The sequence below is a fragment of the Amycolatopsis sp. cmx-4-83 genome (assembly GCF_046548815.1).
In the GTDB taxonomy this organism is placed as follows: Bacteria; Actinomycetota; Actinomycetes; order Mycobacteriales; family Pseudonocardiaceae; genus Amycolatopsis; species Amycolatopsis pretoriensis_A.
In genome coordinates, this window is record NZ_JAEBEF010000013.1 from 57,062 (window position 1) to 111,873 (window position 54,812).

Sequence of the window (54,812 nt, forward strand, 5' to 3'; positions counted from 1 at the left end):
CGAGGGGACCTTGGGCGGGGCGAGATCCCACGCGTTGTCGATTTGATGGACCTCGAAGGTCTGCAACCTGCGGGCCAGGCGCGGTGGCATGAGGTCCTTCAGCGTGCGCAGGGCGCGGGCCGCGGCGTCGTCGAGCCCGACCACGGAGCTGGGCGCGGTCTGCAGGGCCAGCACGATCGAGATGGCTTGCTCGTCGTCGAAGACGAGGGGAGGCAGCCGCGTCCCGGGGGCGAGGCGGTACAGGCCGCCGGGGCCGCGTGCGGCTTCGACGGGGTAGCCGAGTTCCCGCAGCCGGGTGAAGTCCCGGCGGATCGTGCGGGAGGTGACGCCCAGCCGCGCGGCCAGCACGTCACCCGACCATTCACGCTGCGCTTGCAACAGGCTCAGGATGGCCAGGGTGCGGCTGGCGATGTCGGGCATGAATTCGAGGCTAGGAGGAGTAGCGGACATCCGGTGTCACGTTGTCTTGCGACTGTGTACCCGGACCGGGCACCCGGTGCCGGTCCGCCGGTCCGAACACCCGGCAGGCAAGTCAGCCGCACCACAACGTCGAATCGAGAAAACATGTCCGCCTCACCTCCGGCAGCTCCGGCAGCGACAAGGAATGCCTGGCTCGGCCTCGTGGCCATTTCGCTGGGCGTGTCGCTCGTCGTCGTCGATTTCACGATCGTCAACGTCATCATCCCGCCCATCGTGACCGACCTGAAAATGTCGTCACTGGGAGCTCAGTGGGTCCAAGAGATCTACGCGATCACCCTGGCCGCCTTGCTGCTGCTGGCGGGACGGCTCTCGGATGTCGTCGGCGCCCGCCGGCTGTTCCTGATCGGCACCGTAGTGTTCGGTCTGGCCAGCGTGGTGGCCGCGCTGGCGCCGACCGGTGCGATGCTGATCGGGGCGCGGCTGCTCCAGGGCATCGGAGGAGCGATCGTCCTGCCGACGTCGCTGGCGCTGCTCAATTCGACCTTCCACGGGCGCGACCGCGGCAAGGCGTTCGCGATCTGGGGTTCGACCATCGGCGCCGCCGCCGCGGTCGGCCCGTTCCTGGGCGGATGGCTCGGTGAAGCGTCGTGGCGCTGGGCATTCGCGATCAACATCGTCGTGGTCCTCATGATCATCGTCGGAGTCCTGCGGTACCTCGCGCCGTCACCGGCGCAGCCGGCGAGTCTCGAGGTGCCGAGCGTCGTCCTGTCGGTGCTGGGGCTGGGGCTGCTCGCGTTCGGCCTGGTGGAGGGCCGCAATTACGGCTGGTGGGAGTCGACCCGGTCGAGCGGGCCGCTCGGCATCTCCCTGGGCTCGCTGTCGGTCGTTCCCGTCGCGTTGGCGATCGCCGTGATCTCACTGACCCTGTTCGTGCTCCGCCAGCGGCAGCTCGCCCGCTCCGCGACGGCCGAACCCCTGATGGACACGGCCTTGTTCGCCATCGGGTCGTTCTGGTCGGGCAACCTGGCCACGGTCATCATCGGCCTTGCCGAGTTCGGCATCCTGGCGGTGCTGCCCTTGTGGCTGCAGTTCACGCTCGGCTACTCGACCCTGCAGACCGGCCTGATGCTCGTCGTCGTGGCGCTCGGCAGTTTCACCGCCAGCGGCGCCAGCGTCGGCATGGCGAAGCAGATGCCGCCGGTGCGGCTCGTGCAGATCGGCCTGGTGCTGGAAATCGTCGGTCTCGCACTCCTCGGCCTGCTCGTCCGCGACGACTCCGGATGGTTCGTCATAGCCATCGGGCTGTTCCTGTACGGGACGGGTGTGGGCTTCGCGACCGCCCAGGTCACCAACGTGGTCCTGGCCGACGTGCCGCCCCGGAAGGCCGGGCAGGGTTCGGGCATCCAGAGCGCGGCGCGCCAGCTGGGGTCGGCGCTCGGTATCGCGATCCTGACCACCGCCTTCTTCGGCATCCTCGGGTCCGACACCGCGGACCGGTTGCGGGCGGCGGGATTCGCCGACACCGACCGCGTCGCCGGAGCGGTCGCGGACAGCGCCGGCGCCGCCATTTCCGGGCTGGCGGCGAACCCCGCGACCGAAGCAGCGGCCGTTGCGGCTCGCCAGGCCATGACCTACGCGGTGCAGGTCAACAGCTATCTGTGCGCCGCGCTCCTGCTCCTCGGGCTCTTCGCGACCTTCCTGATTCCCGGAAAGCCGGGCGCACCCGAGCGAGCCGAGACCGCCGAGCCGGCCACACCCGGGAGCACCGCGATCGAGTCCAACGGTTAAGGCGCTGTCACACGCGGCGGGCCGACGGCCCGGTCCGCCGCGCGTCTCACCTTCCCGCCGGAGTCCCGCCGACATACCTGTCGCCCGGGCGCCACGCCGACGACGATCTCTACCAAACCGGGACCGTATCGGTTCATCCGTCCGGAGGATTATCGATGACCAGCACCCACGACACGCTGACACCGCCGCCGACTGTGCCCGCGGCCGCCCGCCTGCTCGACCTCGTCATGGGCAACTGGCGGGCCGGGGTCGTCAGCGCCTTCGCCGAACTGGGCGTGGCCGACGCCCTGCGGGACGAGAAGCTGACGCCGGCGAGCATCGCCCGGCACCTCGGGCTCGCGAATTCGACGTGCACCAGGTTCTGCACGGCCGCGGCCGCCGTCGGCCTCTTGGACGCCGGCGCGGACGGCACCGTGTCGTTGAGCGAGCTCGGCCGGACACTCCTGTCGGAGTCACCCGGCTCGATGCGCAATTTCGCCCGCTGGTGCGGCTCGACCGCCGATCGGACGACCTGGTCCCAGCTGCACACCGCGGTCCGGACGGGACGGTCACCGTTCCCGGCCATCCACGGGACCGACGTGTGGGAGTTCCTGCAGACCCGTCCCGCGGACGCCGCCGTCTTCGACGCCGCCATGACCGAGCTGTCGCGCAACGTCATCGGCCCGGTGGTCGGTGTGCTCGACTTGACCTCGTTCAGCTCGGTCACCGACGTCGGCGGTGGTCGCGGCGCCCTGCTCGCGGCGATCCTGAAGAGCGCGCCGCACCTGCGAGGGGTGCTCTTCGATCAGGCGGACGTGGTCTCGCTCGCCCCGGACGTCCTGCGCTCCGCGGGCGTCGCCGACCGCGTCACGATCATCGCCGGCTCGTTCTTCGACAGCGTTCCGTCCGGCAGCGACCTGTTCGTCATCTCCAACGTGCTCCACGACTGGGATGACGATCGCACCCGGGCCATCCTCGGGTCGATCTCGTCCGCGATGTCACCCGGCCACCAGATCGCGATCGTCGAGGCGGTGGCGGGGGTCGACGACCGGTTCGACGAAGCCATCGCGCTGATGGACATGGACATGCTCGCCCTCTGCGAAGGGAAGCAGCGCACCGTCGGGGAGTTCCGCGACCTGCTCGCCGAATTCGGCCTGACTCTGACCGCAATCGACCGGGCCGGGCTCCAGTCGGTCGTCCGGGCCACGAAGACCGACTGAGGGGAACACCATGCCGACGATTTCGCCGGACAACGGCGCGCTGACCGTGTTCAACATGTTCAACACCAACGACTTCGGGAAGCAGGCCACGCTGCTCGACGCGATGCGCGGCATCATCGAGCACGCCAACTACCCGGGCTGGCGGTCCTCCACGCTGCACGCCGGGATCGGCCGGCCGTGCGCGGCCAACTACATCCAATGGCGCTCGCCCGAGGACTTGCGTGAGCGGTACGAGGGCGAGAACTTCAAGCACAACACCGTGCCCTACTTCACCGAACTGACCACCACGGTCCAGCTGCTGAAGACCGAGGTGGTCACCGTTCAGTCGGCCGAGGGCCAAGACGTGGTCATCGGTCCCGACGAGGACGCCTTCACCGTGATCGGCCTGCTCGGCTGCGAGCCCGCCGAGCAGGCCGAGCTGGTCGGCCTGCTCGGCCGGCCGGACGAATGGACGCGTCAGCAAGCCGGCTATCGCTCGCACAGCATCCTGCGCAGCCTCGACGGGCAGCTGGTCGTCAACTACGCCCAGTGGAACGATCGCGCGTCCTACGAGCGGTTCCACTCGATGCCGGAGACCGAGCGGCCCCTGCACGACCAGGCCATGCGTCGCCGCGCCAAAGCACTGCTGACCTCACACGAGTCCAACACCTACGACGTCGTCTTCTCCCGCTCGCTCGCCGAGGCTTCCCGATGAGCGCTCCGATGACCAAGCCGGCTCCGCCGGGGAAAGCGGTGCGAGAGATCGTGCCCGGCGACAGCCGCTGGGCCGAGCTGACCCACTCCGACAACCACCGGTTCGCGATCGTGCCCGACCGGTTCGTGCTGCCGCGCAAAGGGCACCAGGTCGTCGCGGCGCTCCAGGACGCGGTCGACGACCGCCTCGAAGTGTCGTGCCGGTCGGGAGGTCATTGCGGCGAGGACTTCATCGGCGCGCCGCGGCGCAATCTCGTACTCGACCTGTGCGGGCTCAACCGGATCGCCGCTACCGACGACGGGCAGCGGATCCGCGTCGAGCCGGGCGCCACCGTGGGCGAGGTCCAGAAGGCGCTCTTTCGCGACTGGGGAACGGCGTTGCCCCTGGGGGCCTGTTCGGCGGTCGGCATGGGCGGCCTCGTCGCGGGCGGAGGGTACGGGCCGCTGTCCCGTCAGCTCGGACTGGTCGCCGACCACCTCGCGGCGGTCGAGATCGCCGTCGTCGACGAGGGCCGGAAGGTGCGTGCCGTCACCGCGCGGGCCGACGACGACGGTGAACTGGGGGAGCTGTTCTGGGCTCACACCGGAGGCGGCGGCGGCAATTTCGGGATCGTGACGGCCTACGAGTTCCGCAGCCCCGCTCACCTGCGCAGCGGGGGGCGCATCCTCCCGAAGGCGGCCGGCGGGCTCAACGTCCAGAAGATCATCTACCCCTGGGCGATGCTGGACGAGGCCACCTTCGCCACGCTCGTGGGCCGGTTCTTCGCCTGGCACGAAGAACACGACCGCGCCGGCACGCCGGAAGCCTCGCTGTTCGCGACGTTCTTCCTCCACCACAAGTCCGCGCAGTTCCTCCAGCTCATGGTCCAGTCCGATGCTGACATCGACGTCGGCGGGGCGATCCTCGCCGAGTTCGTGGCGGGCCTCACGGAGGGCACGGCGGTCTTCGGGATCCCCCGGGGCGGGTTGATGACCTGGCTGACCGGCACCCGCTACATGAGCCAGGCCGACTGCGGTGATGTCATGGGCGCGCGGTCCGCGTCCAAGTCGGCCTACCACCGGTCCGCCCCGACCGGCGACCAGCTCGCGGTCCTCTACCGGCACCTCACCAGCGACCACCCGGGGCAGGCGTCCTACGTGATGGTCAACAGCTACGGCGGTGAGATCAACCGCCGCGGCAGCGCCGCCACTGCGTCGCCCCAGCGCGACTCGACCGCGAAGTCGTCCTGGTTCACCGCTTGGCTGGATCCCGCGCAGGACGACCTGCAGATCGGCTGGTTGCGTGCTGCTTACGAAGAGTTCTTCGCCGCGACCGGCGGTGTCCCGGTGAGCGGCGCCGCGACCGACGGCTGCTACATCAACTACCCCGACGTCGACCTGAAGGACGCGCGCCACAACCGTTCGACGGCGACCTGGCACGACCTCTACTACGGCGCCAACTACGAGCGCCTGCGACGGGCCAAACGAGCCTGGGATCCGCATGACGTCTTCCACCATTCCCTGTCCATCGAACTGTGAGAGGTCGCCGACCCCATGACGTCCACCGGACACATTCCCTTCGAAAAGCTCTACGACGACGGTGAGAAGGTAGGCCCGCTCCTCCCGTGGAACATCCGCGGTCCGCAGCCCGCGGTGCGCGAGCTCTGCGACGCCGGCGGGTTCCGGGGTCACGTGCTGGACCTCGGTTGCGGCCTGGGCGACAACGCTCTCTACCTCGCGTCGACCGGCCTGCGTGTCACCGGTGTCGACATCTCCCAGGTAGCCGTCGACTGCGCCCGCGAGAAGGCGGAGCGGACCGGCATCGACGTCGCGTTCGAGGCGTGCGACGCCTTCGACCTGGCCGCGGCCGGCGTCCGCTACGACTCGATCCTCGACAGCGCGTTCTTCCACACCATTCCGGAAGCTGACGTCGGAACGTACGTCGACCTGCTGAAGTCGATCAGCAGCAAGGGCACGACCCTGCACCTGTACGCCTTCGCCGAAGAGCTCACGCCGGACTTCCCCGGCCCCCGACGGGTTTCGGCCTCGGAGCTGAGGCGCGTCTTCGGCGCGGACTGGACCATCCACACGATCTCCTCGGCCCGGTACTCGAGTTCGCTGCCCGTCGAGGCGGTCGCGCAGATGGTCGACCCGCGCACCTTCGAAGTCGAAGCGCCGACGCAGAACCTCTCCCGGATCAGCGTCGACGCCGACGGATGCGTCGTCACGACCATCTGGCACCTGCACGCCGAACGCGCCGACGCCGAGTCCTGAGGGCCGGCCGTCACCACACCAGAGGAGGGTCCGTGAACTTCACTGCCGTCATGGTGGTCAACTACTTCAAGCCCTGGTACGAGCTTTCGCCGGACGACCGCATCGATTTCGAGCACGAACACGTCTTCCCCGCGATCGGCGAGTTCGTGAAGGCGGGCGGCTCCATCACCCCGGTCCGCGCGATCCGTTGCGCCCGGGACGCCGAAAGCTTCTTCGTGATGTCCTTCGGCGAGCTGGAGATCTACCTCGACCTCGTGCGCGCCCTGCGATCGACGCTGCTGATCACCAGCGGGCTAGCCGAGATCGCCTTCGAGACCGTCGGCGTGAACGAGGCCTACTTCGCCGAGCGCGACGCCGCGCGGAGGGCCGCACGGTGAAGGCTTTGTTCTACGCTGCCGGGACGAGTCCGGCCAGCGCTTTCGCCATCGCACCGCTCGCTTCGGCACTACGCGCCGCCGGTCACGAGGTGCTCGTCGCCTCCTTCGAGGAGATGTCGCCGGCCGTGCTCGGCGTCGGCCTTCCGCCGGTCGTGGTCGCGCGTGGCCACACGACCGAAAGCATCAAGGCCGCGACCGACGGCCGCCCCGCCATCGAATACCCCCACGAGCCGGACCTGGAGATGCCCTACCTCGGGCACTGGTTCGGCCGGCAGGGCTCCCACGTCGTGGACGACCTGGTCCACGTGGCCCGGCTCTGGGGCGCCGACGTCCTGGTCGCCGGCACCCTGGGACACGGGGCCGAGGTGGCCGCCCGCTACCTCGGTGTGCCGTTCGTGCGTCAGTCGTGGGACGTGTTCGACATCCACGGCTACGAGCAGTACGTCACCGAAGAAATGGCCGATCACCTCGCCGAGCTGGGCTGCACCGACCTGCCCGAACCGGACCTGCAGATCGACATCTGCCCGCCGAGCCTCGCTCGGACCAGCGCGGTGACCATGCGGTGGACGCCCCACAACAGGCCGTGCCGCGTCGAGGACTGGATGCTCCACTCTCCCGACAACGGGCGGATCTGCTTGACCATGGGCAGCTTCCGCTACGCCGATCCCCGCGTGATGAACCGGGTGCTCGACCTGCTCGCCGCGCTGGTCGGCACGGGCCCGGAGATCGTCGTCGCCATCGGCGAGGAGAAAGCCGACGCCATCCGTGAACGTTTCCCGGCGGTGCGTGCGGGGTGGATTCCGCTGGAGTTCATCCTCCCGGCCTGTGATGTGCTGATCCACCCGGCCGGCGGCCTGACCGCGATCAACGCGATCAACACCGCCACCCCGCAGTTGCTGCTCAACCCGTTCGCGGCGTTCGTGCCCACGCTGCGCCGGCTCACCGACCAGGGCTCGGCGCGCAGTCTGTACCGCGAGGAGGGGAGTCCGGCCGCGGTGGCGCGGGTGACGGCGGAAATGCTTTCCGATCCGCGGTACGCGCTCCGGGCCCGGGAACTGGCCGACGACGCCCTCACCGCGCGAACCGCAGCGGGTGTCGTGGCGCAGGTCGAGCAAGTCGTCGCCGCGTCGTCGAAAGCGGTGCCGGCATGCTGACCATCCCGGCCACCGGCATCGACCCCTACAGCGACGCTTCGATCGCGGACCCCTACCCCGTCTACCGTGAGCTCAGGGACCTGGGACCGCTCAGCTACCTGGACGCCCACGAAGTCTTCTGCGCGGCCCGGTACTCCGAGGTGACGGACGCGCTGCACCAGCACGATGTCTTCGTTTCCGGTGAAGGAGTCGGCCTCACCGACACCTTGAACAAAGCGCAGAAGGGCAGCAGCTTCACCAGCGACCCGCCCTACCACGCGCACGTGCGGGGGCTGGTCGCGCGCCACCTCAAGCCGCGCACCCTGGTCGCCATCCACGAGTTCGTCGAGTCCTGGGCCGACCGGATCGTGCGCGAACTCGCCGAGAAGGGCTCCTTCGAAGCGGTCAGGGACTTCGCGCAGGCGTTCCCGATCGCGGTCGTGCCGGACCTGCTCGGATGGCCCGAGGACGAGGGCAAGGAGCGGCTGCTGCACTGGGCCAGCGCCGGGTTCAACGCGTTCGGGCCGTTCAACGACCGCACCCGGGCCGGTTTGCCGCACCTGCAGGAGATGGCGGGATTCCTGCACCGCATGTCGCAACCGGGCAACCTCCGGCCGGGCAGCTGGGGCGCCGAACTCGTCGCCGACGCCAGGGCGGGCAGGATCGACGAGCACCTGCTGCCAGGGTTGCTCGGAGACTTCCTCGCACCGTCGATGGACACCTCGGTCAGCGCGCTGTCGAGCATGCTGTGGTTGCTGGGTACACACCCTGGCCAGTGGCGCGCTTTGAAGGAACGGCCCGAACTGATCCCGTCGGCCTTCAATGAGATCATCCGCGTCGAGTCGCCCTTGCGCGGCTTCACCCGGTACGTGGCCGCGGACACCGAGCTCGGCGGAGTCCCGCTCGCGCGCGGCTCGCGTGTCCTGTTGCTGTTCGGGTCCGCGAACCGTGACGAGCGGTTCTGGGACTCGCCGGAGGACTTCGACGTCGCCCGGCCCGGCGCGGCGCAGCACGTCGGCTTCGGCCACGGCATCCACGCTTGCGTAGGTCAGGCGCTGTCGCGGCTCGAAGGCCAGAGCCTCCTGGCCGCCTTGGTGCGACGCGTCGGCCGGATCGAGGTGGGGGAGCCGCGCTGGCGCCTGCACAACACCATCCGCGGCATCGAGCGGATGGACGTCACCTTCCGTGCCTGAGCCACCCGAGGACGCGCCGATCGTCGTGGCCGGTGACGCGCGGCGCTGCGAGCTGCACCGCCAGTGCGACGGGCTTTCGGCTCGCGTGTTCGCAGCGGCCGACCAGCTCCTTCGCCTGCGGCCGGGCACCGGCCCCGACACGCGTGCCTCCGTCTCGCGCTCGGTCCGCTCGTGCCCCATGAACGCGTTGACCATCGTCGGCGCCGAACTGTCCGACCCCCTGGAGAAATAGATGTCCGCTCAGCGTCGCCAGCACGATCAGATCGTCGTGAAGGGTGCACGGACCCACAACCTCAAGAACGTCTCGATCACGCTGGCCAAGAAGTCGCTGACGGTCTTCACCGGAGTCTCCGGCTCCGGCAAGAGCTCGCTGGTCTTGAGCACGATCGCCGGCGAGTCGCAGCGCCTGTTCAACGAGACCCAGCCCGCGTTCTTGCAGGGTCTGCTGCCCACCACGACCAGGCCCGACGTCGACGACCTGACCGGCTTGGCCCCGGTGGTCGTCGTCGATCAGCGCCGGCTCGGTGCCGACCCCCGCTCCACCGTCGGCACCGCGACCGACACGTACGGCAAGCTCCGCTCGTTGTTCGCGCGGTACGGGACGCCCACCCTCCACTCGCCGTCCCACTTCTCGTTCAACGATCCCGCCGGAATGTGCCCGAAGTGCCGCGGTACCGGCTTCTACGCCGACGTCGACCCCCGGCGGCTGCTCGACGGCAGCAAGTCGCTCAACGAAGGCGCGATCCGGTTCCCGACGTTCGCGGTCGGTTCGAACTTCTGGACGATCGTCATCGACTCCGGCTTCTTCGACCCGGACAAGAACATCCGGGACTACACCAAGACCGAGCTGCACAACCTCCTCGAGCTCGAGGAGGCCACGATCGTCAACCGCACGATGAAGACCAAGTACGAAGGCCTGCTCCCCAAGCTGCGCCGGCTCTACCTGGCGAAGGAGCGCGACTCCCTGCAGGCGCACATCCGGGAAGCCGTCGACCGGATCGCGGTGCGGGCGGACTGCCCGGAGTGCGGGGGATCGCGACTGGCCGAGGCGGGCCGCTCGGTCACCCTCAACGGTCACACGATCGCCGAGCTGTGCGCACTCGAGGTCAAGGACCTCGCGGTGGAGCTGGGCACCTGGCCGGCGGCCGCGGGCCCGCTGCCGCGGCTGCTGGCCGGGGTGCAGACCATGGCCGAGCTGGGGCTCGGGTACCTGACGCTCTCGCGCCGCACCGCGAGCCTGTCCGGCGGTGAGTCCCAGCGGCTCAAGATGGTCCGCCACCTCGGCTCGTCGCTCACCGACCTCACCTACGTCTTCGACGAGCCCACCATCGGGCTGCACCCGCACGACGTCGACCGAGTGCTCGACCGCCTCGTCGAACTCCGCGAGCAGGGCAACACGGTCTTCGTCGTGGAGCACGACTACCAGGTGCTCGGCGTCGCCGACCACGTCGTGGACCTCGGGCCCGACGCCGGTTCAGGCGGTGGGCGGATCGTTTACGCCGGTGCGCCGTCCGGGCTGCGGGACAGCGACGGACCCACGTCGGAGGCCCTGCGGCGGCGGATCGAGACACGGGACCCGCGCACGGCGGTCGACTGGATCAAGGTCGACGACGCCGAAGACAACAACCTCCGGAACATTTCGGTGCAGATCCCGGCGGGCGTCCTGACCGCTGTCACCGGTGTCGCGGGGGCCGGAAAGAGCTCGCTGGCGCGATCGGCCTTGCCCCGCGTCGTGCCGGACGCCGTCATCGTCGACCAGGACCTTCCGCGCGGCAGCCGACGCAGCCTGCCCGCCAGCTGGGTGGGCGTCCTGGACCCGATCCGCAAGCAGTTCGCCGACGCCAGCGGCGAACCCGTCAGCTCCTTCTCCCCGAACTCCAAGGGAGGGTGCGAGAACTGCAAGGGAGTGGGCGTCATCCCGGTCGAACTGGGTCGCGGCGACGTCATCGAGACCACGTGTGAAGAGTGCGGCGGAAGCCGGTTTCGCGCCGAAGTGCTCGAACATCGCCTCCGCGGCAAGAGCATCGCCGATGTGCTGGCGATGTCGATCGACGAGGCGGCGTCGTTCTTCCGGTCCGACCAGGCGATCGCCACGACGCTCGGCCTGCTCGCCGAGGTCGGGCTCGGCTACCTCAGCCTCGGTCAGCCGCTTTCCACGCTCTCCGGCGGCGAGCGGCAGCGGCTCAAGCTGGCCATCGAGCTGGCCGAACCCGCCGCCGTGTACGTCGTGGACGAACCGACGGCCGGCCTTCACCGCCGGGACGTCTCGCGGTTGCTGGTTCTCCTCGACAAGCTCGTCGACGCGGGCAGCACGGTCGTGGTCATCGAGCACGATCTCGACGTCGTCGCGGCCGCGGACTGGGTCGTCGATCTCGGGCCCGGTGCCGGGGCTGACGGCGGCCGGGTGGTCTTCACCGGCACACCCGCCGACCTGGCCGGGTGCGCGGACTCGTTGACCGGGAGCCATCTGGCCGCGGCGCTCCGAGGCGAGTGAGCCGCCCTTACTCCACTGTGGACACTTCGCCCCCGCAGCCTTCCTGCTGCGGGGGCGAAGTCTTTGTCACGGCGCGGATGTTCGGGCCTAGCGGAACGGGATGGGTACCCGCGTGTCGCTTCCCCCAGCGATGGCATCGATATCCCCTGTCTGTGCACCCCAGCGCACTACAGCGGGTGCCGGAAGTCGCGGACAGTGGATGGCATGACAGGACACACCGTGCTCCCCGCCGAAGTGCCGGTCCTCGTCGTCGGCGCCGGCCCGACCGGGTTGATGCTGGCCGGGGAACTCGCCCTGGCAGGTGTCCAGCCGCTCCTGATCGACGCTCTCGACCGGCCGACCGGGCAGTCGCGGGCGCTGGGCTTCACCGTCCGCACCTTGGAGATCTTCGCCCAGCGCGGCATAGTGGACCGGTTTCGCGGGATGGCCCGGCAACCGGCCGTGCACTTCGCGGGCCTCCTCATCGACGGCAGGCACGTGTCCAGCCCGTTGCGGCCGGCCAACACCTACCCCCAGTCCCGCACGGAGGCGGCCCTGGCCGGGTGGGCGGGCGACCTCGGTGTGGTCGCCGCCAGACCGTGGAGCTTCCGCTCCTTCCACCCGACCGGCGAAGGGTACGCGTGCCTAGTCGAGGGACCGGGCGGTGCGCAAGAGGTGACATCGCGCTTCATCGTCGGATGCGACGGCGCCCGCAGCCGGGTCAGGTGCTGTGCCGGGATCGGCTCGGAGACGACCGGGCCGTCGGTGCAGATGGTCCTCGCCGACTTGCGCGACAGCGGCCTGCCCGACCGTCCCTTCGGGGTCAAACACCGCGGCGGGATGGTCATGTCGGCTCCCCTCGGCGACGGGACCGACCGCGTGATCGTGTGCGACTTCAGCAGGCCCGTCGTCTCCGGTGACGAGCCGGTGACCGACCTGGAGGTCCGGGCGGCGTACCGGAACGTCGTGGGGGAGCCGCTCGGCGGAACGTGCCTGTGGGCAAGCTCCTTCACCGACGCATCCGCGCTGGCCACCGAATACCGCCGTGGCGGCGTGCTCCTGGCCGGGGACAGCGCGCACACCCACCTGCCGGCCGGGGGGCAGGGGATGAACGTGTCCATCCAGGACGTGGTCAACCTCGGCTGGAAGCTCGCCGCCGTCGTCCAGGGCCGCGCACCCGTCGAGCTGCTCGACACGTACGAGTCCGAACGACGCCCCGTGGCACAGCGCCTGTTGCGCAACACGGCGGCGCAGGGACAGCTGTTCCTCCGCGGACCCGAAGTCGACCCGCTGCGCGAGGTGATCGCGGAGCTGATCTCCGTTCCGGGTGTCGCGTCGGTACTCGCCGACAGCGTCAGCGGTGTCGACGTCCGGTACAGCCTTCCCGGTGGAGAGGCACAGCCGCTCGTCGGGACCCGGTTGCCTCCCGGTGTCCTGGAGCTGGAAGGCGCTCCCCGAGACGGACTCGAGGAGCTTCGCCACGGTACCGCCATCCTGTTCTCATTGCACCACAACAGTTCCCTGGCGGAAGAGGCAGCTCGCTGGGAACCGCATCTGCGCCAGGTGCGAGCGCGTGTCCGTGCGGCCGAACACGGTCTCGCGGCTGCCGAGGCAGTACTCGTCAGGCCCGACGGGCACATCGCGTGGATGGGATCGCAGCCCCACGAGCTGCGGCAGCACCTCGCCACCTGGGTTGGGACACCAGCCGCGACACTCGGAGGTTCGTGACCATGTTCAGCACCCTCATCGTCGCCAGGATGGAGACCGGCCACGCCGGATCCGTGGCCGAGATCTTCACCGACTTCGACGAGAGCGACCTGCCGCACCGCATGGGCACCCGGCGCCGCGAGCTCTTCCGGTTCCACGGCCTGTACTTCCACGTGCAGGACTTCGAGGAGGTCGCGGGCGGGGAAAACATCGAGGCCGCGAAGGCCGACCCCCGCTTCGTCCAGGTCAGCAAGGACCTCCGGCCGTTCATCGATCCTTACGACCCCGGCTGGCAATCCCCGAAGGACGCCATCGCGGAGCGCTTCTACCACTGGGAGGCAAAGGAATGAGACGCCGTGTGTTCCTCACCGGCATCGGGGTGGTCGCGCCGGGGGCCGTGGGCGCCGACCGGTTCTGGTCCCTGCTCAGCGAAGGCCGCACGGCCACCCGGACGATGAGCTTGTGCGACCCGACCCCGTTCCGGTCGCGAGTCGCCGCCGAAGTGGACTTCGACCCGCTCGCTCACGGTCTCACCGACCGGCAGGCGTCGACGCTCGACCGCGCCGCGCAGTTCGCCCTCGCCGCGGCACGGGAAGCGGTGGAGGACGCGGGCTGGGCCGGCAGCTGCCCGCCTCACCGCGCGGGCGCCATCGTCGGGTCCGCGGTCGGTGCCACGACCCGGCTCGAGCAGGTCTACCGCACGCTCAGCCGGGACGGAGAGCTGTGGGACGTCCTGCCGCACGGGCCGGCGAGCCTCTACTCGTACTTCGTGCCGAGCTCGTTCGCCGCCGAGATCGCGCGTGACCACGGCCTCACCGGCCAAAGCGGGGTGGTCTCCACCGGCTGCACGTCGGGCATCGACGCGGTCGGCCACGCCTGGGAGCTCATCCAGGACGGGGTCCTCGACTGCGCCGTCACCGGTGCGACCGACGCGCCGATCGCGCCGATCACGGTGGCGTGCTTCGACGCGATCAAGGCGACGTCGACCTACAACGACACCCCGTCGACCGCGTCACGGCCGTTCGACTGCTCGCGGGCGGGATTCGTGCTGGGCGAGGGAAGCGCCATGTTCGTGCTGGAGTCCGAAGAGTCCGTGGCCGCACGCGGGGCGACCGTGTACGCGGAAATCAAGGGCTACGCCAGCCGTGGCAACGCCTATCACATGACCGGGCTCACGCCGGACGGGCGGGAGCTCGCGCTCGCCGTTACGTCGGCGCTCGCCCAGTCCGGCATCGAGGCGACCGGGCTCGACTACGTCAACGCCCACGGCAGCGGCACCAAGCAGAACGACCGGCACGAGACGGCCGCGTTGAAGGCCGGCCTCGGCGACGCCGCATACAAGGTCCCCATCAGCTCGATCAAGTCCATGGTCGGGCATTCGCTGGGCGCGATCGGCTCCATCGAGATCGCGGCGTGCGCGCTGGCCATCCGCCACGACCGGATCCCGCCGACGGCCAACCTGACCGCCCAGGATCCCGACCTGGACCTCGACTACGTGCCGGTCCGCTCCCGTCGCCAGCCGACCAACGCGGTCCTGACGACCGGCAGCGGCTTCGGGGGGTTCCAGAGCGCCATGGTCTTGACCGACCCGGCGGTGCTGTCATGACCGTCGCGGTCACCGGCCTCGAAGTCGTGTCCCCCATCGGGCTGTCGCGAGAGCAGCACTGGGTCGCGCTGCTCGACGGGGTCAGCGGGCTCGGACCGACGAAGGGCTTCGACTCCGCCAGGCTGGGCAACCCGATCAGCGGCGAGATCGCCGGGTTCACCCCCGACGTCCTCCCCAGCCGGCTGCTGCCCGCCACAGACCGGATGACCCAGCTTTCCCTGGTCACCGCGGAGGGCGCGGTGGAGGACAGCGGTATCGACGTCGCCAACCACGACCCGGACGGCATCGGAGTCGTCACCTCCGCCAGCGCGGGCGGCTACGCCTTCGGCCAGCGCGAGCTGCAGAACCTGTGGAGCAAGGGCCCGAAGTTCGTCAGCACGCACCAGTCGTACGCCTGGTTCTACGCCGTCAACACCGGCCAGATCTCGATTCGTCACGGGTACCGCGGTCACAGCGGTGTCATCGTCGCCGACGACGCGGGCGGGCTCGACGCCATCGCCGGCGCGGCGCGTCGGCTGGACCGCGGCAACCACGCCGTCCTCACGGGTGCCGTGGACAGCGCCATGTGCCCGTGGGGCCGGGTGGCTCAGACGTCCACGGGGCTGACCTCCGGCCACAGCGACGCGAGGCGGGCCTACCTGCCCTTCGACGAGCGCGCGTCGGGCTGGGTGCACGGCGAGGGCGGAGCCCACCTCGTCCTCGAGTCCGGTAGCCACGATGGCTACGGCGTGGTCCTGGGGCACGGTGCGACCGTCGACGGCGCCGGCGACCCCGCCTCCGCCGGGCTGGTGCGCGCCATCACGACCGCGTTGCGCACCGCCGGCCGCGTGCCTGCCGACGTCGACGTGGTGTTCGCCGATGCCGCGGGCGTTCGCGACCGGGACTGTTCCGAAGCTGCCGCGCTGGTGGAGGTTTTCGGAGCGCACACCGTCCCGGTGACGGCGCCGAAAGCGGCGACCGGCCGGATGGGCACGGGCTCGGCCGCGCTCGACGTCGCCACGGCCCTGCTGTCCATCCGAGACCAGATCATCCCGCCGACCGTGAACGTGACGCCCGACCCCGGTCTCGGTATCAACCTGCACGCCCGACCCCGCCGCGCGCGGCTGGAGACCGCGCTGGTGCTGGCGCGCGGCATCGGCGGCTTCAACTCCGCGCTCGTCGTCGGGCGCTGAAAGAGAGAGGAACGGAACTCGGCATGGCACGGACCATCACGATGGAGGACGTCAAGCGGGCCCTGCGAGAGGGCAGCGGCGTCGACGCGGGCGTCGACCTGGACCGCGACGTCCACGAGAAGACTTTCCGGGACCTGGGGTACGACTCGCTCGCGGTGTTGGAGACAGGGCTGCGGCTCAGCCGGGAAAACGACGTCGACATCGACGACGAGGTGTTCACCGACCTGGAGACCCCGCAGCAGCTGCTCGAACAGGTCAACCACGCCCTCGCGGCGAAGGGGGCGATCGCGTGACCGCACCAGGGCACGCGCTGGTCACCGGTGCGTCGAGCGGTATCGGGCGCGCCGTGGCGTCCCGGCTGGGCCGGGCCGGGTACCGCCTGAGCATCTGCGGGCGGACGAAGGAGCTGCTGCAGGAGGCTGCCGACGAGCTTCGCCGGGAAGGTTGTGACGTCGCGGACTTCGTCGCCGACGTGTCCGACCCCCGGCAGGTGCTCGATCTCGTCGACGGCGCGCGGGAGCACCACGGACCGATCTCCGTCCTCGTGAACAACGCGGGGCGCAACGGCGGGGGAGTCACGGCGGAGCTGACGGACGAGCTTTGGCGCGCGGTGATGAGCACGAACCTCGACAGCGTCTTCTACACCACTCGCGAGGTGCTGGCCCGAGGCGGCATGACCGACCTCCCGAGCGGGCGCATCATCAACATCGCTTCCACCGCGGGCAAGCAGGGGGTCCTTCTGGCGGCGCCCTACTCCGCCTCCAAACACGGCGTCGTGGGGTTCACCAAAGCCCTCGGCAAAGAGCTCGCGACCCAGGGAGTCACCGTGAACGCCGTGTGCCCGGGATACGTGGAGACGCCCATGGCCGAGCGGGTCCGCGCCGCGTACGCCCAGGCGTGGAACACCACCAGCGACGACGTCAAGGGCCAGTTCGAGGCGAAGATCCCCTTGGGGCGTTATTCGACACCCGACGAGGTCGCCTCGATGGTCGAGTACCTCGCCTCCGACGGCGCCGCGTCGGTCACCGCGCAGGCGTTGAACGTCTGCGGCGGGCTCGGCAACTTCTAGGAGCAGACGATGACCAGCACCGAACGCACCGACCGGCACGAGGTCGAGATCGCCGCCGCGGCCGAAGAGGTCTTTTCCCGCTTACTGGACGTCTCACGCTGGGCGGAGATGTTCGAGCCGACGATCCACGGCTGCGAGCTGTCCCGTGACGGGGCGATCCAGAACATCCAGCTGTGGGCGACCGCGAACGGGGAGCCCAAGACGTGGGTTTCGCAACGCGTGATCGACGACGACGCGCGCACGATCCACTTCAGCCAGACCGTCCCGTCACCGCCGGTGGCGGCGATGACCGGCCAGTGGACGGTCACACCGACCGACCGCACGCGGTGTGCCGTCGAGTTGCTCCACACCTACCGCGCCGACGACGGCACCGGTGAGACGCTCGACTGGATCTCCCGTGCGGTCGACGTCAACAGCAGCATCGAGCTGTCCGCCCTCAAGACCGCCTGCGAGAGCACCGCGGACGCCGCGGGCGCACCGTTCACCTTCTCCGATCACGTCGACACCGACGCCGCCCCGGAGCGCGTGTTCGCGTTCCTGGACCGCGGGAACCTCTGGGCGGAGCGGCTCGACCACGTCGCCGAAGTCGAGATGCGGGAGCTTCCGGGCGGGTTGCAGCACCTGCGGATGAACACGCGGACCTCGGACGGAGACACGCACTTGACGGAGTCCTTCCGCGTCTCCCAGCCGCCGGCGGTGCTGCTGTACAAGCAGACGACACTGCCGCGCCTGCTGACCCTCCACATCGGCCGGTGGACGATCCGGCCCGCGGGGGAGAAGTGGCGCGTCACATCGACGCACACGATCGCCGTCCGGCCCGAGGTCATCGTGCCGCTGCTCGGCCCGGGTGTCACGACGGAACAGGCCCGCGTGGTGGCGAGGAGGAACCTCGGCACCAACAGCCTGCGAACGCTCGAGGCCGCGGTTCGGTGGGCCGCGGCGAACGACGTGACGAGAAAATGACGGACGCCGAGGACCCCCGGGTGCTCGTCTGCGGCGGCGGACCGTCCGGCTTGCTCGTCGCGGGTACCGTCGCGGCAGCCGGAATCGCCACGACGGTGGTCGAGGCGTCCGCCGCGCCGCCGGCCGGGCTGCGTGCGTCGACCCTGCACGCCCGCAGCATGGAAGTGCTGGACGAGCTCGGCGTCCCCGGGCTCGGCGGCCTGCCGCGCAGCAGCCGCGGGCACTACGTCGGCCTGCCCCTCGACCTCGGTGGCGCCCCGTCGCGCTGGGCCGGGTCGTGGCGGTGCGCGCAACCCGACCTGGTGCGTCGCTTGACGCGCTGGGCGCTTCTCCGGGGCGTCCGGCTGCTCCGAGGCGAGCGGGTGCGCTCGGTCGTTCAGCGCCCGACGCATGTCATCGCCACCACCACGGAGGAGCGCAGGCTCGTCGGCGAAGTCCTCGTCGGCGCCGACGGCGCCGACAGCGATGTCCGCGCGATGGCCGGTATCGCGGTCGACGGCCCGGATCCGCGCCGGTGCCTGGTCCGTGCCGACGTCCTGGGCGGCGGTCTGCGCCCGCGGAGGTTCGAGCGGATCGGCGACCTGACCGTCACCTGCGCGCCGATCGCCGGCCGGACCTCGCGGGTGATGGTGCACGACCCGAGCTGGCCGGTCGGGCAAGAGGTCGGCGCCGGGACGCTGCGGGCCACCTGGCGAGCCGTGACCGGTGAGGACCTGCCGTCCGCGATCGACTGGATCGACACGTTCGCCGACCGCACCGGGGTGGCTGAGCGCGCCACTGCCGGACGCGTCGTCCTGTGCGGGGACGCCGCGCACCAGTTCATCCCGATCGGCGGGGTCGCGCTCAACAGCGCGATCATCGGCGCCCACGCGGTGGCGCAGCGGATCATCGAGTTCTGCCGCGGCGACGGCGACGCGCTCGGCCGGTACAGCCTGCAGAGCACCGGCCGCGCTCGCGAAACGGCCGCGCGTCTTCGGAACGAGGCGCGGCTCCTCTTCGACGTCTCGGCCGGGACACGGGCGGAACGCGCCGGGATCGCCGCACGCCTCGACGACGACGAACGTTTCCACGACCAGGTGGTGCGCACCATCGCGGGAATCGAATCCGGCACGCGCGGGAAGGCGGTGCCCCGGTGAAAGCCTTCCTCTTCCCCGGCCAAGGAACCCAGAAGGTCGGCATGGGCCGATTCCTGCGGGACGCGTACCCGCAGGTGGTGGAGCCCTTCTGGCGCGAAGCCGACCGCATCCTCGGCTATCCGCTGACGCGGATGTGCGCCGAGGGGCCGATCACGGCCTTGCGCGAGATGCCGGTGACCCAGCCGGCGGTCTTCCTGTGCAGCTGGACCGCCTTCGCGGCAGCCACTTCGGAAGGAGCGACCGCGGAAGTCGTGGCCGGGCACAGCCTCGGCGAGTACTCCGCGTTGGCTGCCGCGGGTGTCCTGGACTGGCGTGAAGTCCTGGAACTCGTGCACCACCGCGGCAAGCTGATGGCCGAGGTGCAGCGGCGCGTCGACGGGAAGATGGCGGCGATCGTCGGCCGCACCCTCGAGGAGGTGGAGCGCCTCTGCGACGTGGTCCGCCGCCGGCTGGGCCAAGTCGTCGAGATCGCCAACCACAACGAGGAACGGCAGGTTGTCGTCTCGGGTCAGTCGCCTGCCGTCGACGCGCTGATCGCCGCGCTGGACGAGGCGGACGACGTCCGCACGACCGTCCTGCGCATCGGCGGGCCGGCGCACTCGAGCCTGATGGAAGGCGCGGCGCGCGAATTCGACCGCTACCTCGACCGGTACGAGTTCCGCTGCCCGACGATCGAGCTGATCTCCTCTTCGACAGCGGAGCCTTACCGCTCGGGCGCCGACGTGCGCAAGCAACTGGGAGCGCAACTCGTGCACCGGGTCGTCTGGGTGGACGTGCTGCGCGAGCTCGGCCGGCGCGGGATGACCGCGACGTGGGAACTCGGCCCCGGGCGAGTCCTCTCGGGTTTGGTGGAGCGCGCTCTGCCGCGGACCCGCACTTTCCGGGCCAACGATCCGACGGCGTTCGCCGACGGCGTCCGGGCCTGGTAGCGCGCGACGATTTCCGGCCGGACAGGAAAGGACAGCAGCATGACTTCGACCGCTTCACTGCCCATCGCGGAGGCCGCCGCGACAACTGTCGTCTTCATGCTGCCGGGCCAGGGGTCGCAGTTCGTCGGAATGGGAGCTTTCCTGTACGAGTCGGACTCGGCATTTCGCTCCGCCTTCGACGAGTTCCTGCACGCGTACGGCCCCGGCGCCGCGGAGCTTCGGCGGGTCTGGCTGCACGGCACACGCGACGACATGGCCAGGGGAGCGGCGGCACAACCGTTGCTGTTCGCCGTCGGCTACGCCACTGGGCGTCTCCTCTTGGAGCGCGTCGGTGACGCGCCGAGTGTGCTCATCGGACACAGTGTGGGTGAGCTGGCGGCAGCCGTGCTCGCGGGTGTGTTCGACGTCGAGATCGCCGGCGAGCTGCTTCGTGTCCGGGCCGATTTGCTCTCGCGCGCTCCCGCGGGCGGAATGATCGCCTGTCGTGCCCCGCGGGAGGCGGTCGAAGCCTGTCTCGCCTCGGTGGGGCAGGCTGCTGTGATCGGGGCCGAGAACGCGGTGGATCAGTGCGTGGTGAGCGCCGCCGCTTCGGCGCTGGAAGAGCTGATCTCCGGTTTGCGCTCGGCGGGCATCGCCTGTATGCGCGTCGCGGCGACCGAGCCGTTCCACTCCCCGCTCCTGGCCGGAGCCGCAGAGCGTCTCGGAGATGTCCTCTACCGGCATCGCGACCGGATCCGGCCTCCCGGCCGCGCGCTCGTCTCCGCGTACTCGGGTGACTGGGTGACCGCGTCGGTGACCGGCGATCCGCGGTTCTGGACGCGGCAGATGGCAGAACCGGTCCAGTTCCGCCGGGCGCTGTCGCGCGTCGACCGGGCGGGCGCTCTGTACGTCGAGGCGGGTCCCGGTCTCATGCTGAGCGGTGCCGCGCGGGGTCTGGCTCACGTCCGCGACGGGCGGTCACGCACCCTCGCTGCCATGCCGTCGCGAACCGGCGAAGCAGTGGCGTGGCAGACCGCGCTCGACGCCGTCGCCGAACACGCCGAAAGCGCTTTCGGGGCGCAGACTTCAGGGAGGCGGCGATGAAGGGGATCGTTCTCGCCGGAGGTAGCGGCAGCAGGCTCCACCCCGTCACCCTGGCCGTGTCGAAGCAGCTCATGCCGATCTACGACAAGCCGATGATCTACTACCCGCTGTCCGTGCTCATGCTCGCGGGCGTCCGCGACATCCTCGTCATCTCGACCCCGGTGGACCTGCTGCTCTTCCAACGGCTGCTGGGCGACGGGTCGCGGCTCGGCATTCGCCTTTCCTATGCCGAGCAGGCCCGTCCGAACGGGCTCGCCGAGGCGTTCCTGATCGGCGCCGACCACATCGGGAACGACTCGGTGGCGCTCATCCTCGGCGACAACGTCTTCCACGGGCCGGGGTTCTCGAGTCTGCTCCGGGCGCAGGCCGGGGACGTCAAGGGTGCTGTCCTTTTCGGCTACCGGGTCGCGGACCCGCACCGCTACGGCGTCGGGGAAGCCGATGACACCGGAGAGCTGATTTCCATCGAGGAGAAGCCGTCTCGGCCGAGGTCCGACCGGGCGATCACCGGCTTGTACTTCTACGACAACGACGTGATCGGCATCGCCCGCGAGCTCAAACCTTCCCCACGCGGCGAACTGGAGATCACCGATGTGAACAACGTCTACCTGAAACGCGGCCTCGCGCGGATGGTCGAGCTCGGCCGGGGTTTCGCGTGGCTCGACACCGGTACGCACGAGTCCCTGCTGGCGGCCGGGCAGTTCGTGCGCACGCTCGAGGAGCGACAGGGTTTGCGTGTTGCCTGCCTCGAGGAGATCGCTCTGAACGAGGGGTACATCGACGCGGAGGAGTGCCACCGGCTCGGCGCCGAGCTTGGCAAGTCTCCGTACGGCCGGTATCTGATGGCGATCGCCGAAGGAGCCGCCAGGTCGACGGCTTCGGGCGCCGGGCCGGATGATCTTGTTCCGTGAGCCGTAGCTCGGCCACGGTCGGAAGTCCCACTTTGCGCTGCTGGTAAACATCGGTATCGAAGGCCGGCGGTCGCCCGCCGCACGCACCCTTTGCGACGCGGCGAGCGGTCCGAGCCGCGCGGCGCTCGATCCTGTCGCTGCAGCCCATTCCAGGTCACCGCCGGCGTCGTCCTTGACGATCACCCGCTCGAGGATGCACGCCCAGGTGCCGTCCTTGGTCCACGGCCGAACCCGCCCTAGGCGGAAACGGATGTGCCGGCCGTGGCGACCGCTGCGGTGCGGACCGGCCGCAGAGCCTGAGCCCACGTCACGACTTCGTCGAACATCGACGCGACCGCTTCGCGCTGGTTGTCCCGCGGGCGGAACTCTCCCGCCGCGAGCGGGTCTGTGATGACGAAGTCGTCGAACACGGACAGAGCGGGCTGGGATCGCACGGCTGCGACCTTCAGTTCGGCCAAGACGTGGCGCAGGTGCTCGGCGCCGCGAATGCCGCCGTTCACCCCGTAGCTCACGATCCCGGCTGCTTTGTCGCCCCACTCTGCGTAGAGGTGGTCGACCGCGTTCTTCAAAGCCGCCGGGATCGAGTGGTTGTACTCCGGGGTCACGAAGACGAAGCCGTCCAAGGCATCGATCCGCGCGGCCCAGCGGCGGGTCGAGTCCTGCTGGTACCGGCCGAACTTGGCCGGAAACGGCTCCTCCAGCAGCGGCAGCCCGAACTCCGCCAGGTCCAGGAACTCGATCTCGGCGGTGCCCGCGCGCACGAGCTGGTGTTCGCGGCCCACGTCGACGACCCAGGGTGCGACGAGGGGGCCGCGGCGACCCGGCCGTGTGGTTCCGAGAATGACGCCAAGTCGCAGCATGCCGATACCCCTCCAGTTGGTACAACGCTCGTTACACTATAGCGCAACGAGTGTTGTAGACATACCCTTGACGCGTGACGACCACGAAGCGGCAAGCGATCATCGAGGGCGCCTTGGCTGTGTTCGCGGTCGATGGCTACGCACGAGCCAGCGTCGACGCCATCGCAGCCGGCGCAGGCGTCTCGGTTCGCACGATCTACAACCACTTCGCCGACAAGTCGAACCTGTTCGCGGCCGTGGTCGAGCACAGCGCCACGACTGTGTCGAGCGCCCACATCGCCAGCATCGACGAGATCCTGGGCGACATCGCGTCACCCGACGGACTGGAGACGGCGCTCGTCGCCTGCGGGCTCGCGCTGCACACCGTCGTCCCGCCCGACGCGCCGCACTGGGGGCTGGTTCGCCAAGTCCGCGCCGACGCGGAGCACATTCCGGCGTCGGTCGTGGAAACCTGGCGGAGCCTCGGTCCTGCCCGGGTCAAGCGGCAGCTCGCCCTGCACTTCGGTGACCTCGCCCGTCGCGGTCTGCTGTGCCTCGACGATCCGAAGCTGGCGGCGGTGCACTACTCCGCGCTGATGAGATCCGCGTGGGACTCGGTGCTCGAACCGAGTCCCACACCAGATCGTTCGGCAGGCTTGATGGCGGCCGCGGTCGCTGTGTTCCTCCGGGGCTACTCGAAATGAGCTTGGTCAGGTCAGCGAGACCGGCAAGCTGACGATCCGCGCGCCCATGATGCCACCTGGCCGGGCGAGCCGAAGGTTCTCGTAGGCTGTCGCAAGGCGTGCCCGCGGGTAATCGTTCATGATCGTCTCCGCGAGAGCTTGCAGCTCAAGCTGAGCGAGCTGAGCCCCGATGCAGTAGTGCGGCCCGAAGCCGAACGACAGGTCCTGACCGTCCGCGCCGAGCCGCTCGTTGATTCCCTCGATGTCGATCAACACCGGCGTGCGGGCGGGAATCGCCGTTCCGGCGATCTCGAGATCGACCGCGGTGAACCGCCACAAGCTGAACGGTGCCGGTGGGTGATCGACCAGCGTCCGGCGGACGACGTCGGCCGGTTCCCTGCTCCCCGGTTCGTGCAGCAGCCTCGCGATCAGGAAGCCGATCGCGGGGTCGGTGGTCAACTGCCCGGCGAACAGGAGCGTGAAGACCTGGTATTCGAGGTCGGCCGCGGTGCTGCCGGCCGGCATGCGCCCGGCCAGCGTCTCGGCGATCCCGCCGCCGGCGTCGAGGGCAGCATGGGCCAGCTTCGCGAAACTGGCCATCGCGGGCCCGACGTGGGCGGGGTAGTCCACGTGCATGAGGCGGCAGGCGGCGATGCCCTCGTCGACGTGCTCGGCCGGGACGCCCAGCAGATCGCACAGCACTGTCACCGGGTACCGGGTGGTGAAGTCGGTCATCAGGTCGAACTCCGCGCCGGCGACGTCCGCGAGCAGCCGCCGCGCGATACCGGTCATGCGTCCATAAGCGTCGCGCATGGCCCGCGCGCTGAACAGCGGTGCGAACGTCTTGCGAAGCGCGTCGTGGTCCGGGCCGTCGAGAGTGGTCAACGACATCTGCTCGGCCGCGGTGGGCTCCAGCCCCGCGGTCCGCCGGTCCCAGCCGGACGGCGCCGCCGCCGGGTCTTTCACGAGCCGGGGGTCGGTGAGCAGGTCGCGAGCGAGGTCCCCATCGGTGACCACCCAGACCGGACCGCCGGCAGGGGCTTCCAACCGGACCAGGGAACCGGCTTCGTGGAGCCGTTCACGCTCGGGGTCGGGCGCGTCCAAGGGACGTGACTCGGGCGTGAAGAGGCGGCTCGGCATGGCGGGCGCGGACATGGGAAAGTCTCCGTCTCGGCAGGTGGTGGCTACGGAAAACCTAACCGCCGGTCGGAGTGGATGCACTGTGCAGAAGGGAAAATCGCGCAATCGTGTAGTCGTTGCGGGAAGCCGAAGATCACGAACACGCTTGAAGGGCAAGCACTTCACGATCGCGACTGACGGATGGCCAGGTCGACGCTGTCGGCGAAGAGTTCGCGCAACGGGATCCCCGCCGCCTGCGCCATCGTGGTGACGACGCTCATGCGGGCGAAGGAGCTGTAGAGCCCCGCCTCGAGGAACCACACGGTGCCGGCCGGGTCGATCCGAAAGTCGAACAGGCCGTAATGGCGGCAGCCGAGAGCCGTGTAGCAGCGTCGGGCGACGGCCCAGGTCTCCGCGGTGATCGGATCCGCCCTGTCCACGATCCACGACGTGCCGGCTTTCTTGGCCGCCAGGCTGATGCTTCCGCCGTCGCCGCTGCCGAGCTTGTCGGCTGCCGCGCGCACCGGCCGGTTTACCGGGTCGACAGCGTATTCTTCGAGCGGCAGGCAGACCAAGCCGCCGTTTCGTTCGAGCACGCCGCAGCGGACCTCCCGGCCGGGCGCGACGTACGCCTCGACGAGGGCGGTGTCCGACCGCTCCAGCGCCGCGGCCACCGCGGCCGGGTATTGGCTGCGGGCGCGCACCAAGGACATCCCCAGCGAATTGTCGGCGTCGGCCGGCTTGACCACGACCGGCGGCGGCATCCTGGGAGTCTGCCCGGCGCCGATCACCTCGCCGGCCGGCACGCGCACGCCGGCTGCCGCGACGAGCGCCCGCGCGGTGGGCTTGTGCGCGGTCGCGGCCATCACCTCCGGTCGGTTGCCGATGTAGGGCAACCCCAAGAGCTCCAGCAGGGCCCGGTACGCGGTCATCCCCGGAACGCAGAACATCTGCGGCACGGCGACATCGATCTTCAGGTCCGCGATCAGCCCCACGGCCTCGGACAGGGTGACCGACGGGGCCGCGTCGACAGCCGCTCGCCCGAAACTCTCGGGAAAGCGCCACCGCCGCTCGGTGGTGACGTACGCGGTGTAGAACTCGTAGCGCGTTTCGTCGGCTGTAGCCAGCAGGCAGTCTTCGGCGTACACGCGGGAAAGCTCGGCGTAGAGGTCGCTGGTGGGCGAGCCGGCGACGTGCAGGACCCGCAGCGGCGCCACGATCACTCCCCGCCCGGCTCGACGAGCTTGCCGATGTTGACGTCGATCCGTACCCACTCCTTCAGCCGCACCAGGTTGCCGAGCAGGAGCCACGGGACCTGGAGGTGGTGGACCAGCAGGAAAGGCAGCGGGTCGGCCCAGTCGAAGATCGCGTCCCGGCCGTCGACGACGACCCTGATCCGTTCCCGTGCGGTGCCGGGCTGTTTCAGCAGGCGCCAGAGCTCCCAGTAGAACCAGTAGGTCGGCCGGGCCGAACGCAGCGGCCGGATCACGTCCCGGGTCGGCTCCAGGTAAGCACGCGCGAGTCCGGGGTGGTCGCGGAACAGGGTGATGGCCGAGTGCGCGCGCGGGTTGCATTCGATCGCGAAGACCTCGCCGCTCGGCAACTCGATGAAGTCGAACGAGTACTGCCCCGTGAGCTCCAGTGCGCCGACGAACCGGCGCACCCACTCTTCGATCACGGGCTTGTCGACCGGCGAGTAGTTGAGCTGGAAGGCCGAAGAAGCGCAGCAGCAGTGGACCTGCAGCCTGCCGTCGCGCACCGTGCTGTGCGTGCAGTACTCTGTGCCGTCGACGAACTCCTGCAGGATCCACGGACGCTCGTGCGAGATCGGCTTGGCTGCCGCGACGTTCTCGGTCTCCGCGGCCGTCGGACGGGGAAGCCGGGTGAGATCGAGCCGGTGCAGGGGATCGTAGACGATGCTCTTGAGGATGTAGGGAACCGGCCGGGAGGCGAAGTCGAACGCCGCCACTTGCTCCGGCCTGGTGATGCGATGGGTTTCGGGCACCGGCAGGCCCAGCGTGGTGGCACGCTCCGCGAACCTTGCCTTGTCGTCGATTTCGCCGATCCGCGCCGGCTCGCCGTGCACAACCTGGCAGTACGGCGCGAGCCTGAGCCCGGCCAGTGCCTCGAACCGGCTGGAGGCCGGGCTGCTGACCGGCACGAACACGTCGACCCGCTCGCGAAGCACGATGTCGAGCAGGGCGTCGGCGTAGCCGGGGTGGTCGGGAGCGGGCACGACGTGGAAGCGGTCGACGGCGACCGAGAAGCGATGTCCGGTGAAGCGGTACTTCGGGGACTCGACGAGCACCACGCGGTGCCCGGCGGCGTGGAAGGCTCGGGCCAGCGTGAGCGCCTTGGTCATCTTGCCTCCGGTGACCAGCACCGTGCGCGGCTCGGCCGCACGGGAGCGCGGCGCCGGCGCGAGCATCGAGCGCACGAGCGCGACCGCGGTGAGCAGCAGGTTCGGGGGCAGTGCCAGCAGAAGCAAGCCCTGCATGCCCAGGCTGCGCGCCACCAGGACGGCCACGTCGCGGGGACGGCGGTCCGGTGCCATCAGCCGGCTCCGTAGCCGGCGACCATGCCTCGGTGCATGACGCGGTCTCCGATGACCCGATCGTGGTCCGCGCGGTGCAGCACGCACCCGTTGTCCCACATCACGACGTCACCCCGGGCCCAAGCGTGCCGGAAGACGTTGTCTTCACGGGTCGAGTGCCGGAACAGCTCGTCGACGAGCTGCCGGCCCTCCTGCTCGCCCAGGCCGCTGACAGCCGCACAGCGCCTCGGAGTGGACAGGTACAGCGCGGTGCGGCCGGTCAACGGATGCGGCCGCAGCGCCGGGTGATCGGCAGCGGTCTCTTCGCCGGGGCCCGGGTCGACGCCGGTGACGACGTGCCGGATGGTGCGGCCGGCGATCGCGCCGGCCAGCTCGGACGGCAGCGTCTCGGCGGCCCGGTACTGGTTGGTGAAAAGCGTTTCACCACCCCCTGCCGGGATCTGGACGGCACGCAGCGCGGTGTAGGCCGGGGGGTGGCGGACGTAGCTGGTGTCGACGTGGAACGTGCTGCGCGGTGGTGTGGTGCGCCCGACGTTGCTGACCGCGTTGAGATCGGGAAAGCCGGGCACCGCCGGCTCGCCCGCTGTGCGCGTCAGCGAACCGAAGGCCGTCAAGAAAGCGACGAACGCCGCGTCGTCGAGGTGCTGCTCGGGGAACACGAGGACGCCGTGCTCCCCGAGCAGCTCGCGGAGGCGCACGATTTCGGTGCTGGCGATCCTCCGCAGCGCCAGACCCCGGATTTCCATCCCGACCGGTTCGAAGACCCGCTGGTGCATGCCGGCCGCCGTCACTCGCCCGCGCGGCGGATGAGGGTCAACCCGTCGCGCAGGGGGACGAGGGCTTGGACGACGCGGGGGTCGGCGGTGACGGTGTCGTTGAACGCGGCGATGGCGGCTCCGTTGGCCGAGCACCCGCCGGTCGTCCACGGCTCGCCCTGCATGAGCGTGTTGTCGACGCAGACGAGCCCACCGCGGGCCAGCAGGCCGGTCTCGAGCAGTGTGCCGAGGTAATCCGGGTACCCGGGCTTGTCGGCGTCGAGGAACACCAGGTCGAAGACGGCACCGGCGTCGGCCAGTTCGGCCAGTGTGTCGGCGGCCCGGCCGACCCGTACTTCGATCTTGCCGCCGGCCGGCGACTCCTTGAACCCTTCCCGCGCGAACGCGACCGCGTTCGCGTCGAGTTCACAGGCGACGAGGCGCCCGTCGGGCGGCAACCCCTCGGCCATGGCCAGCGCCGAGTAGCCGGTGAACATCCCGATCTCCAGCACGGTACGAGCCCGGGTCGCGGCCACGAGCATCTTCAGCACCTGGCCCTGGACGTGCCCGGAGAGCATTTCACGTTCCAGCGGCGGACCGCCCTCGCCGCCGCTCCAGTCGTGAGCCCTCGTCCGCTCCGCGAGGCGCCGGAGTGCGGGCGATTCGGGCGTCGTGTGGCGCTCCAGGTACGAGTCGAGCCCGCCGGCCAGCTCGCTGACTTCGCGTAGCCCGGTGGTGAGGGGGCCGCCTGCGTCGACGGTGCCGGCGAGCGCGGCGAGATCGACGAGCCGGGCGGCCAGGATGCCGGCCGGCGTGACCGGCCGCGGCGGCGCCCAGTTCATCGGACGTCGCCGATGAACACGGCCTCGCCCGTCCCGCCCCGCGGGTACCCGCGACACACCGCGCGGTGCGCGTTCAGGACGGCTTCCAGTTCGCCGGCGCCGATTTCGTTCACGAAATGGCAGGCGCCGACCGGCCGGGGCACCGCGGCCCGCAGCAGCCCGTCCCGGGTCTGCACGATCGAGTGCGTCGCCCGCTCGAGCAGTTCGGGTGTCAGGAACGGGCTGTCGAGAGCGAGGCCCAGACGGCTGAGCAGCCAGCAGACGCGGTCGCGGTCATTGGCGGAGATGTACCCGCGCAGCTCGGCCAGTGTCGTGGAAAACGCCATGTCGACCGCCACGGCGTGGCCGTGGCGGTAGGGAACGTCGGGTGTCAGCTCCAAGGTCGGGCTCCACGTGTGCCCGAACGCGATCACCCGGTCCAGGTCGTGCTCGTGGAGGTTGGGTACCTCCAGTTCCAGCATGGTGCGGATCGCGTCGTAGGTGACGTCGTGGGCCACCCGGCGGAGCTCGGGGGAGCCGTCGCGGTGGCCGAAGTGGGTGAGCAGCAGGTCTTCGCCGTACTTCTCCAGCGCGTGGAAGATCTCGGCGTTGCCCACCACGGCGATCTTCACCAGTTCGGCCATGCCGTTGCGGATCTGTTCGACGGGCAGCGTGGCGAGGAAGGAGAAGTCGAGGATGACCTGACCGGACGCGTGGAACGCACCCAGCCGGTTCTTCGACTTCCCGTGGTTGACGGCGACTTTGATGGCGACGCTGGCGTCGATCAGCCCGATGAGCGTCGTGGGCACGCGGATGTAGCGCGTCGAGCGTCGGAACATCGCGCAGGCCAGTCCGGCGACGTCGGTGACCAGCCCGCCGCCGACCACCAGGACCTGCTCGGTGCGCATCAGCCCGAAGTCGCCGAACGCGTCGACGATCCACTCGACGGTGCGCAGGGTCTTGATCCTCTCGCCGATCGTCACGGGCAGCATCGTCAATGTGATGCCGTGATGGTCGAAGTAGGCGCGGATGCGTTCGCCGTAGAGGTCGAGGACGTTTTCGTCGACGACCATCAGGCAGCGCCCGACGTCCCGGTAGTTGTCGGCGATCACCGGGCTTTCGAGCGCGAACGCGCCGTCGACGTAGCGCAATGAATAGTCGATCCGCTCGTAGGCTTCGACGTGGAACGCGTCGGGTCCGGCGGAGAGCCGGGAATCAGGTGGCACGGTCATGGTTGGCAACGTCTCCGGTCGCTCGACGGGGTCATTCCTGGACCAGGCGTCGCAAATCCGCGAAATCGAGGTGATCGACCGGCGGGCCGGCGGCCGGAAAATCATGCCCGGTCGTGTTGGCGTTGGGGAACGCCACGCAAGTCAGGCCCGCGGCCACCGCCGCTTCGACCCCGGGGACGTTGTCCTCGACGGCGACACAAGCGGTGGGCTGCTCGGCGAGCTGCCGCACCGCGAGGCGGTATGCCTCGTCCTTGCCCGGCACGGCGGCGGAGCCGTCTATCACCACGTCGAGGTCCTGGCGTCGCAGGTTCGGCCGGAGCGCGGTGAACAGGGCGGCCACATTCGCCGGCGAGGTCGTGGCGACGAATCCGACACGGTACCCGTTTTCCCGCGCCTCGCTGATGACCTGCGCGACGCCCGGCCGCAGCTGCGGCGATGAACCGGCCAAGCTTTCCTGGAAGATGCGGGATTTCGTCGCGTGGACGGAGGGGGCGTCGACGGATGACCCGACGGAGCCGGCGTACGCTGCGATCCTGTCGACACCCCCGGACGTGCGCAGCATTCGCTGGTAGCTGTCGCGATCCCAGTCCCAGTCGAGCCCGTGCTCGGCGAAGGCCTGGTTGAATGCCTGACGCTGCAACTCGGAGGTGTCGACGAGCGTGCTGGCGGAGCCGAAGAGGACGGCGGGCATGGTTGCTCCTCGATTGTCGTGGGTGGTCCGGGAGTCGGGTGTGTACGCCGTCACGGCCGCAGTCGGGTGGCCGCGGCCAAGATCGGCGTGGCCACCGCCGTGGCCGCCGCGCCGAGTGGCGTGTCGGTGACCAGGATCCTGCGCACGGTTTTCATCGCCAGGGTCAGCATTTCACTGCCGCGCTGACGCATGCCGGCCTCGAAGGACCCGACGGCGTCGGTGAGCGAGGCGGTGCCGTCCGCGGTCGCGCCGAGCTGGTCCAGCAGGTCGGCGGCATCGCGAATGGCAGCTCCGGCGCCCATGCCCGCCGTGGGCGGGGTGGCGTGGACGGCGTCACCCAAAGCGGTGATGCTGCCCGCACGCCAGGGCGCGAGGTCGGCGGCGTCGGTCGAGGCGGCCGTGAAGCGGAACGCGGTCACGCTCTCGCGGTCGGCGCGAGCGATGACCTCCAGCGTGTGGCCGGCCCACTTCCGGTCGCCGAAGCGGTCGAGCAGCGCGGTCTGCAGCTGTTCGCCGCGCAAATCCTGCCAAGGTTCGGTGTCGGCGGTGTCGGGGAACATCGCGCCCCAGATGTAGGTGGGGCAGGTGGTGACCGACATCCGCAGATCGGGGGCGTCGAGCGCGGCGTTGCCGACCGGGTCGAGGAATCCGATGTAGAGCGCCGCACCCCGCGGGCCGATCGCCAGCGCCGACCGGGATCCGAGCCGCTTCCGCTCAGCCGGGCTGAGGTCTTCGAGCCGGGTGCGGCCCGAGACTCCGATGATGCCGGCCGGGCTGTTGGTCGGGCCGGCCGCCAGGTGCTGCGCGACGACCGAGTGCGCACCGTCGGCGCCGACCACGAGATCCGCTGTGACCGAGGATCCGTCGGCGAACTGCACGCGCGGCGTCCCGTGCTCGTCGTGATCGACTCCCGACACCTCCTTGCCGAGACGGAGATCGTCGCCGACGGCTTCGGCCAGCAGCGTGCGCAGCGTGATGCGGTCGAAGTCGACGCTGGCGCTGCCGGTCAGGTCCGGGCCGTGCCCGATCAGGCGGCCGCGGTGATCCCAGAAGGCGTCCCGCTCCCGCATGCGCAAGGCCGACCCGGATGCCAGCAGTCTGCGCATGATCTGCGGTGGCACGAGCCGTTCCAGCGCCGACTGCGCTCGCTCGTCAAGGGTGATGTGGTAGCCGCCGGTCGCGGCTACGTCGGTGTCGCGGTCGAACACCGCGACGTCAAAGCCGTTACGGCGCAATCCGGCGCTCAAGGCGAGACCGCCGATCCCGCCTCCGACTACGGCGACGTGCATGCTTGGTGATCCTTCCCGGGCGAGTGGCACCTGCCTGGGTTCGACCTTGGTCTCGATGGTGGACACGGAGTGGCCAGTACTGTGTCAGGATGAGGTAATGGCGAGCACCTCACACCGGGCGTTGCGACTGCTGTCCTTGCTGGGATCGCGGCGGCAGTGGCCGTTGCGCGAGCTCGCTGAGCGGTTGGAGGTGAGCGAACGCACCGTCCGCCGCGACCTGGACACGCTTCGCGAACTCGGCTACCCGGTGACGACCGTGCACGGTCCTGACGGCGGTTACCGGCTCGGCACCGGCCTCACCCTGCCGCCGCTGCTGTTCGACCACGAGCAGGCGTTGGCGATCGCTGTGGCGTTGCAAACCGCGCCCAGCACCGTTTTCGGCCTGCGGGACGACACGGCCCGGGCGCTGGCGACCCTGCAGCAGGCGATGCCCGAGATGCTGCGCGCCGCGATGGAATCCCTGCAGCTGACGCGTCTGCAGAACTACTGGGAGTTTTCCGCGCCGCCGATCGATCCGGCCGCGCTCAGCGCGGTCGGCATCGCGGTTCGGCGTGGCCACCTGCTCGTCGCGGAGCTCCTGCGCCCCGATGGCACGCGGCCGGCGCCGGAAGACGAGGATTTCGCGGCAGCACACCGCATCGAACCGCATCACCTCGTCGTCTGGGCGGGTCGTTGGTACCTCGTCGCGTACGACCTCGACGTCGAGCGGTGGCGGGTCCACCGGGTGGACCGGCTGCACACCCGGCCGACGACGCGCCGGTTCAGCCACCGCGAACTGCCCGGCGGCGATCTCGCCCACTTCGTGATGAGCAGCCACGACCGCGGTGACACCGCCGCGGCCTGGCAGTGCACCGGTAGCGCGCGGCTGGCCATGCCGGCCCACGTCGTGGCCCGCTGGGCACCGGGCGGTTCGGTCGTCGAGCACATCGACGACGACCACTGCCGGCTCACCTTGGGCGCGTGGTCGTGGACGGGCATCGCGGGGATCCTCGCGACGTTCGACACCGACTTGGCCGAGCTGCACCCGCCTGAGCTCCTGGACGCCTGCAGGCAGGTCGCTCGCCGCTACGCGGCGGTGTCGGAACTGTGAAACCGTCTTCCGTGCCGGCGGGCCGTCCGGCGCCTGCTGGACAAGCCGGCCAGGCGGCTGTTCAGCCGATCAGGTCCGGGAAGCTTTAGAGGTGGCGTCGTTGGCGAAGTGACCGCCTGGCAAAGGAGGTGACCCCGGGGTTCGAGGTCGTGCTCGGGGCCGATCGCCTGGTCCAGCCGTGAGGAGGTGGCCGCAGTCCACGTTGAGAACGACGTCGGGTTCACCGTCGCGAGAGGTCGATGACCACCTTGCCGTGCACGTGCCGGCCGGCTTGGAGTTCGGCCGCTCCGCGGATCTGGTCGATCGGGAAGCCGGCCGCGATGGGTACCCGGAGCCGGCCTTGCGCGACCAGGCGGGCGATCTCCTCCAGGGCCCCGGGTTCGGCGTTCGCGCCGTTGGCCGCCGGTACGCCGTCGATTTGCGTGGCGATAGTGCAGATGCGGTCGCCCGGGACGCCGAGTTCCCGTGCGGTGTGCGCTGTTTCCGTGCCGTGCAGGTCGATGGCGGCGGTGATGCCGCCGGGCGCGAGGGCTCGGACCCGGTCGGCCAGGCCGTCGCCGTAAGCGACCGGCTCGGCTCCGAGGTCGCGAAGGAAACCGGCCGAGGCCGCCGATCCCGTGCCGAGCACGCGCGCTCCCGCGATCCGGGCCAGCTGGACCGCGAACACCCCGACCCCGCCCGCCGCACCGCCGATCAAGACGGTGTCGGCCGGGCCAGGGGCGATCACGGCGAGAGCAGCGGATGCCGTGCGGCCGGCGATCGCGAGGGTGGCGGCGGTGCGGTCGTCGACGTCGTCGGGGGTGTGGTGGACCTCGTTCGCCGCGGTCACCCCGGTCGCGTCGACCACCACGAAGTCGGCGACCGCGCGGGACAGGGCGCCGCCGAACACCCGGTCGCCCGGGGCGAAGCCGCTCACCCCGGTGCCGACCTGGTCGACCACTCCCGCGTAGTCGGTCCCGAACCCGGCCGGGAGGCTCAAGCCGAACCGGGCGGCGGTGTCCGCGTCGGCGGTCATGATCCAGTCCATCGGGTTCAGGCCGGCCGCGGTGACCCGCACCCGGACCTGTCGCGGGCCGGCTTGCGGAGCGGGAACCTCGCGGACGTCCAGGACTTCCGGGCCGCCGAAGGAGTCGAGCTGGGCCGCCCGGCTCTTGGCTGGCGGGTGATCGCTCATGATTTCCGGTCTCCTGAGGTCGAGGGAACGCCGTGAAACGGACTATGCTCCGTTTACTCGGATGACCCTAACACAACCGGAGCGTGATCCGTTTTGGCTGAGGTGGAGGTGCGCGGACCGCGGGCGGATGCCACTCGCAACCGCGACCAGGTGCTCGCGGTGGCGACCCGCATGTTCGTGGCGGCTGACGCCGAGCCGTCGATGCGGGCGATCGCCCGCGAGGCCGGAGTCGGCATCGCCACGCTCTACCGGCACTTCCCGACCCGCGAGTCGCTGGTCGACGCGGTCTACCGCGACCAGGTCGTGCGCCTGACGACCGGCGCCCGCGAACTGCTCGGCCGGCTGCCCCCGGCCGCGGCGATGCGGCGCTGGATGGACTTGTTCGGCGACTGGATCGCGGCCAAGAACGGCATGCTCGACACGCTGCTCGCGATGATCGAGTCGGGCGAGATCGCTCACGCCCGGACCCGCACCGAGCTGCTGGCGGCCATCACCACGATCCTCGACGCCGGCGGTGTGGCGGGAGATCTCCGCTCCGACGTCACCGCCGACGACATCGCGGCTTCCCTCATCGGGATTTTCACCGTGGCTCCCCGGCCCGAGCACGAAGCCAAGGCCGGTCGCCTGCTGGATCTCCTCATGGACGGCCTTCGCCCGCTGCCCGGCTGAGCCACCTCAAGTCCGGCGAGCACGAGCGGGTGTCGCGGTGCTTATCGGAGCCGACTTGCGCAGAAGACGTTGTGTGGACCGCGAAACCGCGCTGTCCCGAGGACGTCCGGCCCCAGTGGTGTGCGGGGTGTGTGCCGCCGGCCTGCTACGCGACGAACGCGTGCGGCGGCCACGCACCTTCGCGCCCGGCTCGATCAACTCGGGACGCTGTTCAAACGCGCCGCAGCGCAAGCCTCCGCGTCGCCGACAGGAGCACGGTCGCGAGCAGGACGAGGACGAGAAGCGACAACGCAAGCTTGACCTTCGCATCGGACACCGCGGCGGCCGCTGCGGCCAAGGCGAGCATGCAGATCGTCGCCCCGGTCCACAGGCGACGGACCATGATTTCCTTCGTCATGTCCGATCGCTCTTCCCGTCGCGTCAAGCTGGTCAACCCTGATGTTCTCCATGCCGTAACAGGCCGTGCGGCGGGGCCGGGGACGCGCGACGTAAGGGTTCGTTAATCTTCCGGCCCGGTGATCAGGGTTAGGGTCGCCCGGTGCTCAGGTCACCATGGCAGCGACGTGCGCTCCTCGCCGCGCCCGGGTTGCTGCTTGCGGGGTTCGGTGTGGTGCATCCGGGGCAGCTCGACGCGGCCAGCGCGTCCTGGTGGGCTACGCTGCACGTCGTCCTGTTGCCGGTCTTCCCGTTGCTCGCCGTGGCGCAGTGGTCGTTGCTGACTCCCGCGCCGCCGTGGCTGCGGTGGCCTGGGCGGCTGGCCGCGTTCGGGTTCGCGGCCTTCTACGGGGGTCTCGACGCCGTCGCGGGGATTGCCGCCGGGACGGTGGTGCACGCCCAGCACGGGGCCACGCCGGTCGTCGGTGCCGTGTTCGCGGCCGGGGACCTTCTCGGGTACGTCGGGTCGGCGTGCTTCCTCGTCGCCAGTGTCCTGATCGTCGTCGCGGCCGCCCTGCGCGTGGGGTGGCGGGCGGCGCCGGGTGCCGTGGTTCTCCTGGTCGCGAGTGTGTCGTTCGTGGACAGTCACATTTTCTGGCCGCGGGGCGTTTTCACGATGGTCGGCGTCGCCGTCGGGATGTTCCTGCTGGCTCCGGCCGAGGTGCCCGTAAGGGATCGGTAACCGCGCACGGGGGTGCGGCTGGGTGATTCGTCCGGTTGACTACGGCATCGACGGACGACGGAGGAGAACGAGATGAACCGCGCGCGGCGCCTGTTCACCCGGCCCTGGTTCGGCGGCTTTCTGGTCGCGGGGCTGGTCGCGGTGGCGGCAGGCCTGTACTGGTTCCAGCCGTGGCGGCTCTGGGTCGACGAGACGGTGCAGGATGCTTTCCCGGTCGCCGCATCGGAGCCGCTGCCCGCGCCGGAACCGTGGCTCCCCGCGTCGCCGCCTCCCGGGTCGGTCTCGCGGCCGGCTGGGCCGGTGGAACTGGGGACCGGCACGCTGATCAGCCACGAACACCCGACCAGCGGCACCGTCCGGGTCCTGCGCGCGGCCGACGGATCACTCGTGCTGCGCCTGGAAGACCTGGCCACCAGCAGCGGCCCGGACGTGCACGTCTGGCTCACCGACGCGCCGGTGAAACCGGGCAAGGACGGCTGGGCCCTCTTCGACGACGGCAGGCACTTCGACGCGGGCAAGCTCAAAGGCAACAAGGGTAACCAGAACTACGCGCTTCCGGCGGGTACCGACCTGTCCGGGTACACCAGCGTGAGCCTGTGGTGCGACCGCTTCAACGTGTCGTTCGGCGCGGCGGAACTGGTCGGCCCGCGAGGCTGAGAATCGATCCGGCGCCTGTTTTGCATCGTGGTTGCATCGCGCGTCGCCGGTTCCTCATCATGGGGTCATTCATGCTGGTGGGGACGCATGAACGGCGTGGTTTCGGCACAGGGCCGGCCGAGAACCGGTCAGCGCCGGAAGGGGGATCTGGCTACGGTTCGGTGGCGAAACGACAAGCCGATCGGATCCTTGGAGGCACCGTGGGAACCGTCGTTCAGGTCGAGACCGCCGTGGCGGTTCCGGCCGACATCACATTCAAGTGGTTCACCGACTTCAGCCATTACCCGAGGTTCATGCGTTCGGTCGAGCAGGTTTTCCCGGTCGAAGGGCATCCCGCGCGTTTCCGGTTCGTGTACACACTCGCCGGGATTCCCCGCCGGTACAGCATCGACGTCGCCGCCGATCCGCAGCGCAGGACGCTGGACTGGGTCAGTGCGAGCGGCCCGCGCCACCGGGGGCACGCAACCGTGACCCCGGCGGGCGACGACGCGGCTGCCGTGACCCTCGAGCTGGAGCTGGAACTGGACGCGCTCAGCGAGCGCATCGCGCTGGCATCGGGACTCATCACGACTCGAGCACGCGCCGATCTGCGGCGGTTCGCCCGGTTCGTCGAGGACGTCCACAACGCTGCCGATCCGTCCGAGGCCAAGGAAATCGCCGACGGGGAGGAGTCGCACCGGACGCCGTTGCAGTGGCTCTTCGACGCCGTCTTTCCCACCGACGAATCCCCGCGCTGACCTGCCCGGCTCGATTTGACCGCCGCCGGATGGGAACCGTTGTCCCGGTAGTTCCGCGATGCTTTGTCGAATGTGCCACCGCAGGTGAAAGGGTGACGCGGGGACTGCCGTCGGTGTCGGAGTACGGCTGCAGGTCTATTTCGGACTTGGGGATCCGGGGCGGAGCCGGCGCAGGCGGAAGAAGGCGCCGGGGCCGGGAGCAGTGCGGCCCGGGTCGATGCCGTCACCTCGGCCGGCGGGTTCGGTTGCCGAAGGGGCGCCGGCGACCGATGGCCCAGGGGCCGTGGCCACGGTGCCCGTGACGGCGGCGATGACTCCCGCGAAGACGAGCGCGGTGCCGGTGCGGCGGTGTGTCCCGGCCGGGCGGGACACACCGCGTCGTGCCGGTCGGTTCACCGCGACGCGGGTTCCGGACGGCGGCGGATCAGCAGGGCGGCGCCGAGGACCGCGAGCAGCACGCCGCCCGCGGTCAGGAGGGACCACCCGGTGGCGTCGTCCTCGGCGGCCAGGCCACCCGAGCCGGTCGGCATGGATGAGGGGGCGGCGCCCAGGTTCTTGATCGTTTGCGCGGCGAGGGTGAGGGTCTTCGCGTCGGCCGAGCCGATGGCGTAGGCGATCGTCGCGGTGCCGGCCGCGAGGTCCTTCGGCCCGAGGACGACGGTGGCGGTGCCGGCCACGCCGGTGGGGAGGTCGGCCATGGCTTCCTTCGGGTTCGTGAGCCCGGTGAAGGCCGGCTTGCCCCCGGCGCGCACGTCCACGGCCGGTGCGGCGGCGGTGTGCCGGACGACCAGGCGGGCTTTGCCCGGCGCGGTCCGGCTCGCGTCGTTGGCGAACGCCTTTCGGTCAGCTTCAGGGGGCCGGCCACGCTGGCGGGCTGGAAGTTGCCGAGGGTCTTCTTCCCGGTGACGTATACGTCGACCGGCTGGCCGTGGACGACCGAGACCACGGACTCCGCGGCCGCGGAGGCGGGAAGCGGGACCGGCAGCACGGCCAGCACGCCGGTGCGACGACCACGACGAGCGAACGCGGGGTTCCGGGCATCGGCTGCTCCTTCGGGACAGGTGGCTCGTGCAGCCGGTGGTTCGCCGCGGGGCCGGGAAACGGAGGCACCGCCGGCGGTGCATCCGCGGGGGCCGCCGTGGGCGTATCCCCGTTCGCCGGGTGTCTGCGGCGAGGGGGACCGGACTCGAGGTGCGCGAGGATGCTGCTGGTGGAAGGTGTTGCGTCGGCCGGGCGTGCGGTTAGGGTGTCGGCCGTGCCCGATGACGCCGAGACGGCTGACGAGCTCGCGCGCCGGTTCGCCGGCGGTGAGCCGGCGGCGTTGCGGGCGGTGTTCGATCGGCACGGGCCGGCCGTGCAGCGGCTGGTGCGCGCGAGCCTGCGCGATCCGGCGGACGTCGACGACGTCGTGCAGGCCACCTTCGTGTCCGCGTGGAACGGGCGGCACAGCTACGACCCGGACAAGGCCGGCCTGCTGGCCTGGCTGCTGGGCATCACCCGGCGCCGCATCGTCGATCTGCTGCGCGCCCGCGGCCGACGGCAGCGCGACACCGAGGCCGTCGCCGCGACCACGCCGGCCGAGGCGACGGCGGCGGAGTCCCCCGAGCGGATCGTGGACCGGCTGCTCGTCGCGGACGGCCTGCGACGCCTGCCGGACGCGCAGCGCGAGCTGCTCGAGCTGGCCTTCTATGCTGACCTGACCCACACCCAGATCGCCGAGCGGACCGGCCTGCCGCTCGGCACGGTGAAGAGCCACCTGCGCCGCGGCATGCAGAAGCTGCGCTCCGAGCTCGACAGCGTGCCGGAGGAGGTGACCGATGACGCACCTCGATCGCGATCACCTCGTCCTGCTCGCCCTTGACGACCAGGAGCCGGGCACGGCGGACACCGAGCACCTCGGCGGCTGCGCCACCTGCCGGGAGGAGCTCGAATCGCTTCAGGCGGTAGCGGGCCTGGGCCGGGAAACCCGCGCGGAGACGGAACTGCCGCCGGTGGCCGCGGCGGTGTGGGAGCGGATCGCGGCCGAGACCGGTCACCTGCCGCACGATGCCCAGGACAAGACGGCACCACCGCGCGTGGACGCCGCTCGGGGGAGCGTCTCGCGGCGTCGTTTCCGTTCCGCCGCGCGCTACGGCGTGGTCGCGGCGGCCGCCGCGACCGTGGCCGCCGTGGTGACGGTGGCTCTCACGCCCGGCAGCCCGGACGAGAGCCGGGTGGTCGCGCAAGCGCAGCTGAACCGGCAGGCGGCCGCACCCGCCGGCGCCGCCGGCCGAGCCCGGATCGTCGACAGCGGCTCCGGGACGTTGCGGCTCGAACTCGAACTGACCGGAATGCCGGCGCCGGCGGGTCTTTACGAAATCTGGCTCTACGACGGCAAAACCACCATGATCCCCCTCGGCGTCACCGCCGGGACGTACGCCGACGTTCCCATCCCTCGTGGCGTGACGGTGCAGGCTTTCCCGGTGGTCGATGTTTCGGCTCAGCGCATCGGGCAGCAGGAGCACGGGACGAGCATGGTGCAGGGGACCATCAGCGCCGGAGGTTCCTGACTCGTCGGTCGCTCACCGTTGTTCGGCCGCGCGGACGATCGAGCGCGCGAGCAAGCCGAACACGAGGTCGTGCCCGGGTTTCTGGACGTGCCAGTAGACGTCGCCGACGATGCCCGCCGGGGTGAAGCGGACCTGTTGCCGCAGGCACGTTCCGGCGCCGGCGGGCTCGGCGCGCAAGCTCAGCTCGGCATCGCCGGGCAGGCGCATCTCGGCGCCCAGGACCAGTTCGCGACGGGCGTCGTCGCGGCGGCGGACGGTCCAGAAGTCCAGCACGTCTCCCGGTCCCGGCCGCGGCGAACGTCCGCGGTACAGGCCGACGCCGCCCAGCGCGTGGTCCAGCACGCCGCGCAACGCCCACGCGAACCCCGGCGGGAACCGGCCTTCGTCGCCGCCCAGCCGCGTGATCGCTTCCCACACGGACTGCGGGCTCGCGCGGGTGTAGCGGGTGTGCTCGCCGACGTGGGCCCGGCCCTCGGGCGCGACGGCCGCGGGGGTGTCGAGCGCGGCGCGCAGGGCGTTGTCGAGGCTCGTCGGCCCGCCGGGCGGAGCGGGCAGGACCGCCTCGACCGGGGTGTCGGCGGGCAGCAGGTCGTGGTCGAGCGAGGCGAACAGCGGTGCGGCCACCGACGCGGGGACGGGAGTGGCCAGGCCCGTCACGAGCGCGGCGAGCGGGTGCGACCACAGCGGGGCGGGCACCGCGAGTGCCTCGGGGCGGCGCAGGACGCGCCCGCATCGCCGGACCAGGTCGTGGTAGCTGATCCGCTCCGGGCCGGTCACGTCGAACCGGCCGTTCGCGGGCGCGGCGTCCGCGGCTGTCCGCAGGAAGTGCCGGACGTCGGCGAGGGCGACCGGGCGGCTGCGGCGGGCGGTCCACCGCGGCCGCGGCCGGATCGGGAGCCGGGCCGTGCGCACCAGCAGTTCGAGCCCGGCGGAGCCGCGGCCGATGATCATCGACGCCTGCAGCACGAGGGCCGGGACCGGGCCGGCGAGCAGGATGTCGGCGACTTCCGAGCGCGAGGCCAGGTGCGCTGACGTTTCCGCGGCCGGGCGCGGGCCGCCGAGGTAGACGAGCTGCCGGACACCGGCTTCCGCGGCCGCCGACGCGACGCGTTCGGCGATGACGCGGTCGCGGTCGGCGAAGTCCGGTTCACGCAAGGAGTGGACCAAGTGGAAGACGACGTCGGCCCCGGCCATGACGGCCTTCAGCGCGGCGGGGTCGGCGGCGTCCCCGCGCGTCACCTCGACGTCGGCGGGGAAGGTGTGCCGGGGCGCGCGGGCCAGCACCCGCACCGGGTGCCCGGCGGCGGTCAGGTCGGCCACGAGCGCGGTGCCGACGAACCCGGTGGCGCCCAGCACCGCGCACCGCCGTTTGCTCACCACTCGTGGACCGCCTTCCGTGCCGACTCAGGATCGATGCAAATCTAGGCCGGAAAACCGGCGGACGCTGGCTGGGTAACCCCATCGCCGGGTTTGCATCGCACCTGAAGCGCATAGCTCCCGGTCTTCCGTGTCTCGGGTGCATCCGAAGCCGGCCTCGCCGGCGTAACCCCAGCGTCCACCATCGAGAAGGAGCCTTCATGCGTGTTCGCGTGTTCGGAGTGGTGATCGCGGCGGCCGCGATCATGACGGGTGCGGCGGCGGTCCCGGCCCAGGCGGCTCAGCCGCACGGGGTCTCGGCATCGGCGCACCACACCTGGCAGGGTCACGGATTCCACTTCGGTAAGGGCCGCACGGATCTGACGCTGGACCCGGCGGCGGCCGGCGCGCTCACCTCGCTCGGGGTGCGCGTTTCGCCGGTGCTGGCGCGGGTCGGCCACCCCGGCGGCAAGACCGTGTTCGGGTTCACGATCGTCGGCAACCCCACCGACGGCACCATCGAGCACGTCGGCGGGCTGTTGCTGCGCGCCGGCGGAAAGTGCCTGTACCTGACCAGCTACACGATCGACCTCGACCGCGGCGTGCTGAGCGGCCGGGTCGACTTCCGCACCCGGGCCGACCTGTTCACCATCGGCGCGGCGACGCCCGACGGCGTCACGCTGGCCCTGACCGCACCGGCGGCGGCGCTGCTGAACAAGACCTTCGGCGTCACCGCCTTCACGCCGGGCCTCGTCATCGGCTACGGCAACCCGATGGTCCGCGGCTAGCGGGTGCCGGGCAGTGCCTCGGTCGGGGTGACCGCGGCCTGCGGGACGGCCGTTCCCGTCGGCGAGGTGGTGCGCTTCGGTGCCCCGTCCGCCGCGGGAACGGCCCCGTCAGGCGCGCTTGTCGAGGACGTGGTCGACGGCGTCCTGCAGGATCTCCGTCTCGTTGGTCAGGATCGATTCGCCCGAGGGAAGGGCTCGCGCGATCGAGAGTCCGTTGAGGACGGTCACGAGGTATCGGGCCCGCCGGGCGTTGTCGCCCGGGGCGAGGGCGCCCTCGTCGCCGAGCACGGTCAGCCAGTACTCGACGCGGCGGTGCGCTTCCTGGTCGATGGCGAAGTAGGCGGCGCGGTTTTCGTCGGTCGGTTCGGGCTCGATGAACGTCTTGAAGATCTCACTCCAGCCCGCTCGGGCTTGGTCACCCACTCCGGCGGCGGTGAGCACTTGGCGGAGGCAGCCGAGCAGCCGGTCCGAGGCCGGCGCGGACCGGTCGTGGATCAGGTCTCCGGGGATGATCGCGTCGTAGATGACGGCGAGGACGGTGTCCTGCAGGATCCGCTGGGTCGGGAAGTGGTACCTGAGTGAACCGGTGCTCACCCCGGCCCGTGCCGCCACCGCCCGGACGCTGAGCTTCGCTCCCGAATCCTCCGCGAACATCGCCAGTGCCGCCTGGATGATCCTGTCCCGGCTGCCGGTCTCCTGCGTCATGGCCACACCTCCTCTAACACACTGTACTAGCACGCTGTGCTACAGTCGCGTCCGACCTTCTCTAACACAGTGTGTTAGTGGCCTCCAGCTCGACAAACGAAGTGGACGTGACACCCCATGGACCGCCTCCGAAGGCCGTTCCGGATCATCCGCGCCGACCGCCGCGCGTACCTTTTCGTCACCGGCTTGACCTATGGAGCGTTCCTGCTCGGCATGGCGCTGGGCGCGCTCTTCCCGGGCCTGCGCGCCGCGCGGACCGCGTCGTTCGCCGACGGTTCGCAGGGGGCGCTCGTCAACGCGGTCGTCGGCAACGGCTGGCTGTTCGCCGTGGTCATCTTCCTGGTCAACGTGTTCCCGACCGCGTTGCTGTTGATCACCCTGCCGTCGATGGTCGTCCCTTTCGCGGGGCTGGCGGTCTTCGCGGTCAAGGCGATCGACATCGGTATCACGCTCGCTCCGGTCGACCGGACGAGCGGGCTGACCTTGATACCGCATTCGCTCACGCTGCTCATCGAGTTCCAGGCGTACGTGCTTGTGGTCTTCGGCGCGTACCTGCTCGGCCGGTCCTGGCTCCGGCCGGCCACGGTCGATGCCGGCACGCGCGGGCAGGGATACCGGCGAGGCTTGCGACTGCTCGCCTCGCTCTGGCTACCGGCGCTCGCGTTGTTCGTCGTCGGCGCGGCGTACGAGGTCTTCGAGATCTACTTCCTCGTTCCCCGCGTGCTGGGGGTCTGACCATGGGTGAGTGGCGCCGGCGTCGCGCGGCCAAGCGGATCAAGCCCGGTACCGGACGGGAACTGCAGCCGTTCCGATGGTGGCAACCCTTCGCACGCTCGCTGTACTCGATCGACCTCGGCCGGAACGTCTACACCGTCGACGTCCGCCATCGCCGCCGGTTCTTCTCCGAAGACGGCAACGGTACGGCGGACCTCTACCTCGACGGACGGCATCACGCCGAATCCAAGCTTCCCGCGGCTTTTCCCGTTCCGGGCGGCACGATCGAAGTCGCCGATTCGCCGTTCGGGCTGAAGCGCTGCCACTACGTCAGCGACGAAGGAGGTGAACGTCAGCTCGTCCCGGATCGCGCCTCGGCCGAAGGGCGGCGGGAGCACTTCGCCCGCGCTCATCCCGTGCTGAGCCGGGTCATCGGTGTCACGTCGGTCGCGGTGCTGGTGATCTCGGTGCTGTTGCTGATCCCGCAGCTCGTCGAGGTCGTTTTCAAGATCCCGCCGGTCGCGGAGCGCTTCGGGACCTTCGTCTCACCCGTCGCGCTTCCGATGTGGCTCAACACCTCACTCACCGCCGGCGCGGTGCTGGCCAGCATCGAGCGCGCGCTCCGGCTGCGGCACAGCTGGTTCCTCGACCGGCTCGGATGACGGCGCGGCGCAGGGTGACGCGTCGATACCGGCGCAGGACACTTCGGCCCACACCGTCTTGCTGCCCGCCGGGTGCGCGAGCACACCCCAGGTGTCCGCGAGCTTGTCGACGATCTGCAGACCGCGGCCGCCGAGCCGCTCGCGGGACGGTGCCGCCACGACGGGCAGGTCCGGGGAGCTGTCGTCGACTTCGAGCCGCACCCGGCACGGCTCCGCGGTGTGGCTCATGCGGATCTGCAGCGGCCCTTGCCCGTGGTCGTAGGCGTTGGTCACCAGCTCGGTGGCGACCAGCAGCACGTCGCCCAGGTGCGCATCGTCCACTTGCGCCAGCGTGCGGGAGGCCCAGCGGCGGACCTCGACCAGGACCGGTGCCGTGGTGCCGCGGAGATCGAGCGACCACGGCGCTGGCCCGCCCCCGGTGACGCTTCCTTCGGGCATGACCGATCATCCCTTTCCGGGCTTCCGTCCTCCGTGCCGAAGACGTCCGCACCCAGGCGATACCCAGGCCGCGGTGAAGTCAATCGCCGCCGGTGGCCTGCCGGGTGCTCCTAGCCGGCGACGGCCGGTTCGATGTCGGCGTAGGTGGTGAACTGGGCGCTCAGACCGGTCAGGTCGAGCACGCGCGTGACGGCGCGGGTGGTGGCGACGAGCGCGATCGCGACACCGGTCTCGGTGGCCCTGCTGCGGTGGTCGGCCAGCAGCTCCAGGCCGACCGAGGCCAGGAAGGTGACCGCGCGGAGGTCGATCACGAGCCGTCGGTCTGCCGCGGCGGCTTCGTCGTGGGCCCGCGTGGCGATGGTGCGGGCGTCGGGGGCGGTCGCGAGATCGAGTTCGCCGGTGAAGGCGAGCACGACCGCTCCCGCCCGCTGGGTGATCGAACCGAAAAAGGACGGGGTGGTCACGAAGGACCTCGTTCCGGGCCGGGGATGTGGTGACCGGCGGTGTGCGGGCCGCGAATCGTGCGGGATGGCGATCTCCCCGGCAAGGGCTTGTCACCACGTGCGGCCGACGTTACTTCCCGCGACCGGTCACCGCCGATCGGCGGCGGGGATGTGCGCGGCGAGCACGACGACGTCGTCGTCGTGCGGTGTGCCCCGGCCCAGCATGCGGCGGATGGTGTCGTCGACGAACCGCGCCAGGTCGGTGGGGTCCAGCGCGGCGGCGGTCTCCCGCAGGCGCTGGATGCCGGCGTCCAGGTCGGTGCGGCGGCGCTCGACCAGGCCGTCGGTGTAGAGCAGCACGGTGTCCCCGGGCCGCAGCCGCACCTGGTGGTCGACGAGCGGGGTTTTGCGCAGTCCGGGGTAGCCGAACATCATGTCCACCCCCGACAGGACCTCCGTGGTGCCGTCGCGGTGGCGGACGATCGGCGGGAGGTGCCCGGCGCTCGCCCAGCGCATCAGCCAGCGGTCCCCGGTTTCGGGGCGCAGGTGAGCCTGCAGCACGGTGCCGGTCGCCCCGACTCCGGTGGCCGCGCAGGCCTGCTCGACCGCGGCGAGCACGGCCGAGGGCGGTCCGGCGGGTCGCTCCCAGCTCGCCTGCCTGCCCATGTTGCGGACCTGGCCCATCAGCGTCGTGGCCTGGATGTCGTGCCCGGTGATGTCGCCGACGACCAGCGCGAGGGCGTCGTGGCCGGCGCCGGTGAGGTCGACGGCGTCGTACCAGTCGCCGCCGACCTGCTCCAGCCGGCCGACGGGGAGGTAGCGCGCGGCGAGGCGCACCCCGGCGGGCTCCGGCAGCCGGGTCAGCATCGCCTCCTGCAGCTTTCGTGCGACGGTCACCCGGTCTTCGAGGAAGCGAGCGCGTTCCAGGGCCTGCCCGACGTAGCCGGCCAGCGTCGTGATCACGGCTTGCTCGTGGACGTCGACTTCGTGGGCGGTGTCCCACCCGAACAGCAGGACACCGGCCACCCCGGCCGGGCCGGGCAGCGGGACGCACGCGATCGAACACAGGTGCAGTTCGGCGTAGCGGCGCTGAGCGGTCTCGGGGAACGCCGCGGCGATCGCTTCCGGATCGGTGTAGAGCTGCAGCCTCGCTTCCCGTGCGGTGAGCGCGATGGGGGTGTCGTCCTCGACGTGGGAGAGCTCGTCGCCGGATTCGGGCCCGAGCGCCTGCAGGGGGTCGTCGATGCGGTGCAGGTCGCCGGCGCCCTCGGCGAGGGTGAGCCCGATGTAGGCGGGTTTCAGGTCGCCGGAGACCAGGTCGGTGACGATCTCGCGCAGCTGGGAGATGTTTCCGGCGTGGGCGAGGGACTGCGAGGCGGTCAGCAGCAGCTGGGACCGGGTGAACGCCTCGCGCAGCATGGCTTCGGCCGTGTCGGTGCGGGCTCGTTCCCGTTGGGCGTCGCGCGTGGCGATGCGCAGGCGCAGTTCCAGCGAGCAGGCGTGCGCGAGGTCGGTCAGCACGACGAGCTCGTCCGCGTGCCACCGGCGAGGCCGGTGATCGATGGCGCACAGGCTGCCGAGGACGCGGCCCGCGGTGTCGGTCAGCGGGAAGCCGGCGTAGGCGCCGATCGCGAGGGCCGCGACCAGCGGGTTGTCCCGCGACCGGGGATCGGCGCCGCTGTCTTCGATGATCAGCGGAGCACCGGTCACCACCTCGTGGCGGCACAACGACGAGGCGAGGGCCGTGCGGCGGGTGCGGGCCCACGGCTCACCGAGACCCGCCAGGCCGGGGAAAACCTGTTCCCGGTCGGTGATCAGGGAGACCAGCGCGATCGGGGCACCGAGGCGCCGGCGTGCCCGTTCGGCCAGCGCGTCGAGCGCCGGGTCCGGCTCGCCGCCCAGCCCGGTTTCGGCCAGCGCCGCCAGCCGGCCGGGATCGGCCAGCGCCGCGTTCCCATCGTCGTCTTCGGTCATCGCATGAGCACCCGCACCGTCGAAGTCCGCGTCCGTTGGCCGTATCGCCGTCCAGATACCCAACCGCGGTCCCGGTCAAGCGGGTGCGGTGGTGCCGCAGGAAGCGGCGGTGAGAACGAGCGCGGCCTGGTCGTCGTCGACGGCGGCGTCACCCGCGAAAGCGGTGACCGCCGCGGTGATGCGCCGGATGACGTCCTGCGCGCGCGGGCGCGCGGGCGCCGCGGTGAGGGTTTCGAGGAGGCGGTGTTCGCCGAACTCCTCGCGGGCACCGTTGCGGGCCTCGAGGAATCCGTCGGTGTACAGGACCAGGCTGTCACCGGGGTTCAGGTGCAGCTCGTACGCGGTGTGGTGGACCGCGACCGAAGCGCCGAGCAGGGTGCCGGGGACCCGGATCTCGTGGGCCCGCCGGTCGGTCGTGAGCAGCACGGGGAAGTTGTGGCCGGCGCGCACCAGGGTGATGTCCACACCGGACGGAGTGGGTCTGAGGTGTCCGTAGACGAGGGTGACGAAGTCGGTGCCGTGCGCGTGCGGCCGGTTGCCCAGCGCGCGGTCGATCGCCGCGACGATCGCGGTGGGCTCGGCCAGCAGCGGCGCGACGGCCCGCGCGGTGTGGCGGACCAGCGCGGTCGTGGTCGCCGCCGTGGCGCCGCGGCCGCAGACGTCGCCGAGCATGAACGCCCACACCTCGCCCGCGAGCGGGAAGACGTCGTAGAAGTCACCGCCGATCTCCAGCCCCGCCCCGGCGGGGTGGTAGACGGTGGCGAGGTCGACGCCGGGTACGTCGGGCAGATCCGGCATGAGCAGGCCGGCCTGCAAGTCGCGGGCGAGGGCGGCTCGCTGGCTGTACTGGCGGGCGTTGCGCGCCGCCGATGCCGCCCGGCGGGCGACCTCTTCGGTGAGGGCGACGGCGTGCCCGTCGAGTTCGCGGTCGCCGGTGCTGAGCAGGCGCAGCACGCCGAACGTGCGTTCGCGCTCGGTCAGCGGGACGCAGACGTAGCCGGTGACGCCCAGTTCGTCCCACGGTCCGGGCGTGGCCGGGGCGCGGCGCGCGATCTCGGTCGTCCCGGTCGCGAGGACGCGGGTGACCGTCACGTCGTCGCCGGGCGGCGGAAGCCGGCCCCCGGCGGTCCCGGCGGTGGCGACCCGCCGGAGGTGGCCGTCTTCGACGATGTCGACGGTGCACATCGGGGCGAGGGCCGGCACGCAGAGCGCGGCCAGGTGCTCGAGCGTCCGGACGTGGTCGAAGGTGCCGCCGAGGACGGTGCTGGCCTCCAGCAGGAAGGCCAGGTCGGCGCGGGCGGCCGCTTCCTTGGCTTCGGCCGCGAGCCTGGCCTGGTCGCTCAGGTGCCGTTCGATGGCGAGGGCGGCGGTGCTGGTGAAGATCCCGGCCAGGGCGAGGTCGCTGTCCTTGGGCGCGCGGGGGCTCCGGTGGTACATCGCGAAGGTCCCCAGCAGCCGGCCGTCGCGGCCGAGGATCGGGGTGGACCAGCACGCGGCGAGGCCGGCCCGGCCGGCGAGGTCGCGGAAGTCGTCCCACAGCGGGTCGGTGGCGATGTCGGTCACGATCACCGCGGTCCGGCGGTGGGCCGCGGTCCCGCAGGAGCCGACGCCGTCGCCGGTGGTGATGCCGTCGATGGCGTCGTTGTAGAAGGCGGGCAGGCTGGGCGCGGCGCCGTGGCGCAGGCGCCGGCCGTCGTCGTCGGCGAGCAGGACGGACACGAGCACGTCCGGCACGAGTTCCTCGATCGTGCGGGCCATGCCGTCCAGGACCCGCTCCAGGGGCGCTTGACGGGCGATCTGCTCCAGCAGCAGCCGGTGCTCGGCGGCCAGCCGCTGGGCGTGCCGGACCTGGGTCGTCTCGACGCCGATCACCTGGACACCCAGGACGTTGCCGGCGGCGTCGCGCCGGGGCTCACAGGTGAAGTCGAAGAAGGCTTCGCGGGCGTCGCCGCCGCTGCCGATCACCACCCGGGTGTTGCGGCCGGTGACCGGGGTTCCGGTCCGGAACACCCGGTCGAGGTGGCCCAGCAGGCCTTGCGCGGCCGGTTCCGGCATCAGCTGCCCCAGGGGAACTCCGGTGCGCACCCGGTCACCGCCGATCGCGGCGGAGAACGCGGGGTTCGCGGCCTCCAGCACGTGGGCCGGGCCGGCCAGCGACGCGAACACCGCCGTCGACTGCCCGAAGAGGGCCTGCAGGTCCGCGTCGGCGGCAGGGGAGGGCCCGCGGGGGACCACCGGTGCACTGCCGGGCTGGGTCATCGTCGGTCCGCCTGTCCGTCACGGTTCGTCCGGCCGGGGCCCCGTGACCCCACGCACCGACAGCGGGACAGCGTCCGGCCTGGTTGCTCAAGCCGGTTCGGTGGGACGAACGAACATGGTCGGCTGCGTGACCACGCGCGAAGCATATCGCCGAGCAGGCCGCCGACGCAGTTTCAGCGGCCGGCGGACGTCTCGGCACCGGCCCCAGCGGACGCGCCCGACTGACGCCCCCGGGGCGAGGTCAGTCCGTCGCTTCGTCGCGGAAGGCCGCCACCGCGCACTCGGCCCCGCTGCTCGCCTGGTCCGGGGCGACGACGACGCTGCCGGGGATCGTGATCGCCGGCTCGAGCGGGAGCGCGCGCACCCGGGTCGAGCGGATCTCGGCGACCTGGTCGGCGGGCAGCACCGTCCAGCTGCGGGGATCCGAGCCGACCTCGACGAGCGTGTCCTGGAGGGTGCCGGCCGGCCGGCCGTCCTTCGGGCACAGCCCGGTCTCGCGCAGCGCGTCGACCAGGACGTCGTGCAGTGACGGGTCGTGCTCGCGGGAGGGGACGCGCAGCGCGTCGCCGGCCAGTTCCGCGAGCCCCGCGGTGGGCCGGCCGGCGGCCGGGTGCCGCCGGGACACCACCGCGAACAGCCGTTCGGTCCAGGCCGGCAGCACCGCGAGCCCGGGCACGGACCGCACGCCCCGGGTCAGCGCCAGGTCGAGGTCACCCTGCCGGAGCGCGTTGAGCCGGGCCTCGAGGGGCAGGTCGACCAGCACCACGTCGAACTCCGGCGCCCGCTCGCGGAGGGCGTCGATCCCGCGTTCCAGGCGCGCGGTCAGGCCGGCCGCCGTGCCGATCCGGACGGTCGTCATGACCGGCTTCGCCGCCGCCTGCACCCGGCCGGCGGCGGCCAGCGTGCCGCGGGCGGCTTCGAGCACCCGCTGCCCGGCCGCGGTCAGCCGGACCCGCCGGGGGGAGCGGTCGAGCAGCCGGACCCCGAGCTCGCGCTCCAGCCGGGCGATCTGCTGGCTGACGGCGGGCTGCGCGACGTGCAGCCGCTCGGCCGCCCGGCCGAAGTGCAGTTCGTCGGCGACCGTGACGAAGTACCGCAGTGCCCGCAGTTCCATGTGCCACCCGGCCGTCCTCGACGATAAGGCGAGCTTATCGCAGCACGTGCCGGTTGGGGCTGGTTCGCCGCGGCGGCCGGTGCTGAAGTCGTGATCATGACCATCGAACTCGGACCGCTCGGCGCCTACCTGACCGCCGCGGAGGCGACCGCGGCGGACGCCGTCGCGCTGGAGGAAGCCGGCTACGGCGCGATCTGGCTCGCCGCGTCGCCGGCCGCCGACCTGCTCGCCGCGGAGCGGCTGCTCGACGCCACCGGCCGGATCGTCGTCGGCACCAGCGTGCTCAACGTGTGGCAGACCGACGCCGGCACCGTCGCGGACTCCTACCACCGGATCGCGGGGAAGCACCCCGGCCGGCTGCTCGTCGGCATCGGCGCCGGCCACCGGGAAGTCGACGCCGGGTACGCGTCCCCGCTCGCGAAGACCGCGGGCTACCTGGACACCCTGACCGCGGCCGGCGTCCCCGCCGACCGCGTGCTGCTGGCGGCGCTCGGCCCCAGGATGCTCCGGCTGGCGGCCGAACGCGCCGCGGGCACCCTCACGCTGCAGGTGACGCCCGAACACACCCGCCGGGCCCGGGAGGCCCTCGGCCCGGGCAAGCTCGTGGTGCCCGGCCACGGCGTGCTGCTGGACACCGACGTCGACCGCGCGCGGGAAACCGGCCGGGCCGGGGTGCGGCCCATCCTCGGGATCGCCAACTACGCCAACAATCTCCGGAGGATCGGGTACACCGACGAGGACCTCACCGACCCCTTCAGCGACCGGTTGATCGACGCGCTGGTGCTGCACGGGGACGAGGACGCGGTCGTGGCGGGCGTGCGCGCCGAGCTGGCGGCGGGTGCGAACCAGGTCGGCCTGCACGCACTGGGCGCGGATCCGATCGCCACCCTGCGCGCGATCGGCCGCGCCGAGCGGGGGTAGCGGCGGCCGCGGCCCGCCCGCGGTGGGTCACTGCCGGTGCGTGGCGGAAGTCACGAAGTCCTGGGCGACGTCGCGCAGTTTCACGTTCTGCTCTTGCGAGGCCTTGACGAGCAGCTCGAACGCGTCTTCCGGCGGGATGCAGTGCAGGGCCATGAGAATGCCCTTCGCCTGGTCGATCACCGCGCGGGTGGTCAGTGCGCTGCGCAGCTGTCCCATGGTCTCGTGGGCGGTCCGGTGCCGCCGGGTGCTGCGCAGCGCGGACTCGGCGGCGGAGGTGTACAAGTCCAGCAGCGCCGCGTCCAGCGCGCCGAAGCTGTTGCCGCCGGTGTCGTACAAGTTGAGCGAGCCGTGGTACTCGTGGTCGACGAACAACGGGGCGGAGAGGTAGGCGACGATCCCGGACCCGGCCGCGGCCGCGGCGAACTCGGGCCACTGCCGCGCCGCTTCGGTCACCTCGACCCGCTGGAGCTCGCCGGTCCGGGCGGCCTCCAGGCAGGGGCCCCGCCCGGCGTCGTACTGCGCCTGATCGACGACGTGCGCGCTGTCCCCGGTCGCTGTCGCCGTGTACGGGGAACCGTCGCGCAGCAGCGTGATGCTGGCGATCTCCGCGTCCGGCACCGCGTGCATGACCTGCCGGCACACCCGCTGCAGGACCACCAGCAGGTCCTCTTCCTCCGCGAAGGCGTCGGCCAGCTGATCCAGCGCGGCGGTGACGTCGTCCACTCTCCGGGCGGCGTCCCGCTCGTCAAGCAGTGTCTCGTCCATGCGGTGCTCCTTCTGTGCGCGGCGGCGGGCTCGAGGTCCCGGGTCATTCTCCCGGCGAGCTGGGTACCGCGAGGGGTGGCAGCGGTCGTTCGGTGGCGGCGACGGTGGTGAACTTGGCGGCGACGGGGGCGAACAGCCGCGAGGTGAACACCTTGTCACCGAGGCGCCGCAGCCGCAGGCCGGCCCGGGTGCGCGGGTAGGCGATCGGGACGATCCAGCGCGGGAGGTGCTGGACGTCGTCGACGAGCGGGCGCATCCAGTCCTCGTAGGCCGCGAGCGCCTCTTCGGGTTCGGCGGTGGACAGGCAGGCGGCCAGGACGTAGCCGCTGGTGAGCGCGAGCGACGCGCCGCCCCCGCCCATCGGGGTGACGCACCAGGCCGCGTCGCCGGCCAGGCAGACGCGGCCGCGGTGCCAGGCCGGCATGCGGATCTGGGTGAGGTCGTCGGCGTAGACGTCTTCGGCGGAGTCGAAGGCGTCCAGCACCCGCGGCGCTTCCCAGCCGACGTCGCCGAACAGCTGCCGGACCCGGCGCAGGGCTTCGGCGCGGCCGAGCCGGGCGAGGTCCGCCGTCCGGGCGGCGGTGAGGATGGCGCGGGTGGTGCCGTGGTTGTCCGGCCGCAGGTGGACCTGCCGGCCCCCGACGGTCGTGTACCACCGCCACCGGTCGTCGTCGGCGTCGGTGCGGGGGATCGTGCCGAACACCATGGTGACGCCGAGCTCGCGGCGGTCGACGAGGTCGCCGAAGAGCCGGTCGCGGGTCGAGGACCGCACGCCCTCGGCGATGACCAGCAGGTCGGCGCGCAGCGTCCGGCTGGCCGCCGTCGTCACGGTGACCTCGCCGCCGCCTTCCTCGACAGCGGAAATCGTTTCGCCGTAGGCGACTTCGACGCCGTCGGGCAGGTGCTCGAAGATCGTCCGGGCGAAGTCGCCGCGCAGGATTTCCAGCTCGGCGGTCGCGCCGCCGTCGGGGCCGCCGGAGGGCAGTTCGGCGAGCACCCGCCCCCGCTCGTCGACGAAGACCGTGCCGGTTTCGGTGGTGTTCTGCGCCCGCACCGCCTCGGTCAGCCCCATCCGCGTCAGCACTTCCCGTGCGACACCGCGGACGTCGACGTTCTGGCCGCCGTCGCGGAAGGCCTCCGCCCGCTCCAGCACGGTCACGTCCCACCCGGTCCGCCGCAGCCAGAAGGCGGCCGAGAGGCCGGCGATGCTCGCCCCGGAGATCACCGCGTGTCGTGTGCTCATCGTCGCTCCGTCCAGATAGCTTTATAGTAAAGCTACTATGCTGTGAAGGAGTCCGCATGACGGATCCGCTGACCGCCGAGTGGGCGCCGGCCCAGGTGGCGGTGATGCACGGGCTGCGGGACTGGGTGGTCGGTTTCACCGAGCTGAACCAGCACTTCGCCACGTGGCTGGACCTGCCTGGCTCGGACGCCAACGCCCTCGGCCAGATCACCTGGGCCGCGGAGACGGGTGCGCCGCTGTCGCCGGTGCGGCTGGCCCGGCGGATCGGCCTCACCACCGGAGCGACGACGGTGCTGCTGAACCGGCTCGAAGCGGCTGGTCACGTCCACCGCAGCCGGGAGAGCGCCGATCGCCGCCGGGTCACGCTGCGGCCGTCCGCCGGCGCGCGCGAACGCGCCCGCGAGTTCCTCGCGTTCGCCGGGGCCGAGATCGCGGCCACCCTGCGGGCCGCGGACCCGGACGAGCTGGATGTGGTCATCGGGTTCCTGGCCCGGATCACCGCCGCGGCCGCGGAAGCCAACCAGCGCCTGGGCCGGCCGGGGGGTTCCCGCGGTGGGCGAGGATCGTGAGCGTGTCGTCGGTGGTGGCTGCGCGCCTTGACGTCGTGCGGATACCCGGACGGGCACGGCGCGAACCCCGCGGCGCGCGCCGTGCCCCGGAGCTCACGACGAACGGACGTTCCGCCGGCCCTCCTGCGCCCGGTCGGTGACGTCGCCGGTCGCCGAGCGCGCCTCCTCCTTGACCGTCGACGCGCTGTCCGCGGCTTCCGAGCGCACCGACTCGGCCGCCCGCTGCACCGGTTCGCGCAGGTTCTCCTTGACCTCTTCGGCCGCGTGCTTGGCCACCGGCGCGAGCTGTTCGCGCGCGAGGTCGGTCGCCTGGCCCGCCAGCTTGCGCTCCGGCTCGCTGGCCGGCAGCAGGGACGACACGAGCCAGCCGGCACCGAACGCGATCAGGCCGGCGGCCAGCGGGTTGCCCTGCGTGCCGCGGCGGATCTGCCGCGGGGCGTCGGACACCGCGTCGGCCGCGGTGCTCACCTTGTCCTGCGCGGTGGCGGCGACCGAGCCGGCCTTGTCGCCGGCCGTCGACGCGTGGTCGTTCGCGGTGCCCATCACCCGGTCCTTCGCGCTGCCGACCGCCGTGCGCAGCCGGCCGACCCGGCGTTCCACGATGCGGCCGGGGCTCACCTTCTCGGTCAGCGCGTTGACGTCGGTGCTCAGGTTCCGTTGCGTGCCTTCGATCTCACGGCGGATCCGGTCGGGTTCGGTCATGATCGCTCGCCTTTCAGTGCGTCCGGAACCCGTTGCAGGGTCTCGACGGTGCGTTCGGGTTTCGGGTTGACCCGGCGG

Annotated in this window: 58 protein-coding genes (2 of these 58 running past the window's edge); 34 read left to right on the top strand and 24 right to left on the bottom strand. The window is 71.1% G+C overall.

What is annotated here, in order from left to right; translation table 11 throughout:
- A protein-coding gene (locus ACLJQM_RS36540) for a helix-turn-helix transcriptional regulator (protein WP_410634875.1) crosses the window boundary here: on the bottom strand, window positions 1–420 show its beginning. It extends 573 nt beyond the left edge of the window; the window shows 420 of its 993 coding nt (coding positions 1–420); it begins with the start codon at window positions 418–420; its stop codon lies off the left edge, out of view.
- A 144-nt stretch (window positions 421–564) separates the two neighbouring features.
- Here ACLJQM_RS36540 and ACLJQM_RS36545 point away from each other — a divergent pair, with 144 nt between their 5' ends.
- The 21 genes from ACLJQM_RS36545 (at window position 565) to rfbA (ending at window position 22,105) form a co-directional block, all read left to right on the top strand.
- Window positions 565–2,208: an MFS transporter gene (locus tag ACLJQM_RS36545; RefSeq protein ID WP_410635063.1), complete on the top strand. Its 1,644-nt coding sequence runs from the start codon at window positions 565–567 to the stop codon at window positions 2,206–2,208.
- A 155-nt stretch (window positions 2,209–2,363) separates the two neighbouring features.
- A complete protein-coding gene (locus tag ACLJQM_RS36550; RefSeq protein WP_410634877.1) occupies window positions 2,364–3,407 on the top strand; it encodes a methyltransferase in 1,044 nt (347 codons plus the stop codon).
- A 10-nt stretch (window positions 3,408–3,417) separates the two neighbouring features.
- Window positions 3,418–4,101 carry an antibiotic biosynthesis monooxygenase gene (locus ACLJQM_RS36555; protein WP_410634879.1) on the top strand — a complete coding sequence of 228 codons (684 nt, stop codon included), beginning with the start codon at window positions 3,418–3,420 and terminating at the stop codon, window positions 4,099–4,101.
- An 8-nt stretch (window positions 4,102–4,109) separates the two neighbouring features.
- Entirely contained in the window at window positions 4,110–5,618 is a 1,509-nt protein-coding gene (locus tag ACLJQM_RS36560; RefSeq protein ID WP_410634881.1) for an FAD-binding protein, read from the top strand.
- A 15-nt stretch (window positions 5,619–5,633) separates the two neighbouring features.
- Window positions 5,634–6,353, top strand: coding sequence for an SAM-dependent methyltransferase (locus ACLJQM_RS36565; RefSeq protein WP_410634882.1), 720 nt, complete (start codon window positions 5,634–5,636; stop codon window positions 6,351–6,353).
- 32 nt (window positions 6,354–6,385) lie between these two features.
- On the top strand, window positions 6,386–6,730 hold the full coding sequence (locus ACLJQM_RS36570) for a hypothetical protein (protein ID WP_410634883.1): 345 nt from the start codon (window positions 6,386–6,388) through the stop codon (window positions 6,728–6,730).
- Window positions 6,727–7,884: a nucleotide disphospho-sugar-binding domain-containing protein gene (locus ACLJQM_RS36575; RefSeq protein WP_410634885.1), complete on the top strand. Its 1,158-nt coding sequence runs from the start codon at window positions 6,727–6,729 to the stop codon at window positions 7,882–7,884. The genes ACLJQM_RS36570 and ACLJQM_RS36575 overlap by 4 nt, the downstream gene beginning before the upstream one ends.
- Window positions 7,878–9,056, top strand: coding sequence for a cytochrome P450 (locus ACLJQM_RS36580; RefSeq protein ID WP_410634886.1), 1,179 nt, complete (start codon window positions 7,878–7,880; stop codon window positions 9,054–9,056). Before ACLJQM_RS36575 ends, ACLJQM_RS36580 begins: the two co-directional genes overlap by 7 nt.
- Window positions 9,049–9,288: a hypothetical protein gene (locus ACLJQM_RS36585; RefSeq protein WP_410634887.1), complete on the top strand. Its 240-nt coding sequence runs from the start codon at window positions 9,049–9,051 to the stop codon at window positions 9,286–9,288. Before ACLJQM_RS36580 ends, ACLJQM_RS36585 begins: the two co-directional genes overlap by 8 nt.
- Window positions 9,289–11,550, top strand: coding sequence for an ATP-binding cassette domain-containing protein (locus ACLJQM_RS36590; RefSeq protein ID WP_410634889.1), 2,262 nt, complete (start codon window positions 9,289–9,291; stop codon window positions 11,548–11,550). It begins immediately after the preceding gene.
- Between the two features lie 204 nt (window positions 11,551–11,754).
- Window positions 11,755–13,257 carry an FAD-dependent monooxygenase gene (locus tag ACLJQM_RS36595; RefSeq protein WP_410634891.1) on the top strand — a complete coding sequence of 501 codons (1,503 nt, stop codon included), beginning with the start codon at window positions 11,755–11,757 and terminating at the stop codon, window positions 13,255–13,257.
- 2 nt (window positions 13,258–13,259) lie between these two features.
- The gene (locus tag ACLJQM_RS36600) at window positions 13,260–13,586 is read left to right on the top strand and encodes a TcmI family type II polyketide cyclase (protein ID WP_410634892.1); all 327 of its coding nucleotides are present in this window, start codon (window positions 13,260–13,262) and stop codon (window positions 13,584–13,586) included.
- Window positions 13,583–14,842, top strand: coding sequence for a beta-ketoacyl-[acyl-carrier-protein] synthase family protein (locus ACLJQM_RS36605; protein ID WP_410634894.1), 1,260 nt, complete (start codon window positions 13,583–13,585; stop codon window positions 14,840–14,842). Before ACLJQM_RS36600 ends, ACLJQM_RS36605 begins: the two co-directional genes overlap by 4 nt.
- Window positions 14,839–16,014 carry a beta-ketoacyl synthase N-terminal-like domain-containing protein gene (locus tag ACLJQM_RS36610; protein ID WP_410634895.1) on the top strand — a complete coding sequence of 392 codons (1,176 nt, stop codon included), beginning with the start codon at window positions 14,839–14,841 and terminating at the stop codon, window positions 16,012–16,014. The genes ACLJQM_RS36605 and ACLJQM_RS36610 overlap by 4 nt, the downstream gene beginning before the upstream one ends.
- Window positions 16,015–16,037: 23 nt before the next feature.
- Window positions 16,038–16,307, top strand: a complete 270-nt coding sequence (locus tag ACLJQM_RS36615; protein WP_410634896.1) for an acyl carrier protein — start codon at window positions 16,038–16,040, stop codon at window positions 16,305–16,307.
- On the top strand, window positions 16,304–17,083 hold the full coding sequence (locus tag ACLJQM_RS36620) for an SDR family NAD(P)-dependent oxidoreductase (RefSeq protein WP_410634897.1): 780 nt from the start codon (window positions 16,304–16,306) through the stop codon (window positions 17,081–17,083). Before ACLJQM_RS36615 ends, ACLJQM_RS36620 begins: the two co-directional genes overlap by 4 nt.
- Before the next feature lie 9 nt (window positions 17,084–17,092).
- Entirely contained in the window at window positions 17,093–18,046 is a 954-nt protein-coding gene (locus ACLJQM_RS36625) for an aromatase/cyclase (RefSeq protein ID WP_410634898.1), read from the top strand.
- Window positions 18,043–19,182 carry an FAD-dependent oxidoreductase gene (locus tag ACLJQM_RS36630; protein ID WP_410634899.1) on the top strand — a complete coding sequence of 380 codons (1,140 nt, stop codon included), beginning with the start codon at window positions 18,043–18,045 and terminating at the stop codon, window positions 19,180–19,182. The genes ACLJQM_RS36625 and ACLJQM_RS36630 overlap by 4 nt, the downstream gene beginning before the upstream one ends.
- The gene (gene fabD, locus ACLJQM_RS36635) at window positions 19,179–20,111 is read left to right on the top strand and encodes an ACP S-malonyltransferase (RefSeq protein WP_410634901.1); all 933 of its coding nucleotides are present in this window, start codon (window positions 19,179–19,181) and stop codon (window positions 20,109–20,111) included. Before ACLJQM_RS36630 ends, fabD begins: the two co-directional genes overlap by 4 nt.
- A 39-nt stretch (window positions 20,112–20,150) precedes the next feature.
- Entirely contained in the window at window positions 20,151–21,194 is a 1,044-nt protein-coding gene (locus ACLJQM_RS36640; protein WP_410634902.1) for an acyltransferase domain-containing protein, read from the top strand.
- A complete protein-coding gene (gene rfbA / locus ACLJQM_RS36645; protein ID WP_410634904.1) occupies window positions 21,191–22,105 on the top strand; it encodes a glucose-1-phosphate thymidylyltransferase RfbA in 915 nt (304 codons plus the stop codon). The genes ACLJQM_RS36640 and rfbA overlap by 4 nt, the downstream gene beginning before the upstream one ends.
- Window positions 22,106–22,341: 236 nt before the next feature.
- Here rfbA and ACLJQM_RS36650 read toward each other — a convergent pair whose 3' ends face one another.
- A complete protein-coding gene (locus ACLJQM_RS36650; RefSeq protein WP_410634905.1) occupies window positions 22,342–22,965 on the bottom strand; it encodes an NADPH-dependent FMN reductase in 624 nt (207 codons plus the stop codon).
- 74 nt (window positions 22,966–23,039) lie between these two features.
- Between ACLJQM_RS36650 and ACLJQM_RS36655 the strand changes: the two genes are divergently transcribed.
- A complete protein-coding gene (locus ACLJQM_RS36655) occupies window positions 23,040–23,648 on the top strand; it encodes a TetR/AcrR family transcriptional regulator (protein WP_410634907.1) in 609 nt (202 codons plus the stop codon).
- 6 nt (window positions 23,649–23,654) lie between these two features.
- On the opposite strand, the gene ACLJQM_RS36660 is transcribed toward ACLJQM_RS36655, so the two are convergent.
- Genes ACLJQM_RS36660 through ACLJQM_RS36695 form a run of 8 tightly spaced genes read right to left on the bottom strand, consistent with a single transcriptional unit; the run spans window position 23,655 to window position 32,154 of the window.
- Complete coding sequence (locus ACLJQM_RS36660; protein ID WP_410634908.1) at window positions 23,655–24,923, bottom strand: cytochrome P450; 1,269 nt, start codon at window positions 24,921–24,923, stop codon at window positions 23,655–23,657.
- A 5-nt stretch (window positions 24,924–24,928) separates the two neighbouring features.
- Window positions 24,929–25,963 (bottom strand): D-alanine--D-alanine ligase, encoded by a 1,035-nt coding sequence (locus ACLJQM_RS36665; protein WP_410634909.1) that lies wholly within the window; start codon window positions 25,961–25,963, stop codon window positions 24,929–24,931.
- A gap of 2 nt (window positions 25,964–25,965) precedes the next feature.
- Window positions 25,966–27,300, bottom strand: coding sequence for an ATP-grasp enzyme (locus tag ACLJQM_RS36670; protein WP_410634911.1), 1,335 nt, complete (start codon window positions 27,298–27,300; stop codon window positions 25,966–25,968).
- Window positions 27,300–28,076 (bottom strand): TauD/TfdA dioxygenase family protein, encoded by a 777-nt coding sequence (locus ACLJQM_RS36675; RefSeq protein ID WP_410634912.1) that lies wholly within the window; start codon window positions 28,074–28,076, stop codon window positions 27,300–27,302. The genes ACLJQM_RS36670 and ACLJQM_RS36675 overlap by 1 nt, the downstream gene beginning before the upstream one ends.
- Before the next feature lie 11 nt (window positions 28,077–28,087).
- Complete coding sequence (locus ACLJQM_RS36680; RefSeq protein WP_410634913.1) at window positions 28,088–28,897, bottom strand: O-methyltransferase; 810 nt, start codon at window positions 28,895–28,897, stop codon at window positions 28,088–28,090.
- Entirely contained in the window at window positions 28,894–30,108 is a 1,215-nt protein-coding gene (locus ACLJQM_RS36685; RefSeq protein WP_410634914.1) for a sedoheptulose 7-phosphate cyclase, read from the bottom strand. Before ACLJQM_RS36685 ends, ACLJQM_RS36680 begins: the two co-directional genes overlap by 4 nt.
- Window positions 30,109–30,139: 31 nt before the next feature.
- Window positions 30,140–30,799: an HAD-IA family hydrolase gene (locus ACLJQM_RS36690; RefSeq protein WP_410634915.1), complete on the bottom strand. Its 660-nt coding sequence runs from the start codon at window positions 30,797–30,799 to the stop codon at window positions 30,140–30,142.
- Window positions 30,800–30,849: 50 nt separating this feature from the next.
- Window positions 30,850–32,154, bottom strand: a complete 1,305-nt coding sequence (locus ACLJQM_RS36695; protein ID WP_410634917.1) for an FAD-dependent oxidoreductase — start codon at window positions 32,152–32,154, stop codon at window positions 30,850–30,852.
- A gap of 31 nt (window positions 32,155–32,185) precedes the next feature.
- Between ACLJQM_RS36695 and ACLJQM_RS36700 the strand changes: the two genes are divergently transcribed.
- Window positions 32,186–33,178 carry a helix-turn-helix transcriptional regulator gene (locus tag ACLJQM_RS36700; RefSeq protein WP_410634919.1) on the top strand — a complete coding sequence of 331 codons (993 nt, stop codon included), beginning with the start codon at window positions 32,186–32,188 and terminating at the stop codon, window positions 33,176–33,178.
- A 220-nt stretch (window positions 33,179–33,398) separates the two neighbouring features.
- Here the strand turns inward: ACLJQM_RS36700 and ACLJQM_RS36705 are convergent, their stop codons facing one another.
- Entirely contained in the window at window positions 33,399–34,352 is a 954-nt protein-coding gene (locus ACLJQM_RS36705; RefSeq protein WP_410634920.1) for an NADP-dependent oxidoreductase, read from the bottom strand.
- Window positions 34,353–34,445: 93 nt separating this feature from the next.
- Between ACLJQM_RS36705 and ACLJQM_RS36710 the strand changes: the two genes are divergently transcribed.
- Complete coding sequence (locus ACLJQM_RS36710; RefSeq protein ID WP_410634921.1) at window positions 34,446–35,021, top strand: TetR/AcrR family transcriptional regulator; 576 nt, start codon at window positions 34,446–34,448, stop codon at window positions 35,019–35,021.
- Between the two features lie 211 nt (window positions 35,022–35,232).
- On the opposite strand, the gene ACLJQM_RS36715 is transcribed toward ACLJQM_RS36710, so the two are convergent.
- Window positions 35,233–35,418: a hypothetical protein gene (locus ACLJQM_RS36715; protein WP_410634923.1), complete on the bottom strand. Its 186-nt coding sequence runs from the start codon at window positions 35,416–35,418 to the stop codon at window positions 35,233–35,235.
- A gap of 141 nt (window positions 35,419–35,559) precedes the next feature.
- On the opposite strand from ACLJQM_RS36715, the gene ACLJQM_RS36720 reads away from it, so the two are divergent.
- The 3 genes from ACLJQM_RS36720 to ACLJQM_RS36730 all read left to right on the top strand — a co-directional run bounded on the left by ACLJQM_RS36720 (window position 35,560) and on the right by ACLJQM_RS36730 (window position 37,532).
- Complete coding sequence (locus ACLJQM_RS36720) at window positions 35,560–36,138, top strand: hypothetical protein (protein WP_410634924.1); 579 nt, start codon at window positions 35,560–35,562, stop codon at window positions 36,136–36,138.
- Window positions 36,139–36,210: 72 nt separating this feature from the next.
- On the top strand, window positions 36,211–36,795 hold the full coding sequence (locus ACLJQM_RS36725; RefSeq protein WP_410634925.1) for a DM13 domain-containing protein: 585 nt from the start codon (window positions 36,211–36,213) through the stop codon (window positions 36,793–36,795).
- A gap of 71 nt (window positions 36,796–36,866) precedes the next feature.
- Window positions 36,867–37,532: an SRPBCC family protein gene (locus ACLJQM_RS36730; RefSeq protein ID WP_410634926.1), complete on the top strand. Its 666-nt coding sequence runs from the start codon at window positions 36,867–36,869 to the stop codon at window positions 37,530–37,532.
- 392 nt (window positions 37,533–37,924) lie between these two features.
- Here ACLJQM_RS36730 and ACLJQM_RS36735 read toward each other — a convergent pair whose 3' ends face one another.
- Window positions 37,925–38,290 carry a hypothetical protein gene (locus tag ACLJQM_RS36735; RefSeq protein ID WP_410634927.1) on the bottom strand — a complete coding sequence of 122 codons (366 nt, stop codon included), beginning with the start codon at window positions 38,288–38,290 and terminating at the stop codon, window positions 37,925–37,927.
- Between the two features lie 497 nt (window positions 38,291–38,787).
- On the opposite strand from ACLJQM_RS36735, the gene ACLJQM_RS36740 reads away from it, so the two are divergent.
- Window positions 38,788–39,393: an RNA polymerase sigma factor gene (locus tag ACLJQM_RS36740; protein ID WP_360773057.1), complete on the top strand. Its 606-nt coding sequence runs from the start codon at window positions 38,788–38,790 to the stop codon at window positions 39,391–39,393.
- Window positions 39,350–40,081 (top strand): anti-sigma factor domain-containing protein, encoded by a 732-nt coding sequence (locus tag ACLJQM_RS36745; RefSeq protein ID WP_360773055.1) that lies wholly within the window; start codon window positions 39,350–39,352, stop codon window positions 40,079–40,081. The genes ACLJQM_RS36740 and ACLJQM_RS36745 overlap by 44 nt, the downstream gene beginning before the upstream one ends.
- Before the next feature lie 12 nt (window positions 40,082–40,093).
- Here the strand turns inward: ACLJQM_RS36745 and ACLJQM_RS36750 are convergent, their stop codons facing one another.
- Window positions 40,094–41,458, bottom strand: a complete 1,365-nt coding sequence (locus ACLJQM_RS36750; RefSeq protein WP_410634928.1) for a DUF2867 domain-containing protein — start codon at window positions 41,456–41,458, stop codon at window positions 40,094–40,096.
- Between the two features lie 200 nt (window positions 41,459–41,658).
- Between ACLJQM_RS36750 and ACLJQM_RS36755 the strand changes: the two genes are divergently transcribed.
- Entirely contained in the window at window positions 41,659–42,225 is a 567-nt protein-coding gene (locus ACLJQM_RS36755) for a hypothetical protein (RefSeq protein ID WP_360773049.1), read from the top strand.
- A gap of 108 nt (window positions 42,226–42,333) precedes the next feature.
- Here the strand turns inward: ACLJQM_RS36755 and ACLJQM_RS36760 are convergent, their stop codons facing one another.
- The gene (locus tag ACLJQM_RS36760) at window positions 42,334–42,930 is read right to left on the bottom strand and encodes a TetR/AcrR family transcriptional regulator (RefSeq protein WP_360773046.1); all 597 of its coding nucleotides are present in this window, start codon (window positions 42,928–42,930) and stop codon (window positions 42,334–42,336) included.
- A 117-nt stretch (window positions 42,931–43,047) separates the two neighbouring features.
- On the opposite strand from ACLJQM_RS36760, the gene ACLJQM_RS36765 reads away from it, so the two are divergent.
- A complete protein-coding gene (locus tag ACLJQM_RS36765) occupies window positions 43,048–43,665 on the top strand; it encodes a stage II sporulation protein M (protein WP_410634930.1) in 618 nt (205 codons plus the stop codon).
- Window positions 43,666–43,667: 2 nt separating this feature from the next.
- Window positions 43,668–44,306: a hypothetical protein gene (locus ACLJQM_RS36770; protein WP_410634931.1), complete on the top strand. Its 639-nt coding sequence runs from the start codon at window positions 43,668–43,670 to the stop codon at window positions 44,304–44,306.
- Here the strand turns inward: ACLJQM_RS36770 and ACLJQM_RS36775 are convergent.
- The 5 genes from ACLJQM_RS36775 to ACLJQM_RS36795 all read right to left on the bottom strand — a co-directional run bounded on the left by ACLJQM_RS36775 (window position 44,223) and on the right by ACLJQM_RS36795 (window position 50,534).
- Window positions 44,223–44,744 (bottom strand): ATP-binding protein, encoded by a 522-nt coding sequence (locus ACLJQM_RS36775; protein WP_410634932.1) that lies wholly within the window; start codon window positions 44,742–44,744, stop codon window positions 44,223–44,225. The two genes, ACLJQM_RS36770 and ACLJQM_RS36775, sit on opposite strands and share 84 nt — an antisense overlap.
- Window positions 44,745–44,854: 110 nt before the next feature.
- Window positions 44,855–45,208: an STAS domain-containing protein gene (locus tag ACLJQM_RS36780; RefSeq protein WP_247024978.1), complete on the bottom strand. Its 354-nt coding sequence runs from the start codon at window positions 45,206–45,208 to the stop codon at window positions 44,855–44,857.
- 126 nt (window positions 45,209–45,334) lie between these two features.
- The gene (locus ACLJQM_RS36785; RefSeq protein WP_410634934.1) at window positions 45,335–47,161 is read right to left on the bottom strand and encodes a GAF domain-containing SpoIIE family protein phosphatase; all 1,827 of its coding nucleotides are present in this window, start codon (window positions 47,159–47,161) and stop codon (window positions 45,335–45,337) included.
- Between the two features lie 75 nt (window positions 47,162–47,236).
- Complete coding sequence (locus tag ACLJQM_RS36790) at window positions 47,237–49,420, bottom strand: SpoIIE family protein phosphatase (protein WP_410634935.1); 2,184 nt, start codon at window positions 49,418–49,420, stop codon at window positions 47,237–47,239.
- A gap of 241 nt (window positions 49,421–49,661) precedes the next feature.
- A complete protein-coding gene (locus ACLJQM_RS36795) occupies window positions 49,662–50,534 on the bottom strand; it encodes a LysR family transcriptional regulator (RefSeq protein ID WP_410634937.1) in 873 nt (290 codons plus the stop codon).
- Between the two features lie 96 nt (window positions 50,535–50,630).
- On the opposite strand from ACLJQM_RS36795, the gene ACLJQM_RS36800 reads away from it, so the two are divergent.
- Entirely contained in the window at window positions 50,631–51,455 is an 825-nt protein-coding gene (locus ACLJQM_RS36800; protein WP_410634938.1) for a TIGR03620 family F420-dependent LLM class oxidoreductase, read from the top strand.
- Window positions 51,456–51,482: 27 nt separating this feature from the next.
- Here ACLJQM_RS36800 and ACLJQM_RS36805 read toward each other — a convergent pair whose 3' ends face one another.
- Complete coding sequence (locus ACLJQM_RS36805) at window positions 51,483–52,220, bottom strand: GAF and ANTAR domain-containing protein (protein ID WP_247024973.1); 738 nt, start codon at window positions 52,218–52,220, stop codon at window positions 51,483–51,485.
- 43 nt (window positions 52,221–52,263) lie between these two features.
- Window positions 52,264–53,463, bottom strand: coding sequence for an FAD-dependent monooxygenase (locus tag ACLJQM_RS36810; RefSeq protein WP_410634939.1), 1,200 nt, complete (start codon window positions 53,461–53,463; stop codon window positions 52,264–52,266).
- A gap of 56 nt (window positions 53,464–53,519) precedes the next feature.
- Between ACLJQM_RS36810 and ACLJQM_RS36815 the strand changes: the two genes are divergently transcribed.
- Window positions 53,520–54,032: a MarR family winged helix-turn-helix transcriptional regulator gene (locus tag ACLJQM_RS36815; RefSeq protein ID WP_410634940.1), complete on the top strand. Its 513-nt coding sequence runs from the start codon at window positions 53,520–53,522 to the stop codon at window positions 54,030–54,032.
- A gap of 93 nt (window positions 54,033–54,125) precedes the next feature.
- Here the strand turns inward: ACLJQM_RS36815 and ACLJQM_RS36820 are convergent, their stop codons facing one another.
- Both ACLJQM_RS36820 and ACLJQM_RS36825 read right to left on the bottom strand, forming a co-directional pair.
- A complete protein-coding gene (locus ACLJQM_RS36820; protein WP_410634941.1) occupies window positions 54,126–54,734 on the bottom strand; it encodes a DUF3618 domain-containing protein in 609 nt (202 codons plus the stop codon).
- A protein-coding gene (locus ACLJQM_RS36825; RefSeq protein ID WP_410634943.1) for a phage holin family protein crosses the window boundary here: on the bottom strand, window positions 54,731–54,812 show its final stretch. Its footprint extends 347 nt past the window's final position; 82 of the gene's 429 nt are visible here — the last part of the coding sequence; its start codon lies beyond the right edge, outside the window; the stop codon is at window positions 54,731–54,733. Before ACLJQM_RS36825 ends, ACLJQM_RS36820 begins: the two co-directional genes overlap by 4 nt.

Coding starts and splice junctions, on each gene's coding strand:
- ACLJQM_RS36565 (WP_410634882.1), top strand. CDS start 5,634: ATGACGTCCACCGGACACATTCCCTTCGAAAAGCTCTACGACGACGGT.
- ACLJQM_RS36770 (WP_410634931.1), top strand. CDS start 43,668: ATGGGTGAGTGGCGCCGGCGTCGCGCGGCCAAGCGGATCAAGCCCGGT.
- ACLJQM_RS36625 (WP_410634898.1), top strand. CDS start 17,093: ATGACCAGCACCGAACGCACCGACCGGCACGAGGTCGAGATCGCCGCC.
- ACLJQM_RS36795 (WP_410634937.1), bottom strand. CDS start 50,534: ATGGAACTGCGGGCACTGCGGTACTTCGTCACGGTCGCCGACGAACTG.
- ACLJQM_RS36560 (WP_410634881.1), top strand. CDS start 4,110: ATGACCAAGCCGGCTCCGCCGGGGAAAGCGGTGCGAGAGATCGTGCCC.
- ACLJQM_RS36730 (WP_410634926.1), top strand. CDS start 36,867: ATGCTGGTGGGGACGCATGAACGGCGTGGTTTCGGCACAGGGCCGGCC.
- ACLJQM_RS36800 (WP_410634938.1), top strand. CDS start 50,631: ATGACCATCGAACTCGGACCGCTCGGCGCCTACCTGACCGCCGCGGAG.
- ACLJQM_RS36755 (WP_360773049.1), top strand. CDS start 41,659: ATGCGTGTTCGCGTGTTCGGAGTGGTGATCGCGGCGGCCGCGATCATG.
- ACLJQM_RS36715 (WP_410634923.1), bottom strand. CDS start 35,418: ATGACGAAGGAAATCATGGTCCGTCGCCTGTGGACCGGGGCGACGATC.
- ACLJQM_RS36805 (WP_247024973.1), bottom strand. CDS start 52,220: ATGGACGAGACACTGCTTGACGAGCGGGACGCCGCCCGGAGAGTGGAC.
- ACLJQM_RS36650 (WP_410634905.1), bottom strand. CDS start 22,965: ATGCTGCGACTTGGCGTCATTCTCGGAACCACACGGCCGGGTCGCCGC.
- ACLJQM_RS36705 (WP_410634920.1), bottom strand. CDS start 34,352: ATGAGCGATCACCCGCCAGCCAAGAGCCGGGCGGCCCAGCTCGACTCC.
- ACLJQM_RS36820 (WP_410634941.1), bottom strand. CDS start 54,734: ATGACCGAACCCGACCGGATCCGCCGTGAGATCGAAGGCACGCAACGG.
- ACLJQM_RS36615 (WP_410634896.1), top strand. CDS start 16,038: ATGGCACGGACCATCACGATGGAGGACGTCAAGCGGGCCCTGCGAGAG.
- ACLJQM_RS36580 (WP_410634886.1), top strand. CDS start 7,878: ATGCTGACCATCCCGGCCACCGGCATCGACCCCTACAGCGACGCTTCG.
- ACLJQM_RS36595 (WP_410634891.1), top strand. CDS start 11,755: ATGACAGGACACACCGTGCTCCCCGCCGAAGTGCCGGTCCTCGTCGTC.
- ACLJQM_RS36745 (WP_360773055.1), top strand. CDS start 39,350: ATGACGCACCTCGATCGCGATCACCTCGTCCTGCTCGCCCTTGACGAC.
- ACLJQM_RS36545 (WP_410635063.1), top strand. CDS start 565: ATGTCCGCCTCACCTCCGGCAGCTCCGGCAGCGACAAGGAATGCCTGG.
- ACLJQM_RS36700 (WP_410634919.1), top strand. CDS start 32,186: ATGGCGAGCACCTCACACCGGGCGTTGCGACTGCTGTCCTTGCTGGGA.
- ACLJQM_RS36685 (WP_410634914.1), bottom strand. CDS start 30,108: ATGACCGTGCCACCTGATTCCCGGCTCTCCGCCGGACCCGACGCGTTC.
- ACLJQM_RS36680 (WP_410634913.1), bottom strand. CDS start 28,897: ATGAACTGGGCGCCGCCGCGGCCGGTCACGCCGGCCGGCATCCTGGCC.
- ACLJQM_RS36775 (WP_410634932.1), bottom strand. CDS start 44,744: ATGCCCGAAGGAAGCGTCACCGGGGGCGGGCCAGCGCCGTGGTCGCTC.
- ACLJQM_RS36555 (WP_410634879.1), top strand. CDS start 3,418: ATGCCGACGATTTCGCCGGACAACGGCGCGCTGACCGTGTTCAACATG.
- ACLJQM_RS36640 (WP_410634902.1), top strand. CDS start 20,151: ATGACTTCGACCGCTTCACTGCCCATCGCGGAGGCCGCCGCGACAACT.
- ACLJQM_RS36670 (WP_410634911.1), bottom strand. CDS start 27,300: ATGGCACCGGACCGCCGTCCCCGCGACGTGGCCGTCCTGGTGGCGCGC.
- ACLJQM_RS36610 (WP_410634895.1), top strand. CDS start 14,839: ATGACCGTCGCGGTCACCGGCCTCGAAGTCGTGTCCCCCATCGGGCTG.
- ACLJQM_RS36725 (WP_410634925.1), top strand. CDS start 36,211: ATGAACCGCGCGCGGCGCCTGTTCACCCGGCCCTGGTTCGGCGGCTTT.
- ACLJQM_RS36550 (WP_410634877.1), top strand. CDS start 2,364: ATGACCAGCACCCACGACACGCTGACACCGCCGCCGACTGTGCCCGCG.
- ACLJQM_RS36785 (WP_410634934.1), bottom strand. CDS start 47,161: ATGACCGAAGACGACGATGGGAACGCGGCGCTGGCCGATCCCGGCCGG.
- ACLJQM_RS36790 (WP_410634935.1), bottom strand. CDS start 49,420: ATGACCCAGCCCGGCAGTGCACCGGTGGTCCCCCGCGGGCCCTCCCCT.
- ACLJQM_RS36605 (WP_410634894.1), top strand. CDS start 13,583: ATGAGACGCCGTGTGTTCCTCACCGGCATCGGGGTGGTCGCGCCGGGG.
- ACLJQM_RS36810 (WP_410634939.1), bottom strand. CDS start 53,463: ATGAGCACACGACACGCGGTGATCTCCGGGGCGAGCATCGCCGGCCTC.
- ACLJQM_RS36600 (WP_410634892.1), top strand. CDS start 13,260: ATGTTCAGCACCCTCATCGTCGCCAGGATGGAGACCGGCCACGCCGGA.
- ACLJQM_RS36760 (WP_360773046.1), bottom strand. CDS start 42,930: ATGACGCAGGAGACCGGCAGCCGGGACAGGATCATCCAGGCGGCACTG.
- ACLJQM_RS36690 (WP_410634915.1), bottom strand. CDS start 30,799: ATGCCCGCCGTCCTCTTCGGCTCCGCCAGCACGCTCGTCGACACCTCC.
- ACLJQM_RS36590 (WP_410634889.1), top strand. CDS start 9,289: ATGTCCGCTCAGCGTCGCCAGCACGATCAGATCGTCGTGAAGGGTGCA.
- rfbA (WP_410634904.1), top strand. CDS start 21,191: ATGAAGGGGATCGTTCTCGCCGGAGGTAGCGGCAGCAGGCTCCACCCC.
- ACLJQM_RS36675 (WP_410634912.1), bottom strand. CDS start 28,076: ATGCACCAGCGGGTCTTCGAACCGGTCGGGATGGAAATCCGGGGTCTG.
- ACLJQM_RS36815 (WP_410634940.1), top strand. CDS start 53,520: ATGACGGATCCGCTGACCGCCGAGTGGGCGCCGGCCCAGGTGGCGGTG.
- ACLJQM_RS36630 (WP_410634899.1), top strand. CDS start 18,043: ATGACGGACGCCGAGGACCCCCGGGTGCTCGTCTGCGGCGGCGGACCG.
- ACLJQM_RS36765 (WP_410634930.1), top strand. CDS start 43,048: ATGGACCGCCTCCGAAGGCCGTTCCGGATCATCCGCGCCGACCGCCGC.